This window comes from Bradyrhizobium sp. Mp19, from assembly GCF_029952935.1.
GTDB classification, from domain to species: Bacteria; Pseudomonadota; Alphaproteobacteria; order Rhizobiales; family Xanthobacteraceae; genus Bradyrhizobium; species Bradyrhizobium elkanii.
On the sequence record NZ_JASAUT010000004.1, the window covers coordinates 172,520 to 229,752 of the forward strand.

Consider the following 57,233-nt stretch of genomic DNA (forward strand, 5'->3'; position numbering starts at 1 on the left):
GTCACACTTGCCACAACTAAAGTGACGTTCGTGCCCAATCGGTCACAGCAGCCGCAGCGTGTACTCCAGGGTGTAAAGCGCGAGGCCGGCAAGCCCGCCGATCAGGGCGCCATTGAAGCGGATGTATTGCAGGTCCTTGCCGACATTGACCTCGATCAGGGAGATCAGCTGCTCCATGTCCCAGCTCTTCATCTGGTCGGCGATGAAGGTCGAGACGCCGCTCTTCTGCTCGGCGACGACGGTGCGCAGGATGGCCACCAGGCCCTGATTGATCTCGCCGCGCAGGTCGGCGTCGCCGTCAAGCGCGTCGCCGGCCTCGACCAGCATTCGCGCCAGCTGATGCTGCAGCACCTGCGACTCGCCCGAGGCGCTGCGTTCGATGAAGTCCTTGACGTTGGCCCAGATGGTGCGCCCGAGATTGGCCAGCTCCGGCCGCGCCATCAGATCGCGCTTGAGACCGTCGATGCGATCGGCGAATGCCTTGTCGCTGCCCAGCCGGTCGACAAAGGACAGCAGCATGCGGTCGAACTCGCCGCGGAACGGGTGCTGCGGGTCGTTGCGCACTTCCTCGAAGAATTTCGTGGCGGAAGCGATGATCCGATTCACCACGAACTTGTCGGCACGATAGAGCCTGAGCAGCGTCGGCATCTCGGCGCGGACCTTGTCGCGGATCACGGCCATCGTCTCCTGCTGCGTCAGCGTCTGGTGCAGCACGCGCAGGATGTCGTCGAGCAGGCCGCCATGCTTGCCCTCCTGCACGAAGCCGCGCAGCGCGCCGGCCGCAAGCGGCGCGAGGTCGATCGAGAGCACCTGCGTCGTGACGCGGCGGCTGATGAACTGCATCAGCCCCGAGCTCTCGGTCGCCGCAAACGCTTCGGGCAGCATCCGCAGCACGAAGCGGGCGAGATCCTCCGAACGTTTGCGGTCGCGCAGCCAGTCGGCGATGAACGAACCGAAATCGATCTCGCGCAGCTTGGCCTCGACCGGCCCGGATTCCAGGAAATTGTTCTCGATGAACTCGCCTAGCTTCTCGGCGATGCGCGCCTGATTGCTCTGGATGATCGCGGTGTGCGGGATCGGCAGCCCGAGCGGACGCTTGAACAAAGCGACGACGGCATACCAGTCGGCTAGCCCGCCGATGGTCGCGGCCTCGGCAAATGCCGCGATGAAGCCGAACACCGGATGCACCGGCAGCAGCGCTTTCGCTGCGATGAAGATGATGAAGGTTGCCGCCAGCACGCCGGTCGCCAGCCACTTGACGCGCCGCAGCTCGGCCGCGCGTTCGACGTCGACTGGCGTTGCGATGAGGGTGGCGGGAAGGGTCATGGGGTTTCGCAGGGGTGACGAACGAAGCATAGCATGGCCCCACCGCCGTCATTCCGGGGCGTGCGAAGCACGAACCCGGAATCTCGAGATTCCGGATCGCCGCTTCGCGTCGTCCGGAATGACGGTGGACACATGAGCTATGAAGGACACCGCCAAAAAAGAAGGCCCGCAAATGGCGGGCCTTCGAAAAGGGCAGTCGGTCAGTGCAAGCGCGATCAGGCGGTCTTGCCGTAGACCTTGGCGAAGTTGTCCTGCGCGGTCTTCGCACCATCGGTGACGAGCTTGCCGAGATACTCGGTAGTGGCCTTCGCCCGCGAGACGAACAGTTCGCCACGCGCACGGGCCAGCTCCGACTGGATCTGGGCGGCTTCGCTCAGCGACTTGGCGGACGCGAGCTTGTCGATGCCGGCGAAGAACGCCTCGGCGTCCTGGTAGATCGCCTGTTGGATGTTGCGGCTGATCTTGGCGGCTTCGGTCACCGAACCGGCAACAGCGGACTCGATCACGTTGGTCACCTTCTCCGAGCCGGCATAGGCATCGGCAGCGCGGGTCTTGGCGGCCTCGGCCTGCTTCTTCACGAACTCACGGGCAGCTTCCGGAACTTCCAGGTTCTGAAGCTTGGTGAACGCCTCGGTGACGGGCGCGAAGGCTTCCTTGACGCTGTTCAGCACGGAATTGGTTTCGGTGGTCATTGGGGTCTCTCCATCCTCAGGTTTGAGCTATGGGCTCACCCCGTCCGGTTTGGCCCGGGGCAACGGTGTTATGACACACCTCATGGTGCGTCGCAACATCTATGTTGCAGCGCGATATCACGAACCTGTGAAGAGCACGAAGATCCGGCAGATTGCCTAGAGAATCAGCAGGAACCGGTTCCTAATTACCACTGACCGCGTCAGAGACCCCGTAAGCCTCCATCTGTGCCCGGACCTGCGCCACGTTGTGCCCGAGCACGACGATGTCGTGGGTCTTGCCCTCGACGTCGCGGACATGGTCGCGCAGCAGGGCCTCAGCCTTGAAGCCTAGGCTCTCGAACAGCGCGATCGCCGCGCGCTGGTCGACGGTCATCTGCACCGAGAACTTCTCCAGCCCGGCACCGAGCGCGATGGCGAAGGTCTCCTGCGACAGCGCCCGGCCGACGCCCTGCCCGCGCACGTCGAGCGACACCACCATCCGGATCTCGCCGACATGCGGCGACCAGGAGTGCGGATCGCGCAGCAGGGTGCCGCAGCCGACCACCTTGCCGTCCTTGATCGCGAGCAGGCTCGTGATGTCGCCGCGCTCGATCTCGTTGATCCAGGCCGACAGCACCTTCGGCTGGCTGATATTGCGCGGCAGGAACAAGAGATCATGCGTCGGCAGCTTCTGCGCGAAGGCCAGCACCGCGGCCTCGTGGTCCCGAATCATCAGGCGAAACTCGATGTCGCCCGCTTCGGTCTTGACGCGGCGCGGATAGGAACGTTGTTCGGTCATGTCGATCTCTCTCAAGTCGACCCTTCTTAGGTCGATCTCTTACCCAGCCAGGAGTCCAGTTTCGGCCACAGCCGCTTGATTGCGTTGGCGCCGGCGACCAGCGAGACGTGACCGCCTTTCAGCATCACCTCCTCCTTGTCCTCGGAGCCGATCTTTGTGATCAGATGTTTTGCCGCATCATACGGCACGATGTGGTCGTGCTCGGCGACCGCGTGCAGGATCGGCACCTTGATGTCGGCAAGCTTCGCCTCGCGGCCGCCGACGGTCATGATGTCGTTGTAGAGCTTGTTGTCCCACATCAGGTCCTTGGTGATGGAGCGGAAATATTCGCCCGCGAGCGGCAGCGTGTCGGTCGCCCAGCGATCGAACATCCGGTACGACTTGACGAACTCGTCGTTCCAGATGTTGTCCCACAGCTGGATCTGGCCGACGACACGGGCGGCCGGCCGCAACATGTCGAACGATTGCAGGATCAGTTCGGGCGGCATGTTGCCGGTGCTGTCGATCAGCCGGTCGACGTCGAAATAGCGGCGGTCGGCGAAATTCGAGAACAGCTTCATCTCGCGGAAATCGATCGGCGTGGTGAAGCAGATCAGGTTCTTCATCGGCCCGTCGCTGAAGATCGAGCCGTAAAGCAGCGACAGCACGCCGCCGAAGCAATAGCCGATCACCGAGACGTCCTTTTCGCCGGAATCCTGCTGCACCCGGCGGACCGATTCCGGAATGAAGTCGAGGACGTAATCCTCCATGCGCAGCGATTTCTCCTCGGGCTTCGGCGCAGTCCAGTCCAGCATGTAGACGTCGAAGCCGCGCTTGAGCAGGAACTCGATGAAGCTCTGCCCCGGCACCAGGTCGAGGATGTAGCCGCGGTTGGTGGTCGCCATCACGATCAGCACGGGCACGCGATAGACTTCGTCGGCCAGCGGCCGGTAGTGATAGAGGTTCATGGTGCCGCGCGAATACAGCACGTCCTTCGGCGTCGAGCCGAGCGACGGGCCGGAGCTCGAGAAATACTCGACGCCCTTGATGCTGCGCTGGATCGCGCGCTGCACCTCGGACTGCACCCGCTCGGAGATCGAGGCGAAATCAAAGGGGGTGGGAGCATTCATTTGCTGCCTCCCTCCGCTGGCGGCTGCTTGGTGCGCGGTGGCCGAGGCGTTGCGCCGTGGCCGTCGTCCGGCGCCAGCGAATTGTGGTGCACCTGCTGCAGCAGCGTCTTGATCTCGTTGAGCTGGTTCTCCATCGATTGCAGGCGCTCGGCCATGCCGACGAGCTGGGCGCGGCTCGGCAGGTTCATCGCCAGCAGATATTTCTCCATCAGCTCGCCGAGCTGCTTCTGCGCGCCGGCCGCGACGCCGCCGGCCTGGTTCATCGCCTTGGAAAATTCCGGCGAGGTCATGAGCTGGTTGCCGAAGGAGTTGAACCCCTTCTCCATCTCGCCAATCATCGTCTGCCAGATCACGGCAGGGTCGTTGCCCTTGTCGGCCATGCGGCGCTCCTCCACACCAAATCCGAGCGCTTGCCGCGCTTCCATTTGTTTCTGCCATACGACACTGTTGCTGCTGATCGGTCAACAGCGCGGCGCGACCAGCGACGCCGAGGCTCTTCTGCGCTGCGTCAATCCGTGGCATAGAGGTTCCTGACCGCGACACCAGCAGGGGAAGCCCGTGACCACGCTCGCCCATCAGCCGCCGCAGATCATCCGCGCCAATGGCATCGACATCTGCTACGAGATTTTTGGCGATGCGAATGCCGAGCCGCTGCTCCTGATCATGGGCCTCGGCGCCCAGATGATCCATTGGGACGACGAGTTCTGCCGCCAGCTCGCCGCGCGCGGTTTTCGCGTCATCCGATTCGACAACCGGGATATCGGCAAATCCTCCCGCCTGAGCGGCGGCAAGCGGCTGACCGCGCTTGAACTGCTCAAGCTCCGCTTCCTGAAGATCCCGGTCGCAGCGCCCTACAAGCTGGCCGACATGGCCCGCGACACCATCGGGCTGATGGATGCGCTCGGCATCCGCACCGCGCATCTGGTCGGGGCCTCGATGGGCGGCATGATCGCGCAGGAGGTTGCCATCACCTTCCCCGAGCGCGTGCGCTCGCTGACCTCGATCATGTCGACCACGGGCAATCCAAAGATCCCGGGGCCGACCCGCGAGGCGACCGCGGTGCTGATGGCGCCGCCGCCGAAGAGCAAGGAAGAGTATTTCGTCCGCTTCGGGCAGACCTGGAAAGTCCTGCGCAACGGCTCGTTTCCCGAGGATGAGGCGCTCGATCCCGAACGCGCGCGGCGCACCTATGAGCGCGGCCTCAATCCGGAGGGCGTCGGCCGCCAGCTCCGCGCCATCCTCGCCTCCGGCAGCCGCAAGGAGCGCCTGCGCGGCGTCAAGGCGCCGACGCTGGTGATCCACGGCACCATCGATCCGCTGGTACATCCCGAAGGCGGCAAGGACACCGCGGTCTCGATCCCGGGCGCGAAGCTCGTGATGATCGAGGGCATGGGCCACGCCCTGCCGATTCCGATGTGGCCGCAGATCATCGACGCCATCGACAAGCACGCGCATGGCGCGGCGGCGAAGGCGGCGTGAGGCCGGAGCGTTTTCGAGCGAAGTGGATCCCGGTTCGCGTGAAGAAAACGCCCCAAAGCCAGAATCGAGAGCCCGTCCCGATTCAATCGGAACGAGGCTCTGGTATCTTCCGGTAACCATGTGAGCCAGGAGTGCGTTCTTCCGGCGCCTGCGCGGAGGCGGTAGACAGCGCGATGCATCGCGCGGGTCGCGCACCATCAGCCACCGGGAGTCACCAGATGAAGACCTTTCTCCGGCCACGGACAGCCGTCGCCGCTCTCCTCATCGCGCTGGCGTCTCCATCGGCAATGGCGGCCGCCGGCGAGGCGCAGCAGGAGGCCAACCGCAAGGCGGTGCTGGCGTTCTACGAGAAGGGGCTGAACCAGAAGGACGCCGACGCAGCGCTCGCCTATGTCGGCAACCGCTATGTGCAGCACAATCCCGGCGCGGCCGACGGCCCGGAAGGCTTCCGCAAGTTCATCGGCTTCCTGCGCGAGAAGTTTCCGAACTCGCACAGCGAGATCAAGCGCTCATTCGTCGACAGCGACTACGTGATCCTGCACGTCCACGCCGTGCGCGAGCCCGGCACCCGCGGCAACGCGATCATCGACATCTTCAAGCTCGAGGACGGCAAGATCGTCGAGCACTGGGACGTGGTGCAGCCCGTTCCGGAAAACCCGGCGAACAGCAACACGATGTTCTGAGACATCGCGATGGCTTGTGCTCGGCATCTGGCACGATCAGGCTGGCCGGCGCGCCGGGACGCCTGCTAGTCCTTGACCGCGATCCAGATCACGTGGCGGACACCGCGGCCCCGGCCGGTGGCGCGGACGGCAATTTCATTGACCGCGAACCCGGCCCGGGTCAGCGATTTCGGAAACTTGGCATTCGGACCGGACGACCAGACGGCGAGCACGCCGCCGCGCCGCAAAGCAGTATGTGCGATCCTGAGCCCGGAGACATCATACAGCGCGTCATTGGCCTTGCGGGTGAGACCTTCAGGCCCGTTATCGACGTCGAGCAGGATGGCATCGAAGCTGAGCGGTTGGCGTTCGATCACGCTTGCAACATCCTCCTCTCGGATGCTCACGCGCGGATCGTTCAGGCTGTCGCCGAAGATCTCCGCCATCGGGCCTCGCGCCCAGGCAACGACCGCCGGCACCAGTTCGGCCACCACGATTCTCGCCTCGGGCCCGAGCACGGCGAGTGCGGCCCGCAGCGTAAAGCCCATGCCGAGGCCGCCGATCAGAAAATGCGGCCGTGCGACCTTCTCGATCTTCTTCGCGGCAAGCGTCGCCAGCGCCTCTTCCGAGCCCGACAGGCGGCTGTTCATCAGCTCGTTGGTGCCGAGCATGATCGAGAATTCGCGGCCTCGCCGCATCAGACGCAATTCACCCTCGGTGCCGGGAACGCGCGTGGTATCGATCTTTTCCCATGGAATCATGCGGCGGTTTCTAGCATGGGCGTCAGGCCGGGCGAAGCTAGCGCCCAGAGAATGCGAAATAGTGACTCACGAATGGCACAACAAACTCCGTGTCGTCCCTGCCTAGTGCGCAATTGCGCACGGGAGCAGGGACCCATAACCACCGAAGGTGATTGTTGCGCGACACTGCGGCCACGGCTTGCTTCAACAACACAACCCTGTGGTTATGGGTCCCTGCTTTCGCAGGGACGACGATGGGGATGCATCACGGTCATCCTAGGCCGCAAGCCTACCCGCCTGCCCAGACGTCGAGCACGTAGCGGTTCCTGGTGCCCATTTCCTCGATCCAGCGCGCGGCGGCGTCAGTGTCGACACCGGTGCGCTCGCGATAGATCGACATCAAGGTCGCCTTGACGTCGGGCTCCATCCTGCCGCCGTCGCCGCAGACATAGACGATCGCGCCCTTCTGGATCAGCTCCCAGACCCGGTCCTTGTGCGCGGCGACGAGGTGCTGCACATAGGTCTTCGGGCCATCGGCACGTGAGAAGGCGGTGTGGAGTTCACTGACGCCGTCGGCTGCGAACGCCTTCAGCTCATCCGCATAGATGAAGTCCTGCTCGGGATGCCGGCAGCCGAAGAACAGCAGCGCCGGCCCCAGCGTCGCGCCCTGCGCCCTGCGCGCGGCGCGCTCCTGCAGGAAGCCGCGGAACGGTGCGAGCCCGGTGCCCGGCCCGATCATGATGATCGGCACGGCATTGTCATCGGGCAGGCGGAAGCCCGCCTTGGTCTCCTTGATGGTGGCGTGGACGGTGTCGCCGGCGCGGCGGCGCGCCAGATAGTTCGAGCAGACGCCCTTGTAGATGCCGAGCCCGGAACTTGCCGGCGCCTCCACCACGCCCACGGTGACGCTGCAGCGCTGCGCCTCGCCGGCCGGAGACGACGAGATCGAATAATAGCGCGGCGCCAGCAGCGACAGCATTTCGAGATAGAGGTGGAACGGCAGCTCGCAGGCCGGGTATTCCTCGAGCAAGTCGAACACCGATTTGCGCTTCGCCAGGACGTCGGTGCGATAGCGCGCGGCCGAGGCATCGTCGTCCCCGACATAGGCCATCAGCTTCGGCTTGGTTACCGGGCAGCGGGTGTGCTCGGCCATGATCTGGATCTGCTTGCGGGTCGCGATCTGCTGCAGCTCGACGAACTCGGTGAGCAGCCGCCCGACCGACACCGCGTTGCCGACCGGCAATTGCGCGCGGCGGCCTTCCGAGACCTGCAAACGGATCTGGTCGGCCGGCAGGAAGCCGAAGCGGCGCGCAACGGAATCGACCAATGTCGGGTCGTTGCGCGGCACCACGCTGAGATGATCGCCGACACGGTATTTCAGGTTGGCCGGCAGCTCGACCTCGATGTGCCGGGTCGAACGCTCCGACGGATTGGCGCCATCCTTGGTCTGCAGCTCGCTGTTGGCGAGCACCTTCATCGGCACCGCGCCGCCCTGCGTCACGATGGTGTTGACCGCGCCTTGCGCCACCGGCTCGATCGCGTAGAGCGGCTCGTCCTCGGCGGTGCGGGTGAAATTCCAGTCGATGCCGAATTCCTTGGTCGCGACCTTCGCCGCCTCCGGGAACCATTTCTGGAACTGGCCGTCGAGATCGCTGCGCGCATCGCCCTCGCCGCGCGGATAGACGGCGCGCGCGCCATGTTTGGTCAGCTGCTCGTCGATGAAGCGCGGCACCGACTGGTAGGTCGCCGCCCAATCGCTGTTGCCGCAACCGAACACCGCGTAGCGCACCTTGGCGAAGGCATCCTTCGGCAGGTCGCTCTCAAGCCATTTGACGAACTGCGTGGCGTTGTCGGGCGCCGCGCCATTATAGGAGGCGCAGATGATCAGCACGCCGCCCTCCTCCGGCAGCTTGCCGACATAATCGTCCAGCGGGCCCAACCGCGTCGCGAAGCCGTTGATCTCCGACAGATCCGCCATGCGGGTTGCCAGTTCCTCGGCGGAGCCAAGATTGGAGCCGTAGAGCACCAGCATCGGCGTGTTGTGGCCCGGGCGCGTGGCCGGCGCGCGCGGGGCCTTCGGCGCGGCTGCAACCGCGCCCGTGCCGCCGGCGAACGCGCCGCGGTCCTTGTCGTCGCGCGGTCGCACCTTGATCCTGAAGCCGTCGGGCTTGACGGTCAGCGTCTCCTTCAGATGCATCTGGTAGCGATGCACGTCGATCAGCTTGAAGCGTTGCAGGATCATCCCGATCGCCAGCGCCGCCTCGTGCATGGCAAAGCCGCGGCCGATGCAGGCGCGCTGGCCGTTGCCGAACGGCTTCCAGGCATTGATCGGGCGCTTGGCCTCCGCCTCGCGGCTGAAATTCTCGGGATCGAACACGTCGGGGTTCGGGCCCCAGACGCTGGGGTCGCGATGCAGCGCCATCACCAGGATTGTGATGAAGGTGTTCTTCTTCAGCTTGTACTTGCCGCCGATCATCTCGTCGTTGAGCGGCGCGATGCCGTAGGCCGGCGCCGGCGGCCACAGCCGCAGCGCCTCCTTCAGGCATTGGGTGATGTAGGTGAGCTGCGTCACCTGCTGATAGGTCGGCCGCGCGTTGACGTCGGGACCGAGGACGCGGTCGACCTCCTCATAGGCCTTCTTCAGCACCTCCGGGTGCTTCAGCAGCGCGTAGATCGTGCACGACAACAGGCCGCTGGTGGTCTCGTGGCCGGCGATCAGGAAGGTGTTGATCTGGTAGCGGATGTTGACGTCGTCGAGCTGCTCGCCGGTGGCGCGGTCGACGCCGGTCATCATCGCCGCCAGCATGTCCTTCTTGTCGTCGGTCGCGGCGGTGTTGCCGCGCCGCTCGGCGATGATCTCGTCGACCATCTTGTTCATGAAGGCGACGTCGTCGGCCAGCGTCTTGCGCCGCTTCTGCATCCACAGACCCTCGAGCGGCAGGCCGCGGGTCATCATGATGGTTTCGAGCGAGCGCACCAGCGATTCCACGAACGGGTGGTAGTCGCGGCGGTAGAACGAATTGAAGCGGTAGTCGAAGCCGCAGAGGCCAATGGTGTCGAGGGTGAGCGCCGTCATGTCGTGGACGACCTCGATCTCCTCGTCGGCGTTGAGGCGCTCCCATTTCTTGACCAGCTGCTCGGCGATGTCGACCATGCTCGGGTGGTACGACTGCATGGCGCGGTTGCCGAACGGCTGCATCAGGATGTTGTGCGCCTTGCTCCAGTTCGGCTCCTTGGTGTCGGCGGTGAACAGGCCGTCGCCGCCGACCGCGCGCACCCGGCGCAGCGAGCCGCGCACCGCCTTGTCGAAGCGCTTCTCGTCGGAGAGTTCGTCGACGAGATCGTGACCGGACACGATCACGAGCGGCGCGCCCATCATGTCGAGCCAGAAGATCGGTCCGAGCTCCTTGGAGAGCTTCACGAGATGCTGCACCGGCGCGGTCGAGTCCAGCGACAGCATGTTGCCGACCACCGGCTTCGTCGGCGGATGCGGAATCGGACTCAGTCTGTTGCCGGACGCCATGTTGAGATTGCCCCCTGTCACCTATTCGTCATTGCGAGGAGCGAAGCGACGAAGCAATCCATACATCCTCGTATGCGGACCGATGGATTGCTTCGCTTCGCTCGCAATGACGGCGTTGGTGTCCCGTCGTCACCCAAACCGCTTTCTGCGCCATTCGATCAGCTTCGCGCTGACTTCGTCAGGCTTTTCCTGCTGCGTCCAATGGCCGCTGTCCTTGACCAGGTACTTCTCGAGGTCCGGCACCAGCCGCTCCATGCCGTCGGCGGCCGAGGGCGGCAGCACCGCGTCGTTCTCGGCCATGATCATCAGCGACGGCACCCGGACGTGATGGTCCAGCCCGGCCGAGCGCTCCCAGTTGCGGGTGAAATTGCGATACCAGTTGATGCCGCCGGTGAAGCCGGTCTTGGTGAAAGTGTCGACGAACACCTTTTTCTCGTCCGCAGACAGGATCGGCGTGCGCGGATCGTGCTTGGCGTCGTAATTCGCGATCATCTGCGGAAACGCCAGATTGAGCCGCGCCGAGGCGCCGACGCCGGCGATCGGCTGTTCGGGCGGCGCATCCGCCGGACGCGGCACCGGCTTGCGCATGAAGGCGTCGAAGGTCTGCTCGACGCGGCTGCCGAAGATGCGGTCGGGCTCGCGCCCCGGATCCTGGAACTGGACGATGTACATGTGATCGCCGAAGCGCTGGCGGAACAGCGCGATCGGGTCCATCGGCGCACGGTCCCAATGCGGCGTGTTGACGCCGACGACGCCGGCGACCCGCGCAGGATGCCTGAGCGGCATCTGCCAGACGACAAAGCCGCCCCAGTCGTGACCGACAAAGATCGCCTTGTCGATCTTGAGATGGTCGAGCAGGCCGACGAGATCGCCGGTCAGGTGCTCCATGTCGTAGGCCTCGACCGGCTCCGGCCGGTCGGTCGCGCCATAGCCGCGCTGATCCGGCGCAATCACCCGGATGCCGGCCTCGCCCAGCGCCTTGATCTGGTGGCGCCAGGAGAACGCCAGTTCAGGCCAGCCGTGGCACAGCACAACCGGCGGCGTGTCGGTCTTGGGGCCTGCTTCATAAAACCCCATGCGGATGCCGTTCGTCTCGGCGAACTGCAGCGGTGGCATCTCAATCATCGGCAGGGATCCTTATTCGGCTGCGCCCTTGATGTCCGCAGGCGGGGGAGCGAACGCCGCCTCGAGTACATCGAACTCGAGCGGCAGCATGTCGCACATCACCTGCACGTGGGGAATGATGTTGGCGCCCACGATGAAGCCGAAATCGAGCTGATCGCGGTAGCTCTGCACGGTGATGTTGAGCGCCACGCCGTGGGTCGAGATCGAGACCGGGAAGATGTGCAGCAGCTCGGCACCCGCCGCATACAGCGTCTGCCGCGGCCCCGGCACGTTCGAGACCGTGATGTTGGTGGCCGGCGGCAGCACGTTGGAGAGGTCGGAGCGGCTGTAGAGCAGCGCCAGGATCTGCACCAGGATCGGCGCCCCCAGCAGCGAGATGTTGGTGACCTGCGGCACCAAGGCGCGCAGCGGATGCGACATCTCCTTGGACCTGGTCGACTGCGCGATGATGGTTTCCAGCCGCTTCCTGGGGTCCTCGATGTCGGTCGCGATCGAGCAGATCATGCCGAACACCTGATTGTTGGACTCGGCGTTGCCCTCCTCGCGCAGCGAGATCGGAACACCTGCCGTCAGCGACTTGTTCGGCAGCGCGCCCTGGCTGATCAGATAGCGCCGCACCACGCCGGAGGCGAGCGCCAGCACGACGTCGTTGAGCTTGCCGCCGGACGCCTTCGCCAGAGCCTTGGCCCGCGACAACGAGATCGAGGTGCCGGCAAAACTGCGTTCGGACGAGATCGCCTTGTTGAGGATGGTCGGCGGCGAGGACATCGCCTGCAGGCTCTCACGCGACCTCGGATCGGCGACCTTGGCGACGACGTCGGACAGGCTCTTCATGACCGTCGGCATGGAGCCGGCGAACTTCACCGCGCTCTCGATCTGGAACATGGCGTTGTCGAACAGGATCGAGCCGAGGTCGCTCTTGCCGGAACGCGGCAGCTCCAGGCTCTTCTGCGCGGCGGCGGCCGCCTCGAACGGTTGGGTCCAGAGCTGCTGATAGGCATCGATCAGATTGGCCGCGATGTCGCGCGGCTCCTGCGCGACTTTCTTCGCGCTCGGCGGCTCGATCTCGCGCGGCACCGGCGTCAGGTCGTAGATCATGCTGGTCAGCGCCGCGCCGGCGCCGCCGTCGATGCAGGCATGGTGCATCTTGGAATAGAGCCCGATCTCGTTGTCCTTCATGCCCTCGAAGACGTAGAACTCCCAGAGCGGGCGGGCGCGGTTCAACAGCTTGGCGTGCATCCAGCCGACGATACGCTCCAGCGTCGCGCGATCGTGCGGCGCCGGCAGGCTGGCGCGGAAGATGTGACGGTCGATGTCGAACTGATCGTCCTCGACCCAGGACGGATGGTCGATGTCGAGCGGCGCCTTCTGCAGCCGTGCCTTGAGGATCGGCGCGATGTGGAGCCGCGAGGCGATCATCGCCTTGAACTCCTCGAAGAAGTCGCCCTTGTAGCCGTCGGGCAGGCGGAAGATCGCCATGCTGCCGACATGCATCGGCATTTCCGGCGTTTCCAGATAGAGAAACGATGCGTCCAGCGAGGACAGCTTCTTGGCGTCGCTCATGATCTCCTCCCGAGAGCCTACTTACGCGGGCGCCTTGGGCGGCGCTTCTGGTCGTTTGGTCAGGATAGTGCCTGTTCTGCCGGCCCGTAGGCAATGGCAAAGGGGCCCGAGCGGTCAAAATGCCGGAATTCCCCTTCCGGCTGGGCCAGCCGGTCCGCAATCGCCCACAGCGCCGCGGGATTGACGCCGAGGCCGATATGGCTGGCGAAATGCACCTCGATATTCTCGGCGGTGGCCGACGGCCGCACGCGCGAGGTCCGCCAGTTCACGATGCCATCGGTGCGGGAATAGATCGAGGTTGTCGGCACCGGCATGTCGCCGGCGATCGCGGCGCGGATCTCAGGGATGTCACCCACAGCTTCGCCGGACAACAGCTCATAGAGCCGCGTCGCATTGGTGGCGCGGATGTCGTCGGCGAACGGGCTGCCCAGCGTGATGATGGAGCGCACCAGTTCCGGCATCTGCGACGCCAGGTCGCGCGCATAGACGCCGCCGAGGCTCCAGCCGATGATCGAGACCTTGCGCCCCGACGCCTCATGGACCCGCTTCAGCAGGTCGCGCAGCGCAGCCCGCCTGCTGGAAATCCCGCCGAAATTGCGGCCCATGTTCCAGGCATAGGCATCATAGCCGAGCTCCTTCAGATAGCGCCGCATCGGCGCCATCGAAAGGTCGCTGGCGAGGAAGCCCGGCAGCGCCAGCACCGGATGACCGTCGCCTCTCGGCGCCCGCATCAGCAAAGGCGACAGCAGCAGGCTCGAATTGAGCTCGAGCACGCCGCGCGCCTCCGCCAGCATCAGGAACAGGCTCGGCGGGCGCAACCGGCGTTCGGTCCCATCAACGCTCCTGTCCATGCCGGCCACTATTTCTTCTTGCTCGCGCCGCCGAAGCCGGCCATCGCCACGAACATGTCCTGGAAGCGCTCGGCGAGCTTGGGATCGAAGGTGAACCAGCTCTGCATCAGCGATTCCGGCGATATCTTCTCGATGTTCGACAGCATCTGCTGCTGCAGCTTGTCCATGACGGCGGTTTGCATCGGCGCCACATCCGGCAGGCCGAAGAACTGCCGCGCTTCGAGGGGCGTACAATCTATCTCGACGTTGACCTTCATATCCGCCTCCTCAAATGCGCCTTGGCCCGCCATAGTATCGCCGCGACGGGGCGAGTTGCGCAAGCGAGCCGTACCTGCCCCGGGGGGCAGTCGGCCTCAATCATCCGTTATGGTCAACCAAACCGTTTGGAGCCGTTGCTCCAAACTGGTTGGAGCGGCCGGCATAACGCGGCGCGCCCGAGATCTTTCCCGGGAGCGACAAGCGGCACTCCGAAAGTCGAATGTCACGCGTTCGCGCCTGCCGCCTGCTCTCCAATCGCTTCATTGCGCTGCACCCGCGCAAACCGGTTAACCCTTTGGCAAATCGCGCTTGCGCAGCCGGTAAACTCTGGCAACATGGATCGATAATACCAGCCGGACACAGCAGCCGGCGGACAAAGACGGGGACGCGGGATCACATGTCGGTACGTTGGAGTTTTGCGGCGGCTGCCGTCGCATTCGTCGCCTTTGCTTGGCCGGCATCGGCCCAGACGTTGAAGTATGCCAACCAGGGCGAGCTGAAGTCGCTGGATCCCTACACGCTGAAGGAAACCACGACGATCGCGCACCACGCCCACGTCTACGAAGGCCTCACCGCGCGCGACAAGGACCTCAAGATCATTCCGGCCCTGGCGGAAAGCTGGGAGACGCTGAGCCCGACCAAATGGCGCTTCCATCTGCGCAAGGGCGTGAAATTCCACAATGGCGATCCCTTCACCGCCGACGACGTGCTGTTCTCGGCCGAGCGCGTCCGCGCCAAGGGCTCCAACTTCCTCAGCAACGTCCCGGCCGACGCCAAGTTCAGCAAGGTCGACGACTACACCGTCGACGTGACACTGGACTCGCCCAATCCCATCCTGATCTCGCAGTGGGATAGCTGGTACATCATGGACAAGAAGTGGTGCGAGGAGAACAACTCGGTTGCACCGACGCCTGCCTCCGCAACCACGCCGAGCTACGCGGCGCTGCACGAGAACGGCACCGGTGCCTTCACGATCGAGAGCCACCAGCCCGGCGTGAAAACCGTGTTCAAGGCGTTTCCCGGCTATTGGCGCAAGCCCGAGCATAATCTCAAGGAGATCATCTTCACCCCGATCGGCTCCGACGCCACCCGCGTTGCCGCGCTGCTCTCGGGCGAAGTCGACGTGATCGAACCGGTTCCGCTCCAGGACATCCAGCGCGTCAATTCCAGCGGCGTCGCCACCGTCATGACCGCGCCGGAGATCCGTACCATCTTCATCGGCATGGATACGGCGCGCGACGAGCTGCTGTATTCCAACATCAAGGGCAAGAATCCGTTCAAGGACATCCGCGTCCGCGAAGCATTCTACAAGACCATCGACGTCGATCTGATCAAGACCCGCGTCATGCGCGGCATGTCGACCCCCTCGACGTTGATGATCGCCCCCGAGCTCTATCCGCTGTCGAAGGAATTCACCCGGCCAAAGCTCGATCCTGATGGTGCCAAGAAGCTGCTGGCCGACGCCGGCTATCCGAACGGCTTCGAAGTCACGATGGACTGCCCGAACGACCGCTACGTCAACGACGCCGCGATCTGCCAGGCGGTGGTCGGCATGCTGGCCCGCATCGGCGTCAAGGTGAACCTGCTGGCGCAGCCGAAGGCGCAGTATTTCGCCAAGGTGCTGAAGCCCGGCGGCTACCAGACCTCGTTCTTCATGCTGGGCTGGACGCCCGCGACGTCCGACTCGCACAACGTGCTGCACGACATCCTCGGCTGCCGCGACGATCCGAAGGATGCCACCCGCGGCGAGGCCAATCTCGGCGGCTATTGCAACAAGGAAGTCGACGCGCTCACCGACAAGGCCCTGATCGAGGGCGACACCGCCAAGCGCGACCAGCTGATCAAGCAAGCCTACGACATCGTCATCAAGGATTACGGCTACATTCCGCTGCATCAGCAACCGCTGGTGTGGGGCGTGTCGAAAAAGGTCAAATTGACCCAGCGCGCGGACAACCAGGTGCTGCTCTACTGGGCGACCAAACAGGGTGAATAGTGGCTTTGGCGAATTGGGTCCCGGAAGCGCAGGCTTCCGGGACCGCTCGTTTTCCGGCCGCGCAAAGCCGCGCGCCAAATGTCAAAAGCAGTGAAAGGTAGAGATGCTGGCTTTCACTCTTCGCCGCTTCCTGCAGGCGATCGGCGTGATGCTCGCCGTGGGCGTGATTGCGTTCGCGATGTTCCGCTTCGCCGGCGACCCGGTGAACCAGATCGTCTCGATCGACACCTCGGCGGCGCAGCGCGCTGAAATCCGGCACTCGCTCGGCCTTGACGATCCCGTGCTGGTGCAGTTCGGCCGCTACTTCATCAATGCGCTGCAGTTCAAGTTCGGCGTGTCCTACCAGTTCCGCCTGCCGGTCTCCTCGCTGCTGGCGGAGCGGCTGCCGGCGACGCTGGAACTGTCGATCTGCGCGACGCTGTTCGCGATGGTGGCCGGCATCCTGATGGGGGTCTATTCGGCGCTGCGCCGCGACACCGTGCTTGCCAAATTATTCCAGGCGGTATCGCTGATCGGCATTTCGCTGCCGACCTTCCTGATCGGCATCCTCCTGATCTATCTGTTCGCGGTGACCTTGGGCTGGCTGCCCTCCTTCGGCCGCGGCGAGGTGGTGAAGCTCGGCTGGTGGACCACCGGACTGCTGACCGTCTCGGGCCTCAAGGCGCTGATCATGCCGGCGATCACGCTGGGGCTGTTCCAGATGACCCTGATCATGCGGCTGGTGCGCGCCGAAATGCTGGAAGTGTTGCGGACCGACTATATCCGCTTCGCCCGCGCCCGCGGACTGACCACGCGCGCGATCCATTTCGGCCATGCGCTGAAGAACACCCTGGTTCCGGTCATCACGGTGGCCGGCCTGCAGTTTGGCTCGGTTATTGCTTTCTCGATCATCACCGAAACCGTGTTCCAATGGCCGGGCATGGGACTTCTGTTCGTGCAGGCCGTGCAAAATGTCGATATCCCGATCATGGCCGCATATCTGTTGATGGTCTCGCTGATCTTCGTCACCATCAATCTGGTGGTCGACATCCTCTACACCGTGGTCGATCCGCGCTTGCGGTCGACCGTCGGCCGCGCAGCGTGAGGGGCTGACCGATGTCCGATGCCGTCGTCCCCCATCGTTCCCAAGACCACCAGGCCGCTGCCGGCTGGTTCAGGCGCGCGCTCGACAGCGACATCTTCTATTCGTTCCGCCGCTCCAGGCTGACGATGGTCGCCGCCGTGATCACGCTGCTGTTCTTTCTGCTCGCGATCTTCGCATCATGGCTCGCGGTGCAGAACCCGTTCGACCCGGCACAGCTGCAGCTGATCAACTCGCGGATCGCGCCGCTGTGGACCGCCGACGGCCAAAGTCCGTTCCTGCTCGGCACCGACGAGCAGGGCCGCGACGTGCTCTCGGCGATCCTTTACGGCCTGCGCATCTCGCTTGCAGTCGGCCTGGCCGGCGTGGTCTTTGCCGGCGCGCTCGGCATCGCCCTCGGGCTGATCGCAGGCTATTTCGGCGGCGTGGTCGACACCGTGATCATGCGGATCGCCGACGTGCAGCTCACCTTCCCCGCGATCCTGATCGCACTGCTGGTCAACGGCGTCGCCAAGTCGCTGCTCGGCAACCGGCTCGACGAGATGAGCACGCTCGGCGTCCTCATCATCGCGATCGGCCTCAGTTTCTGGGTGCAATATGCCCGCACCGTGCGCGGTTCGGTGATGGTCGAGAAGAACAAGGATTATGTGGCCGCGGCGCAGCTGATCGGCCTGCCGGCGCCGAAGATCATGCTGCGGCACGTGCTGCCGAACACGATGGGCCCGATCCTCGTCATCGCCACCATCAACCTCGCGCTGGCGATCATCACCGAGGCGACGCTGTCGTTCCTTGGCGCCGGCATGCCCGACACCATGCCCTCGCTCGGCACCCTGATCCGGATCGGCAACAACTATCTGTTCGCCGGCGAATGGTGGATCGTCGCCTTCCCCGGCATTGCGCTGGCCGGCCTGATCCTCTCCATCAACCTGCTCGGCGACTGGCTGCGCGACGCACTCAATCCAAAGCTCCGATGACCAAGCCTGTTCTTTCCGTGCGCAATCTCGAGGTGGAATTCGTCACCCGCCGTGCGACCTTGCGCGCCATCAACGGCGTGTCGTTCGACATCGCCAAGGGCGAGGTGCTCGGCGTGGTCGGCGAGTCCGGCGCCGGCAAATCGGTCACGGGGCTAGCCGTGATCGGGCTGATCGATCCGCCCGGCCGCATTTCCGGCGGCGAGATCGAACTGTCGGGCACGCGGATCGACCATCTTCCGCCGGAGGAGATCCGCCGCATCAGGGGCAAGCGGATCGGCATGATCTTCCAGGATCCGCTGACCAGCCTCAATCCGCTCTACCGGATCGGCGACCAGATCATCGAGACCATTCGCACCCACAGCAATCTCAGCGAGAGCGCCGCGCGCAGGCGCGCCATCGATCTGTTGGCCGAGGTCGGCATTCCTGCGCCGGAAAAGCGCATCGACGGCTATCCGCACGAATTCTCCGGCGGCATGCGCCAGCGCGTCGTGATCGCGCTTGCGATCTGCGCCGAGCCCGAACTGATCATCGCCGACGAGCCGACCACCGCGCTCGACGTCTCCGTGCAGGCGCAGATCATTGCGCTGATCAAGCGGCTGGGCCGCGACCACGGCACCGCCGTGATGCTGGTGACCCACGACATGGGCGTGATCGCCGAGACCTGCGACCGCGTTGCGGTGATGTATTCCGGCCGCATCGCCGAGATCGGCCCGGTGCAGGAGGTGGTGCGCAACCCGCTGCATCCCTACGCCAGGGGCCTGATGGGCGCGATCCCGACCCTCGCAGGCGAGGACAAGCGCCTGGTGCAGATCCCCGGCTCGATGCCGCGGCTGTCGGCGATCCCGCCGGGCTGCCCGTTCAATCCGCGCTGCGCGTTTGCCTTCGATCGCTGCCACGTCGAACGCCCCGAGCCGATCCGGCAGGGCACGCAATCCGTCGCCTGCCATCTGTTCGAGCCGGCGAAGGAGACGGCGGCATGAGCGGGACATTGATCGAGGTCAGGAACCTACGTCGCGTCTTCGACGTCTCCAAGCCGTGGCTCAACCGCGTGATCGAGGGCGGCCATCTCGAATTCCTGAAAGCCGTCGACGGCGTCTCTTTCGACATCAGGCGCGGCGAGACCTTTGCGCTGGTCGGCGAATCCGGCTCCGGCAAGACCACCGTCGCGCGCATGGTGGTCGGCCTGCTGCCGCCGAGTTCGGGCGAGGTCGTCATCGACGGGGTCTCGATGACCGATCCGCGGCAGGCCCAGGCGCGCCGCCGCTTGCGCCGGCGCATCCAGATGGTTTTCCAGGATCCCTATGCGAGCCTCAATCCGCGCTACCGGGTCGCCGCCATCGTCGCCGAGCCGATCCGCGCCTTCGACCTGATCCAGGGCGAGCGCGACATCAAGGCCCGGGTCGGCGAATTGCTCTCGCTGGTCGGCCTGCACCCCGACGACGGCCAAAAATTCCCGCACGAATTTTCCGGCGGCCAGCGCCAGCGCATCGCGATCGCCCGCGCGCTGGCGTCGGAAGCCGAGTTCATCGTCTGCGACGAGCCGACCTCGGCGCTCGACGTTTCCGTGCAGGCGCAGATCCTCAATCTGATGCGCGACCTGCAGGACAAGTTCGGCCTCACCTATCTCTTCATCAGCCACAATCTCGCGGTGGTCCGCCACATGGCGAGCCGGATCGGCGTGATGTATCTCGGCCGCATCGTCGAGATCGCCGAGGGTCGGGAATTGTTCGAGAACCCGCGGATGCCCTACACGAAGATGCTGCTCGGCGCGGTTCCGGACCTTGCGATGTCCGGCCGCCAGCGCATCCCGGTGAAGGGCGAGATTCCGAATCCGATCGATCCGCCGCAGGGCTGCTCGTTCAACCCGCGCTGTCCCCTCGCCTTCGATCTCTGCCGCCAGAAGACGCCGGAACTGATCGACGGCGTCGCCTGCCATGCCGTCAACAGTCCCGCCGTCGTTCCGGCATGATCACGCGGATGGGAGCGGCCATGTCCACCAAGCGGTTGGCATACCAGCCGGCCTGTGATCAAGTGCGCCCGCCGAAGAGGCCCAACAACAAACCGACGAACGGTCAATCGCCATGAGCAACATCAACCCCGATCCGTTCACAACGCGGCCCGAGATCGAAGGCACCTTCGGCGTCGTCACCTCGACGCACTGGATCGCCACCGCGGTCGGCATGGCAACGCTGGAGAAAGGCGGCAACGCCTTTGACGCCGGAGTGGCCACCGCCTTCACGCTACAGGTGGTCGAGCCGCATCTGAACGGCCCCGGCGGCGACGTTCCGATCATCGTGCACGACGTCAAGCGCGGCAAGAGCGAGGTGATCTGCGGCCAGGGCCCGGCGCCGGCGAAGGCAACCATCGCGCATTATCGCAGCGAGGGGCTCGAGATGGTGCCCGGCACCGGCCTGCTTGCGGCCTGCGTGCCCGGCACATTCGAATCCTGGATGCTGCTGCTGCGCGACTACGGCACCATGAAGCTGCGCGACGTGCTGGAGCCCGCGATCGCCTACGCCCGCGACGGCTACCCGCTTGTCGAGCGTGCATCGGCCACCATCAAGACCGTCGAGCAACTGTTCCGGAAATACTGGACCACATCGGCCGACGTCTATCTGCCCAACGGCGAGGTGCCGAAGCCCGGCACCATCTTCACCAACAAGAAGCTCGCGGAAACTTACACACGCATCCTCGATGAGGCGGAGAGCGCCGGCCACGACCGCGTGGCGCAGATCGAGCGCGCGCGGCAGGCCTGGTCGAAGGGCTTCGTCGCCGAGGCGATCGACAAGTTCTGCCGCACCCAGGAGGTGATGGACGTCTCCGGCTCGCCGCATCGCGGCGTGTTGTCGGCCGACGACATGGCGCGCTGGCAGCCAACCATCGAGGCGCCGCTCACCTACGATTACGGCCGCTACACCGTGCAGAAGGCCGGAGTCTGGAGCCAGGGTCCGGTGATGCTGCAGCAGCTCGCGCTGCTGAAAGGTTTCGAGCTCGACGGGCTCGATCCCGCAGGTCCCGACTTCATCCATCTGCAGATCGAAGCCGCCAAGCTCGCCTATGCCGATCGCGAGACGTTCTACGGCGACCCGAAGTTCACCGAGATCCCGATCGAGACGCTGCTGTCCGATGCTTATAACAACGAACGGCGCAAGCTGATCTCAAAAGACAAGGCTTCGCTCGACTTCCGCCCCGGCTCGGTCGAAGGCTTCGGCGGCGTCGTGGAGTTGCGACACGCCGAAGGGCATCGCGAAGCGGTCGGCGCCATGGGCGCGGGCGAGCCGACCGTTGGCCGGTTCGGCGAGGTGCGTGGCGACACCGTGCATTTCGACATCATCGACAAGGCCGGCAACATGATCTCGGCGACGCCGTCCGGCGGCTGGCTGCAGTCCTCGCCGGTGATTCCCGAGATCGGCTTCTGCCTCGGCAGCCGCGCCCAGATGTTCTGGCTCGAGGAGAACCACCCTGCCTCGCTCGCGCCGGGCAAGCGGCCGCGCACCACGCTCTCGCCGACCATGGCGCTGCGCGACGGCGAGCCGTATCTCTCCTGGGGCTCGCCGGGCGGCGATCAGCAGGATCAGTGGATCACGCAGTTCTTCCTGCGCCATGTCCACGCCAGGCTCAATCTCCAGGAGGCAATCGACGCGCCGGCCTGGCACTCCGAACATTTCCCGATCTCGTTCTGGCCGCGCACCTCGCGGCCCGGCGTGCTGGTGCTGGAAAACCGCGTGCCGAAATCGACCATCGACGAATTGAAACGCCGCGGCCATGTGGTTGAGATCGGTCCCGATTGGTCGGAAGGCCGCCTCACCGCGGCCTCGAAGGTCGGTGCCCGCCGCCGCGCCGCCGCCAATCCGCGCGGCATGCAGGGTTACGCCGCAGGCCGCTAAGCACGAAGGTTTGAGATGACCTGGTCGATCATCGCCCGCGACAGCGCCACCGGCCAGCTCGGCATCGCCGTCGCGACCCGGTTCTTCGCGGTCGGCGCGCTGGTGCCGCACATCGCACCCGGGATCGGCGCGGTGGCGACGCAGGCGCTGGTCAATCCCTATTACGGCATCGACGGCCTCGCGCTGTTACGCAGCGGCGACAGCCCGCATGAGGTGATCGCGGCGCTGATTGCGCCCGACAGCGGCCGCGAGAGCCGGCAGGTCCATGTCATGGACGCCAGGGGCCGCATCGCGGCGCATTCCGGCAAGGACTGCATCGACTGGTTCGGCCATATCGCCGGCGACGGGTTCTCGATCACCGGCAACATGCTGGCCGGACCCGCGGTGCTCGACGAGACCGCGCGCGTTTATGCCGAGAACGAGAAGCTGCCGTTCGCGGAGCGGCTGATCAAGGCGATGTTCGCCGGCGAAGCGGCCGGCGGCGACAAGCGCGGCAAGCAATCGGCGGCGCTTCTGATCCACGGCGCGGAGGAATGGCCGGCGCTCGACCTGCGCGTCGACGACCACGCCGATCCCCTGCGCGAGCTTGAGCGGCTGGAAGCCGTCAGCCGCGAGCACTGGGTGCCGTTCCGGAGCTTCATGCCGACCCGCGGCAACCCGGCCGGAACCAGCGATCGCGCCACAATCGACGCCGGCATCGCCACGGCAACCACGAGCCGCGAATGACGGCAGGCCCGCTGATCGAGATCGAAGGCCTGCGCGTCACCTTCCAGGGCGATGACGGCCGCAAGACGCATGCCGTCGACAGCGTCGATCTTTCCGTCGCCAAGGGCGCGACGCTCGGCCTCGTCGGCGAGTCCGGCTGCGGCAAGAGCGTGACCTCGCTCGCGATCATGGGGCTGTTGCCGAAGCAATCCGCCGCGGTCTCCGGCGCGATCCGCTTCGACGGCTTCGACCTGCTCGACGTGCCTGATACGACGCTGCGCGACCTGCGCGGCAATCGCCTTGCGATGATCTTCCAGGAGCCGATGACCTCGCTCAACCCGAGCTTCACCATCGGCGACCAGATCACCGAGACCATCTTGCGCCACCGCGGCGGCTCCCGGCGCGCGGCGCGCGAACGCACCATCGAGCTGCTGCGCCGCGTCCACATCCCCTCGCCCGAGAAACGCATCGACGAGTTTCCGCACAAGCTGTCCGGCGGCATGCGCCAGCGCGTGATGATCGCAATGGCGTTGGCCTGCGATCCGCAGCTTCTGATCGCCGACGAGCCGACCACCGCGCTCGACGTCACCTTGCAGGCGCAGATTCTCGATCTGATGCGGGAGCTGAAGGCCGCGAGCGGCGCCGCGATCATCCTGATCACCCACGATCTGGGCGTCGTCGCCGAAGTCTGCGACGAGGTCGCGGTGATGTATGCCGGCGAAATCGTCGAGCGCGCGCCGGTCGACGAGCTGTTTACCAATCCGCAGCATCCCTACACGGTCGGCCTGCTCGGCTCGATCCCGCGGCTCGACCGCCGCACCAGCCATCTCGCCACCATCGAGGGCATGGTGCCGAATATGGCGAACCCGCCCGCCGGCTGCCGCTTCGCCGCGCGCTGTCCGTTCGTGGAACTTGCCTGCACCCAAGCGCCGCCGCCGCTCGCGATGCTGAGCCCAACCCACGCCTCGCGCTGCATCCGCGCGCCGCTGGAGCGGCTGGTGTCATGACCGCGCTGCTCGAGGTCGAAGGGCTGGTGAAGCATTTCGTCGCCGAACGCTCGCTGTTCGGCAGGCCGACCGCCCATGTGAAGGCGGTCGACGGCGTCAGCTTCACGGTCGAGGCCGGCAAGACGCTGGCGCTGGTCGGCGAATCCGGCTGCGGCAAATCCACCGTCAGCCGGCTGGTGCTGCGGCTGATCGAGCCGGATGCCGGACGGATCCGCTTCGAGGGCCGCGACCTCGGCACGCTCAATGCCGCGCAGCTGCGCGCATTCCGCCGCGACGCGCAGCTGATCTTCCAGGACCCCTACGCCTCGCTCAACCCGCGCATGACGGTGAGCCAGATCCTGACCGAGCCGCTGGCGCTGCATAATCTCGTCCCGGCCGCGGACCGCCGCGCGCGGGTCGAGGAGCTGTTGCGCCTGGTCGGACTCGAGCCGCGCTTTGCGCGGCGCTATCCGCACGAATTCTCCGGCGGCCAGCGCCAGCGCATCGCGATTGCCCGCGCGCTTGCGGTCGAGCCGAAGCTGATCATCTGCGACGAGCCGGTGTCGGCGCTCGACGTCTCGATCCGATCCCAGATCCTGAATTTGCTGCGCGACCTGCAGGATCGCCTGAAGCTTGCCTACATCTTCGTCTCGCACGATCTCGCCGTGGTGAAGCACATCGCCGATCGCGTCGCGGTGATGAATCTCGGCACCATCGTCGAGACCGCCGATGCCCAATCGCTGTTCGCCGCGCCGCGCCATCCCTATAGCCGCGCGCTGTTGTCGGCGATCCCGGTGCCGAAGCCGCGCGCCAGGCGCAGCCGCATCGTGCTGGAGGGCGAGCTGCCGAGCGCGCTCAATCCGCCCTCCGGCTGCCGCTTCCATACCCGCTGTCCCTATGCGATCGCGCGCTGCCGCAGCGAAGTGCCGCAGTTGCGCGAAGATGGCACCGGATATGCAACGGCCTGTCACCGGACGCGCGAGCTGCCCGGCGCGGAGGCGATCGTGCCTTCCGATGGCGGGTTCTCGCCGACACTGGAAAAGCTGGTGGCGGCGTTCAATGCGGCGGAAGCCTCGGGGCGGCCCGGGGTTATTTCACAGGGAACAAAGGCGTAGGGAATAAGGGGGTTGGCGATGAGATTTTGGCGCTTGGCGGTCCTGATGGCGGCCCTCGTGACCTGGTGCGGAACGAGCGCGCATGCCGAGACGACACTTCGCATCGGGCTCGCCGAGGACCCCGACATCCTCGATCCTTCAATCGGACGCACCTATGTCGGCCGCATCGTCTTTTCAGCCTTCTGCGACAAGCTGTTCGACATTGACGAGAAGCTGAACATCGTTCCGCAGCTCGCGCTGTCCTACGAGAACTCGGCCGACGGCAAGGAGATGACGATCAAGCTCCGGCCGGGCGTCAAGTTCCACGACGGTGAGCCGTTCGACGCCGAAGCCGCCAAATTCTCGCTGGAGCGCCATCTGACGCTGCCGACCTCGTTTCGCAAACCGGAATTGGCTGCGCTCGACCACGTCGACGTCGTTGATCCCCTGACCATCAAGCTGGTGCTCAAGACGCCCTACTCGCCCCTGATCGCCCAGTTGACCGACCGCGCCGGCATGATGGTTTCGCCGAAGGCGGTGAAGGAAGCGGGCGACAAATTCGGGCTGCATCCAGTCTGCGCCGGACCCTACAAGTTCGTCGAACGCGTGCAGCAGGACCGCATGGTGTTCGAGAAATTCGGGGATTACTGGAACAAGGATAACGTCTTCATCGATCGCATCGTGTTCCTTCCTATCGTCGATGCCACGGTGCGGCTCGCCAATCTGAAATCCGGTGGGCTCGATCTGATCGAGCGGGTGCTCGCCACCGATATCAAGGACGTCCGAGCCGACAAGCGGCTCGTGCTGTCGACCGCACCTGAACTCGGCTATCTCGGCCTCACCATCAACGTCGGCAACGACAAAAGCAAGGGGCCGCTCAGCCAGTCGGAAAAGGTGCGCCAGGCGCTCGATCTGTCGATTGACCGCGAGGCGCTCAACCAGGTCGTCTTCAACGGCGAGTTCACGCCGGGCAATCAGTGGGTCAGCCCGACGCATCCTTACTATCAGAAGGCGTTCCCGGTTCGGGGACGCGACATTGCCAAGGCCAAGGCGCTGCTGAAGGAGGCCGGTGTCACGCTGCCGGTCGCCATCGACTACATGGTCCCCAAAGGCGCCGAGAACGAAGCCGTGGCCCAGGTCGTGCAGTCGATGGCGGCCGAAGCAGGCTTTGACATCAAGATCCGCGTGGTCGAATTTGCGACGACTTTCAAGCAGGCCCAGGCCGGCGAATTTCAGGTGTTTCAGATCAACTGGAGCGGCCGGATCGATCCTGACGGCAATTCCTATGTCTTCCTGCACACCAAGGCGCCGCAGAACGACGGCGGCTATTCCAACGCGGAAGCCGACAAGCTGATGGAAGATGCGCGGCTGATCAACGATCCCGCCCAGCGCAAGGCGATCTACGAGAAGATGACCAGGATCGTGCTCAAAGTCGGAGGCCAAGCGGTCTTAGGAAGACAAATATGTCTGGCAACTCCTTGGCTCACATAGTCGGAGGCCAAGCGGTCTTAGGAAGACAAATATGTCTGGCAACTCCTTGGCTCACAGAACGACATGGCTACGATCCGACTTGACAATGCTGAACTTCCTCGCCAAGCGGCTGGTTCAGCTGGTCCCGACGCTGTTCTTCGTCTCGCTCCTGATCTTCTCGCTGCAACATTTGCTGCCCGGCGATCCGGCACTCGTCATGGCCGGCGAGGAGCGCGACCCGGCCGTCATCGAACAGATCCGCCAGCAATACCATCTGGATCAACCGATCCCGGTGCAATATGCCTATTGGGTCAAGGGCGTGCTCACGGGCGACCTCGGCGAGTCCCTGCGCAACAAGATGCCGGTGTCGAGCCTGATCGCGCAGAAGCTGCCGGTTACGATGCAAATCGCCGGCATGGCGATCGTGGTCGCCTTCCTGATCGGCATTCCCGCCGGCATCATCTCGGCGGTGAAGATCGGCACGGCGTGGGACTATGGCGCCAATTTATTCGCGCTGTGGGGTATTTCGACGCCAAATTTCTGGCTCGGCATCATGCTGATCTTCCTGTTCTCCGTCGAACTTGGCTGGCTGCCGGCCTCCGGCTACGTGCCGCTCGGCGAAAACTGGCGCGCGAGCCTCGCCGCATCCGTCATGCCCGCCTTCGTGCTCGGCAATGCGATCGCGGCGATCCTGATGCGGCATACGCGAAGCGCGATGCTGCAGGTGCTGGAGAGCGACTATGTCCGCACCGCGCGGGCAAAGGGCCTGTCCGAGCGCACGGTGATCCTCAAGCATGCGATGCGCAACGCGCTGACGCCGATCATCACGCTCGGCGCGCTCGAGCTCGGCACGCTGCTGTCGGGTGCGGTGCTCACCGAGCAGATCTTCTCGATCCCGGGCTTCGGCAAGCTGATCGTCGATGCCGTGTTCAACCGCGACTATGCCGTCGTGCAGGGCGTGGTGCTGACAACGGCGACGATCTACATCACGCTCAATCTGATCGCCGACATCGCCTACATCCTCGTCAACCCGCGGCTGAGGGGCTGATCGGATGACCGACGCTGCACTCAGGCCCCTCGCTCCGCTTGCCGCCGCCGAAACGCTCGAGAGCCCGGCACGGCGCGCCTGGCGGCGGCTGATCCGGCGCAAGGGTGCCGTGCTCGGGCTCACCGTGATCGCGCTCTTCATCCTGCTCGCCGTGTTCGCGCCGCTGATCGTGCCCTATGATCCGGTCGCGACGAGCTGGTCGCTGGTGCGCAAGGCGCCGTCGGCGCAGCACTGGTTCGGCACCGACGAACTCGGCCGCGACGTGTTCGCCCGCGTCGTGTTCGGCGCCCGCGCCTCGCTGCTTGCCGGCGTCATCTCGGTCGGCATCGCGCTTGCGATCGGCGTGCCGCTCGGCCTCCTCGCCGGCTATCGCGGCGGCTTCATCGACGCGCTGATCAGCCGCATCACCGATGCCATGCTGGCCTGCCCGTTCCTGATCCTGGCGATCGCGCTCGCCGCGTTCCTCGGCCCTAGTCTTAGCAATGCCATGATCGCGATCGGCGTCTCGGCGACCCCGATCTTCATCCGCCTGACCCGCGGCCAGGTGATGAGCGTCAAGGTCGAGGATTATGTCGAGGCGGCGCGCGCCATGGGCAATCCGCGCTGGCGCATCGCGCTGGTCCACATCCTGCCCAACATCCTGCCGGCGCTGCTGGTGCAGGCGACGCTGTCGATCGCGGCCGCGATCATCGCCGAGGCCGCGCTGTCATTCCTCGGCCTCGGCCAGCAGCCGCCGGCGCCGTCCTGGGGCAGCATGCTCAACGCCGCGCAACGCTTCCTGACCAGCGCGCCCTGGATGGCGGTCTGGCCGGGGCTTGCGATCTTCCTGGTCGTGCTGTCGTTCAATTTGGTCGGCGACGGCCTGCGCGACGCGCTCGATCCGAAGGCGCGGTGACCGGTCGGCCGTATCGAGCGCGCGCCATTCTTCCCCGTCACCCTGAGGAGCGCGGAACGCGCGTCTCGAAGGGTCGACGGCCCGGCTGGTGGCCGTGCATCCTTCGAGGCTCGCTTCGCTCGCACCTCAGGATGACGGGGAGAGTTGCGTGACACCAAGTTCTCGTCATTGCGAGCGAAGCGAAGCAATCCATCATCACCGAGCATGCGGAGCTATGGATTGCTTCGTCGCTTCGCTCCTCGCAATGACGACGGAAGCTAAATCACGACCTCGCGCAACACCCTCCTGCAATCCATCTCGTATTCGAGATCGACCACCGGCGGGCGGCAGAAGTGCCAGGTCAGGCCGGAGCGCGTGGCGCCGCGGCGGACCAGCTCGTCGACGAGCACCGGATGGATGTCGTGCACGGTGTAGGCCTGCACCGCCGTGGTCTCCTGCCAGCCGAAGCTGAACTCCGCCAGACGCCGCTCCATCTCGCCGGCGGTGAAGCGGACCTTCTCGCGCCACGCGCCGGGACTGAGATCGCGATAGCAGACGATGCGGTCCGGATAGCTGGCGGTGCCGCCGCGTGCCTCGGCGCCGCCGGCGATCACGAAGGACGGCGACGCGCTCGTGCTCGGCCGCGTAAAGGAGAACGCATGGAACGACGGCTCGGCCGGCGGATCGATCTCGGGACAGACGTTGCTGCGCGCGACCGGATTGATGGTGCCGTCGAACAGGCCCCATTCGGCGAGCGTCTTGACGTAGTGCTGGTTGAAGGCCCGGAAGCCGTCCTCGGTAAAGGCGGCCGGCGAACGCAATTCGCAGGCGCAGAACGCGGTCAGCGGCCGGCCGGCGTCGCGGATGTAGGCCGCGATCCGCGCAAAACCTTCCGCGAGCGGCAGCAGGCGATCGAAGCGCACCCGCTCGATCTCATAGCCCGCGTTCGCCTGCGCGCCGCTTGAATATTGGAACACGGCCGGAATGAACCGGTAGTTGCCCGCCGCAAACTCGCTCGCCATGCCTGTTTCCTCCGGATTTCCTGAGGCGAGTATTTTCTGCCCGCCGTCGGCAAACCCTATCACGAGACAAAGAAAAGGCGGCAGTGGCTTTCGCCAGTGCCGCCTTCTCTGCGAGCATGGGCTTGGAGGGCTCAGGTCGGTTTCAGCGCGCCGCCACGCTGGTCGAGCTCGTAGTCGGCGATCTGCTTGGCGCGATCGGAATGGGCCGCGGCCTGGTGATCGGTCGCGATCACCGTGTAGACCATCGGCAGCACGAACAGCGTGAACAGCGTGCCGATCGTCATGCCGGCCACGACCACAAGCCCGATCGAGAAGCGGCTGGCAGCGCCCGCGCCCGAGGCCGTGAGCAGCGGCAGCAGGCCGGTGACCATGGCCGCCGTCGTCATCAGGATCGGACGCAGGCGGATCCGGGCGGCCATCTCGATCGCCGCGCGGCGGTCCAGTCCCTCGTTGAGCTGCAACTCGTTGGCGAACTCCACCATCAGGATACCGTGCTTGGTGATCAGTCCGACCAGCGTCAGCAGGCCCACCTGGGTGTAGATGTTCATGGTGGCGACGCCGAAGAACAGCGGGATCAAGGCGCCGACGATCGCCATCGGCACCGAGATCATGATCACGAACGGATCGCGCAGGCTCTCGAACTGCGCCGCCAGCACCAGGAAGATGATGATGATGGCGAACGCGAAGGTGACCAGCAGCTGATTGCCTTCGTGGACGTATTGCCGGGAGTCGGCCAGGAAGTCGTAGGTGAAGCCGGACGGCAGCTTCTTGGCTTCACCCTGCAGGAACTCCACCGCCTGGCCCATCGAGACGCCCGGCATCGGCACGGCCTGGAAGGTCGACGAGTTGAGCTGGTTGTAGTGGGTCAGCGCATTGGGATCGACGCCGGTCTCGACCGAAACCACGGTCGACAGCCGCACCAGCTGCCCGGTCGCGGTGGGAACGTAGTAATCGTTGAATGCCTCGGGCGCGAGCCGGCTGGCGCGCGGCACCTGCGGGATCACCTGGTAGGAGCGCCCTTCCAGATTGAAGCGGTTGACATAGTTGCCGCCGAGCAGCGTCGCCAGGGCGCCGCCGATCGACTGCATGGTGATGCCGAGGTCGCTCGCCTTGGAGCGATCGACCTTCACCCGGACCACCGGCTGGTTGAAGTCGAGATCGCTGTCGGTGACGATGAACAGGCCGCTCTTGCGCGCCGCATCCTTCAGCTTGCTCATCTGGTCGAACACCTGCTGGAATCCAGCCGTCGAAGAGATCACCATCTGCACCGGCAGACCGCCGGGGCCGCCGGGCAGCGGCGGCAGGCTGAACGCGAACGCGCTGATGCCCTCGATCTTGGACAGCTCGGCCTGAACCAGCGGCTGCAGCGCCTGCGCGCTGCGCTTGCGCTCATCCCACGGCTTGAGCAGCATGCCGGCGAAGCCGCCCTGCGGACCGGTGATGCCGTTCAGGATGAACCGCAGGTCGGTCTCGGGAAACTTCTGGAACTCCTTGTCCATCTTGTCGCCGTAGAAATCGATGTAGTCGATGTTGGCGTATTTCGGCGCCTTGGTCACCGCGAACACGATGCCCTGATCCTCCTGCGGCGCCAGCTCCTTCTGGATGTGCATGTAGAGGAAGCCGACCAGACCGAGGATGGTCACGGCGAACAGCGCCGTGATCGGGCGGTAGTCGAGCGAACGGTCGAGCTGACGGCCATAGGCCCGCGTCAACGCGCCGAACACGCGATTGACCAGCCTGGCGAAACGCCCCTCCTCCGCGCTCTTGAGGAACACCGAGCACATCATCGGCGACAGCGTCAGCGCGATCACGCCCGACACGATCACCGAGCCGGCCAGCGTGAAGGCGAATTCGCGGAACAGCGTGCCGGTCACGCCGCCGAGGAAGCCGATCGGCGCGTACACCGCCGCCAGCGTAATCGTCATGGAGACGACGGGACCGACGATCTCGCGGGCACCCTTTAGCGAAGCCTGCACCGGTGGCAGGCCCTCCTCGAGATGCCGATGGATGTTCTCCACCACCACGATCGCGTCGTCGACCACGAGACCGATCGCCAGCACCATCGCCAGCAGCGTCAGCAGGTTGAAGCTGAAGCCGGCGGCCAGCATCAGGATGCAGACGCCGATCAGCGACAGCGGGATGGTGACGACGGGAATGATCACCGACCGCAGCGAGGCCAGGAACAGGAAGATGACGACGACGACGATCAGCACCGCTTCGGTGAGCGTCTTCTCGACCTCATCGATCGACGATTGAATGAACTTGGTGGAATCGTAGGCCACCTTCATCTTCATCGACGGCGGCAGGTTGCGCTCGAGGTCGGGGAACAGCGCGCGCACGCCCTTCACCAGGGTCAGCGGGTTGCCCTGCGGCGTCGCCTTGATGCCGATGAAGATCGCATGCTCGCCGTTGAAGGCGACGCTGGCGTCCGTGCTTTGCGCCGCGAGCTCCACCGTCGCGATGTCCTCGATGCGCACGAAGCCGCCGTCCTTCGCCTTCACGATCATCCGCTTGAACTGATCGATGTTCTGAAGGTCGGTATTGGCCGAGACGTTGGAGACGATGAAGAAGCCCTTGGTCTGGCCGGCGGCCGCCTGGAAGTTGTTGGCGGCGATCGCGGCGGCGACGTCGTTGGGCGACACGCCGCGGCCGGCCATGCGGGTCGGATCGAGCCAGACGCGCATCGCAAAGGTCTGGCCGCCGAGGATGTCGGCCGACGCGACGCCATCGACCGTCGAGAGCACCGGCTGCACGACGCGGGTCAGGTAGTCGGAGATCGACGATCCGGTCAGCTCTTCGCTGGAGAAGCCGAGATACATCACGGCGATGGTGTCACCGGTCGCCTTGGTCACGACGGGATCGAAGGCTTCCTTCGGGATCAGGTATTTGACCGAATTGACCTTGGCGAGCACCTCGGTCAGCGCCTGGTTCGGATCGTGATTGAGCTTGACGTAAACCTGAATCGTCGAGGTGCCGAGCACCGAGTTCGACGTCATGTAGTCGACGCCTTCGGCCGACGCGACGGCCTGCTCGATCGGCGTGGTGATGAAGCCGTTGATCAGCTCGGGCGACGCACCGGGGTATGACGTGGTGATCGTCACGACGGTGTTCGAAAGATTCGGATATTGCCGGATTGGCAAAACCATCGCCGCGCGCAGGCCGATCAGCAGGATCAGCAGGCTGACGACGACCGACAGCACCGGGCGCTTGATGAAAATATCAGTGAAGGCCATCGCCAACTCGATTCGTGTTCTGCCGGCTTGCGGCAAGATGTGGCGGAGGGCCAATGGCCCTCCGAGTTCGATGAATGAAGATCAGTAGCGCGGCGGTTCGGCCGGAACCGGCGGCGGCGGATCGGTCGAGATCGCAACCGCCATGCCCGACTGCAGCTTGATCTGGCCGACGGCGACGACCTTGTCCCCCGCCTTCAGACCCTTGAGGATCTCGACACGGCCCTCGACGCGGTTGCCCGTCTTCACGAAGGTGCGGTCCGCGGTCAGGGCGGTCTTGCCGTCGTCGCCCTTCTTCTCGGTGATCAGGAACACCGAGTCGCCGTACAGCGTGTAGTCGACCGCGGTTTCGGGAATCGTCACGACCGGCGGCTTCCCGGGCAGCACGATCGTGGTGGTCGCGAACATGCCCGGCTTGAGGATGCTGTCCGGATTCTGGATCGTGGCCTGAACCCGGATGTTGCGGGTGTCGGTCGCGATCTGCGGCTCGATGGTCGTGATCTTGCCCTCGAAGGTGCGGCCCGGATAGGCGTCGACCGAGACGCGCACGGCCTGGCCGACCTTGATCTGCGAGCTCTGCTTTTCGGTAACGGTCAGGTTGGCGTACAGCACCGACAGATCGGTCAGCGACACGATCTGGGTGCCGGCCGTCAGGTACTGGCCGACTTCGACCTGGCGCACGCCGAGATCGCCTTCGAACGGTGCGCGCACCAGCTTCTGCGAGATCAGCGCTTCGGTCTTGGCAATGCCCGCCTTGGCCTGGTCGTAAGCGGCCTGCGCGGTGTCGACGGTCGATTGCGGACCGAACTGGCGCGACGCGAGCTGCTTGGCGCGGTCGAGCTGCAGCTCGCCGACGGTCGCCTGCGCCTTGTAGTTGGCGAGGTCGCCCTGCTCCGGTGCGTCGAACAACTGCACCAGCGGCGTGCCGGCCTTTACGTGGCTGCCGGCGGTGAACAGGATCTCGGTGATACGGCCCGGCACGTCGGTCGTGACGTTGACCTGGTGCACGGCGACGAGATCGCCGACGGCGGTCAGCAGGTTCGGAATCACCTCCGTCTTCGCCTCGACGGCCGACACGTTCGCCGGCGGCGGCTTATTGTTGGCAAAGAACTGCGCGATCATGTGGCTGCGGAAGGCATTGAAGCCGACCAGCGCGCCGACGAGCAGGGCCAGCAACAGGCCTACGATGATGAACCAGCGCACCATGCGGACGGGACGCTTGGCTTGCTTCTCCTTGATCGGTTGCCCCGAGATGTGGCTTTCGGTCTGAATATTCATGTCATGCACTTTCTGCAGTTACCGACGGTCCTGCGATCGGCGACGGCTGGCGGCCCAAATGAGTTGAAATTGCGGCTTCGGTAAGTCCGATGCCGCGAAGGATGAATTGGCAAAGCTGCCGCTCGGCCGCGGCGGCATCGCCGTAGGGGAGGCATGGTGTCGCAGGCAGCTGCGTCAGCGCACCCATCAGCACGGTATGGTGCGCAAACCAGAACAGGTTGAGCGGCTCGTCGCCGATCTTCGTGGCCTCGTCGGCGGCAATCGCCCGCTCGAGCGAGGCGGCGAAGGTCGGACCGATCAGCTTGCCGACCTTGTCGTAGAGCAGGCGCGCAAACTCGCCGTCGTCGAGATGGCTCGTCACCATCAGCCGCATCCGCTGCGCCTCTTCCTGGTCCGGCGCATCACGCAGCTGCATGAAGTGACCGACCATGCCTTGCACCAGCTCGACCAGCGTCGCGGTCGAGGGCTCCTGCCCGAGCAGATGCGCGAGATCGGGATCCGCCTCGCACTCTTCGGCAAGGATCTCGGCATAGAGCGCCGCCTTGGACGGGAAATGCTTGAAAAGCAGCCCTTCCGAAATGGCAGCCGCGGCCGCCACGCTCTTTGTCGTGGTGCCGGCAAAGCCGTTGCGGGCGAAACACCGCTTTGCGGCGCTCAGGATCAACTGACGCCGCAAGTCACTCGTCATGCGTAAGGTAGACATTTGGGTCGTGAGTAATCACTCACTTTACCAAAAGTCAAGGTTCTATTGCACCGCGAAAGCCACTTTAAATAGGAGTGTGGCCGATCGACCCTCTGATGCGGTTCACGAGGTAGGTGCCGTCGCGGCTGGACAGCACGCGCTCCAGATTGGCCCCGTCGATCTTGGCGCTGGCGAACCGCGGCCCCGCCGTAACGTCTTGCAAAGACGAGGCAAAAGCCTCGACCTCAGCCATTGTGCTGATCGCCCGGCTATCCCCGATTCCGCAGGCTTTGGCAACACCCACGAGGTCGGCGGTTCCGCCGGTGTGGCTGGCCTGGCCGCCGGTCTCGCCATAGGCCTCGTTGTCCAGCACGATGATCGACAGATTTTTGGGCTGCTGCAGGCCGACGGTGGCGAGGCTTCCCATCCCCATCAGCATCTCGCCGTCGCCGGTGATCACGACGACCGGCAGCGTCGGCTGGGCCAGCGCGAGGCCGAGCCCGATCATCACGGCGCCGCCCATGCCGCCCCAGAGATAGAAGTTGCGGTCGTGGTCGCCGGCGGCGGCGATGTCATAGGTCGAGGCGCCGAGGCCGCCGACGGCGAAGGCGCCCTTGCGATCCTTCAGAAGTTCGGAAACGACGGCACGGCGGTCGAGGAGATTGGCTTTGCTCATTTGGTGAAGACCTTTGCCCCGATCAGGCGCTGCGACAGCAGGACGGCGGTTGGCGTGCAGGCGTTATAGGCCTGCGCTGCGCCGGCCTCGACGACTTCGCGGACCTCTTCAGGGTGCGAGGCGCGCAGCACCTTGATCCCGGACAGTTCGAGGATCCCTTGCGTGTTCGAGCCCATCGGCACCTGCCAGGGATTGAACTCGCCCCATTCGCCGCGCATCGTCACCAGCGTGAGGAACGGCAGGCGGAAGATCTGCACCAGCGACAGCATGTTGATGCAATTGCCGACCCCGCTCGACTGCATCAGCAGCACGCCGCGCTGGCCGCCGGCCCAGGCGCCCGCGAGCAGCGCCACGCCCTCCTCCTCGGTGGTCAGCGCGATGCCGCGCATCGAGGACGACCCCAGCACCCGCTCGATCAGCTCTGAATGCCCGGCGTCCGGCACGTAGGGCACCTGACGCACCTCGAAGCGCTGCAATATCGAGAAGATCTCCTCGGGCCAGGAGGCCGCAGTGTCGGCACGGGCATGCATTGGCGTTTCCGGTCTTGTTGTTTGGTCGCGACTGTAGAGGGGCGCGCGCGCTTCATCAAAGCGCAAAACCGCATATGGCTCTGCGATTTACTCGCACCACGCAACGTCCACCGCGCTGTTCCCGGCGCCTGGCAAATTGTGTTGCGCGGCAGCGGCCCGCGGCTTACGATAGTTGCAAATGAAACTAATTGGGTTGGATGCGCCATGAACGGACACGCGCGCGAGCTGGCTGACGGCTTCGACCTCGAGAAGCTGACACCGGAGTTCTACGCCGACCCCTACCCGACCTATCGCGCGTTGCGCGAGAACGCGCCGGTCAAGCGGCTGCCGAACGGCTGCTATTTTCTCACCCGCTACGACGACCTCATCGCCGCCTACAAGAACACCAAGGTATTCTCCTCCGACAAGAAGAAGGAGTTCTTGCCGAAATACGGCAACTCGCTGCTCTACGAGCATCACACGACCAGCCTCGTCTTCAACGATCCGCCGGCGCATACGCGCGTGCGGCGGCTGATCATGGGCGCATTGTCGCCGCGGGCGATCGCCGGCATAGAGCCTGACCTGATCGCGCTGGTCGACAGCCTGCTCGACCGGATCGAGACCCGCGACCGCTTCGAGCTGATCGGCGACTTCGCCTCGGCAATTCCGGTCGAGGTGATCGGCAATCTGCTCGACGTGCCGCACGACGAACGCGAGCCGCTGCGCGACTGGTCGCTGGCGATCCTGGGCGCGCTGGAGCCGGTGATCGGCAAGGACGCGTTCGACCGCGGCAACAATGCGGTGAAGGATTTTCTCGCCTATCTCGAAACGCTGGTTGAACGCCGCCGCAAGAAGCCTGGCAATCCCGAACGCGACGTGCTGACAAGGCTGATCCAGGGTGAGGATAATGGCGAGCGGCTGACCGCGAAGGAATTGCTGCACAATTGCATCTTCCTGCTCAACGCCGGCCATGAGACCACGACCAACCTGATCGGCAATGGGTTGGTGACGCTCAGCCAAAATCCGGATCAGAAGCAACGGCTGATCGCGCAACCCGAGCTGATCAAGACCGCGGTCGAGGAGATGCTGCGCTACGAAAGCTCGAACCAGCTCGGCAACCGCATGGTCGTGGAAGAAACCGAGCTCGGCGGCATCACGATGCCGGCCGGCACGCTGGTCACGCTGTGCATCGGCGCCGCCAACCGCGACCCCGCGCAATTCCCCAATCCCGAAGGCTTCGACGTCGCGCGCACGCCGAACCGCCACCTCGCCTTCGGCACCGGTGCGCATCAATGCGCCGGCATGGCACTGGCGCGGCTCGAAGGCGCCATCGCGATCTCGCGGTTCCTTGAACGCTTCCCGAACTACGCGCTCGACGGCGAGCCGGTGCGCGGCGGGCGGGTGCGATTCCGCGGCTTCCTCAGCGTGCCCTGCAGCATCAGCGCATAAGCTGTCCCCTGCGAATTTGGCCGGCGACACACTTCCCTGTGGAGGAACTGATGCCCAAATCAACTGCAGGCACGATTTGATGTAATCTCTCGTGCGCTGCAGCGGGAGTGACGCATGATGAATGCATCGGTCACTGATTTCCTCGCAACCGAAGCGCAGTTCGGCACCTACAATTATGAGCCGATCGGGGTCGTGCTGTCCCGCGGCGAAGGCGTCTGGGTCTGGGATACCGATGGCAACCGCTATCTCGACTGTCTCTCCGCCTATTCGGCGGTGAGCCAGGGCCACTGCCATCCGAAGATCCTCGCAGCAATGATCGAGCAGGCGCATCGGCTGACGCTGACCTCGCGTGCCTTCCACAACGACCAGCTCGCTCCCTTCTACCGCGAGCTCGCGGAACTGACCGGCTCGCACAAGGTGTTGCCGATGAACAGCGGCGCCGAGGCGGTGGAGAGCGCGATCAAGTCGGTGCGCAAATGGGCCTATGAGGTCAAGGGCGTGCCGGACGGGCAGGCCGAGATCATCGTCTGCGCCAATAATTTCCACGGACGCACGCTCGGCATCGTCGGCTTCTCGACCGACCCCGGTTCGCGCGACCATTTCGGCCCGTTTGCGCCGGGCTTCAAGATCATCCCGTTCGGCGATGCCGCCGCGCTCGAGCAGGCGATCACGCCGAACACCGCGGCCTTCCTGGTCGAGCCGATCCAGGGCGAAGCCGGCGTCGTGATTCCTCCGCCAGGCTATTTCGTCCGCGTGCGCGAGCTGTGCACCGCGCACAATGTAATGCTTGTGCTCGACGAGATTCAGACTGGGCTCGGCCGCACCGGCAAGCTGCTCGCCGAGCAGCACGAAGGGATCGAAGCCGACGTGACGCTGCTCGGCAAGGCGCTGTCGGGCGGCTTCTATCCGGTGTCGGCGGTGCTTTCCAACAACGCCGTGCTCGGCACGTTGCGGCCGGGCCAGCACGGCTCGACCTTCGGCGGCAACCCGCTGGCCTGCGCGGTGGCGCGGGCGGCGCTACGCGTGCTGATCGACGAGGGAATGATCGAGAACGCGTCGCAACAGGGCGCGCGCTTCCTCGCCGGATTGCAGGACATCCGCGCCAACGTCATCCGCGAGGTGCGCGGGCGCGGGCTGATGCTGGCGATCGAGCTGCATCCGGAAGCCGGCGGTGCCCGCCGCTACTGTCTGGCGCTGCAGGCGCGCGGCATCCTCGCCAAGGACACCCACGAGCACACCATCCGGATCGCTCCGCCGTTGGTAATCACGGGCGATCAGGTCGACTGGGCGACGGAGCGGATCGCGGCGGCCCTCACGCAGGATATCTCCTGACGGTTCCCTGGTCGGAAGACGGTAACGCCGGCCGTAACCACAACGAACGAATCCGACGTCAGTGCGTTAAAGCACTGCGGGCGACTGTTGAAACGAGAGCTACGCTCATGCTTTCCCGTCGCGCTTTGTTTGTTGTCTTTTCGATTGGCAGCTCGATGCTCGTGGCGAACGGCGGCGCGTCCGCCCAGCCACACGGAAAGGGTCCACCGGCGGCAAGGCCGGCTGCACCGGCCGCAATGGCGCGTCCCGCCCCGATGGTACACGCCGCCCCTCCCGCGATGGCCAGGCCGCCCGCAATGGCGAGACCGCCTGCAATGGCGCGGCCACCCGCGATGGCACGACCGGCGGCACCCGCGTTCCACGCCCCGCAGCGACCGGCGATGGCGCCGCGCCCGGCACCGCATTTCGCCGCCCCGTCGGTACGCCAGGCCCCCCATATCGCCGCGCCGCGTGTCGCAACGCCACGCCCCGAATTCCGTCGAGGAGCGCCGCAGCGTCAGGCTCCGCATATCGCGGCGCCATCACGCCCGAGCCCACCGTCGCGCTTGAGCGAGCGGCCGTCGCCGACGGAGCGCGTTCAACAGCGCGCGCAACAGCATCAGCAGATGATCCAGCAACGCCAGCAGACGGCGCAGCAGCGGCAGCGTGACGCGCTCTCGCGCCAGACCACCGAGCGGCAGACCCGGATCGATCGCCTGCAGCAACGCGTGCAGCAATTGCAGTCGCAAAGGGTCCAAGGCGCACGCGCGCAACGCGTCCATGACCGTACCCTGCAGGCGCAGAACCGCCTGTTGCAGCGCGAGCAGCGTGCGCAGCAGGCCGACGTTGCCCGCCAGCAGCGATTGGCGCCGGCAGCGGCAGCGACGGTTGGAGCCGCGGTCGCGACCACGGCCGCGACGCAGGCGGCTCAGCGCGAGCGATTTGCCGCGCACTTCCGCGAGCAGGCAGGTGCGCAAGGCCAGGCCGCGCTTGCCGCGCGCGAGAGCGGCTGGGCGCCCCGGCATGCCTGGCGACGCGGCCATCGCGCGGCGTTCGTGGCGTGGCTTGGCCCGGTGTTCTGGCCCTACGCCTATTCGGATATTTTTGACTACACGTTCTGGTCCTATGCCTACGAGCCCGGTTATTGGGCCTATGCCTATGACGACTTCGTCGACACCGTATTCTGGGACACCAACAGTCCCTATTCCGCCTACGCCAGCATCAACCCGGATGACTATCGGGGCGCCGCAGGCCGTAATCGGTCTCGTCCGCGCACCGACATGAGTCCGCAGGCGATCCAGCAGCTGTGCGGAGAACCGGACAAGGGCGTCACGGCCTGGCCGCTTGCCGACATCACGCGCGCGGTACGGCCCAGCGCCGAGCAGCGCACGCTGCTCGACGAGCTGAGGACGGCGGCGACCAGGGCTGCCAATGTCTTCAAGGACTCCTGCACGGACAGCTATGCCATGACGCCGGCCGGCCGCCTGCGGTCGATGCTGAACCGCATCGGCGCGACACTCGAGGCGATCAGGATCGTGCGGCCTGTGCTGGAGAATTTCTACAACTCGCTCAGCGACGAGCAACAGGCTCGTTTCAATTCACTCGGTCCGCATGTTGGCGAGCGCACGCCGCGGCAGCAGGAAGCGGCCGCGCAATCCGGCAATTGCGGCGATTCGAAATCCGACCTGGCCCAACTGCCGATCAACCGGATCGAGGCCTCGGTCCAGCCAGCGGGTAGGCAGAAGGAGGCGCTCGGCCGCCTCAGCGATGCGACCGCAAAGGCCATTGCTGACCTGCAGGCTGCCTGCCCGAACGAGGTGCCGCTGACGCCGGTCGGCCGGCTGGAAGCGATGCAGCACCGGCTCGAGGCTATGCAGAATGCCGCCAGACTGATCGAGCCTGCGCTGGACAAGTTCTACGCCACGCTGAGCAGCGAGCAGAAAGCACGATTCAACTCGCTGCAGCGGGTCGCGAGCCCCTGAGGCAGCTGGCCTGCGACCACCCGGCGCGCCCGCGCGATGTCAGTCCCCGTCTTGCCTTTGCGGCCGCCGCACAGCAATGTTCGGCACCGGCATCCTGATGCGATGCCGAATGGCGGGGCAGGAATGAAGCAGGGTTGGGCGAGCATCGGCGAGCTGCGCGAGCGCTGGGGCGACTCTATATTGACAGTGCTTACTATCCTGCTCCTGATCATGATATTCGGGGTGGCGCCGTTGCAGGCGTTGGGCCTGTTCGAATTCCAGATTTTTGAACTCCTGCTCGCGCTGGTCCTGGTCGGCGGCGTCTTCCTGATGTCAGGCAGCGCAGTGGCGGTCGTCACGATGCTGGTCGCGCTCGTCATGATCGTCACGGGCGGAATCCTGAGGTTGCGCTCACCTTCGATTGTCGATCTCAACCTGTTTGCCGGGTCCTGGCTGCTCGTCGGCCTCACCATGGCCGTGACGGTGGCGCGCGCGACGTTTGCGCCCGGCCGCGTCACCTATCACCGTGTGATCGGCGCGGTTCTGCTCTATCTCACGGTCGCCGTGATCTTCGCAGCGCTCTTCACCTTCGTCGGCACGCTGAGGCCCGACGCATTTCCCGGCATGAAGGTGGAAGACAGCCCGACGCTGGCGAGCCGCGTCCTCTATTTCAGCTTCGCCACGCTCACGACGACAGGTTATGGCGACGTCGCTCCGCTGCATCCGATCGCGCGGAGCCTGTGCAATCTCGAGGCGATCTTCGGCCAGCTCTATCCGGCAACGCTGCTGGCGCGGCTCGTCACGCTGGAGATCGAGCACCGCAACGAGGAGTCCTGATGAGGCGCGAAGCGGGGATGCGGCTGCTTGGCGCGGTCTTGGTTCACCTCTCCCCATTGGGGAGAGGTCGGATTGCGCTTGGCGATGCGAAGCATCGTCCAGTGCAATCCGGGTGAGGGCTCTTGCTCTCTCAATAGACCGCAACCCCTCACCCGATTTGCTGCGCAAATCGACCTCTCCCAAGGGAGAGGTGAACTCTCGACGCCGTTCCAGCTCAACCTAATCTCATCAGGTCCTAGACCACCGTCCGGTGCCGCTCGATGCAGGTTCGCAGCACCTCGTCCAGCGGACGGCCCCACCAGTCATTCGAGAAGATCTCGATCTCCGAATAGCCGTCAAAGCCCTGCGCCTCGACGGCGGCGCGCAGCGATCTGATGTCGATGACGCCATCGCCCATCATGCCGCGGTCGTTGAGGATGTCCCTGGTCGGCACCAGCCAGTCGCAGACGTGGAACGCGAGCAGGCGATCCCGGCCGGCGCGCGCGATCTGGCTCATCAGCTCCGGATCCCACCAGATGTGATAGACGTCGAGTGCGACGCCGATTGCGCCGGTTCTGTCGGGATCGAGTGCGTCGCAGATATCGAGCGCATGCTTTGTAGTGTTCACGCAGGCGCGGTCGGCGGCATAGGCCGGATGCAGCGGCTCGATCGCGAGCGGCAGCTTGGCTTGCTTCGCGTAATCCAGCATCTCGGCGATGCCGTCGTGCACCTGATGGCGCGCGGCCGCGATGTCCTTCGAAGCCGCGCTGCCCGGCCGGGAATATTGCGGCAGGCCGCCGACCACCAGCACGATGCAGGAGGCGCCGAGTGCCGCCGCCTCGTCGACCGCGCGGCGGTTATCGTCGCGCGCCTCGCTGCGATGCGCGCCATCTGCCGTGAACATGCCGCCGCGGCAATAGCCCGACAGATCGAGCCCGGCATCCTTGACCGCACGGACGGCGCGATCGAGGCCGACGGCTGCAACCTGGTCGCGCCAGGGATCGATGGCGCGGATGCCATGGCGCGCGCAGGCCTCGACGATGGCGAGGAGATCGCCCTGCTTGCGAACGGTCGCCGTGTTCAGCGACAGGCAGCGGTGATCGTTGGAAAAGTCGCGCATCAGGCTTCAATGCCGCGCGTGGCCAGGATCGTCGCCATCCGGCGCGTCGCGAGCTCCGGATTGGCGAGCAGACCGGCCTTGTCGGCGAGCCGGAACAATTCGGCAAGATGCAAGGTCGAGCGCGCGCTCTCCTGCCCGCCAACCATGGTGAAATGGTCCTGATGCCCGTTCAGATAGGCCATGAACACGATGCCGGTCTTGTAGAAGCGCGTCGGCGCCTTGAAGATGTGGCGCGACAGCGGCACCGTCGGTCCAAGCACATCGTGGAAGCCGGTCTCATCGCCCGCGGCCAGCCGCGACAGCGCATAGGACGCCGCCGGCGCGATGGCATCGAAGATGCCGAGCAGCGCGTGGGAAAACCCCTTGTCGTCGCCGGCGATCAGCTCGGCATAGTTGAAGTCGTCGCCGGTATACATTTTGACCCGCGGATCGAGCCGGCGCCGCATGTCGATCTCACGCTGCTTGTCGAGCAGCGAGACCTTGACGCCATCGACCTTGGCCGCATTGGCGTTGATGATCGCAACCGCCGTATCCATCGCCCTTTCGAGATCGGCCGTACCCCAGTAGCCTGATAGCGCCGGATCGAACATGTCGCCGAGCCAATGGATGATCACGGGCTCACGGACCTGCGACAGCACACGGTCGTAGACCCTGGCGTAATTCTCCGCGCTCTTGCCGAGCTTTGCCAAAGCGCGCGAGGCCATCAGGATGATGCGCCCCCCTGCCTTCTCCACTGCCGCGATCTGCTCCTCATAGGCACGGATCACATCGTCGATCGACCTGGCGTCCTCGACCGCGAGATGGTCGGTGCCGGCGCCGGAGAATACCAGCGCGTTGCCCTTGGCCTTTGCCGCCTTCACCGAGCGCTGGATCAGTTCGAGCGAGGTCGCCCAGTCCAGCCCCATGCCGCGCTGCGCGGTGTCCATGGCTTCGGCGACGCCGAGGCCGAGGTCCCAGACGTGCTCACGGAACGCGATCGTCTTGTCCCAGTCGATCGCGGCCGTCAGCCAGGGATCGACGTCGGCGCGCGGATCGGCCACCACATGCGCGGCCGAGAATGCCACGCGGTTCAGCGTGCCCTCGAGCTTCGCCGGAAAGGTCCGCGACGCCGCCAGGCGATAGGTCTCGAGGCCGCCGCCTGTGGTCGGCAGCTTCAGCGACAGCGATGATTTTGTCATGGCAGGCTTGGGCAGGACTGGCTTGTTCATGGCAAGGTCCTTTCTCAGACTGATATCGGGGCGACGTCGATCCAGCGCCGCTCCTTCCAGCTCTTCAGCGCGCATTCGGCGAGCTGCACACCCTTGGCCCCTTCCAGCAGGGTGTATTTGTAGGGCGCATCCTCGCAGACATGGCGGATGAACATCTCCCACTGCTCCTTGAAGCCGTTGTCGTAAACGACGTTCTCCGGCAGCTTCTGCCAGTCGGCATAGAAATCGTGCATCCGCTTCTCGTCCGGATTCCACACCGGCCGCGGTGTCGCCTGACGCGCCTGGATCACGCAGTCGGTGAGCCCCGCGACCGCCGAGCCGTGGGTGCCGTCGACCTGGAAGGTGACGAGGTCGTCGCGGTAGACGCGCGTCACCCAGCTCATGTTGATGTGTGCAATGACGCCACCCTTCAGGCGGAAGGTGGCGTAGGCGGAATCATCGGCGGTCGCCTGGTATTTCTTGCCCTTCTCGTCATAGCGCTCGGGGATATCAGTCGTGCCGAGGCAGGTCACGCTCTCGACGTCGCCGAACAGATTGTCGAGCACGTAGCGCCAGTGGCAGACCATGTCGAGGATGATGCCGCCGCCATCCTCGGCGCGGTAATTCCACGACGGCCGCTGCGCCTCCTGCCAGCCGCCTTCGAACACCCAATAGCCGAACTCGCCGCGCACCGAGAGCATGCGGCCGAAGAAACCGGAGTCGCGCAGGAAAGCGAGCTTCTTCAGGCCCGGCAGGAACAGCTTGTCTTGCACGGTGCCGTGCTTGAGGTCCTTGGCATTGGCGAGCTTCACGACCGCAACGGCCTCCTCGAGATTTGTCGCGATCGGCTTCTCGCAATAGACATGCTTGCCGGCATTGATCGCCTTGGTCAGCAGTGAGGGCCGCGCCTGCGTGGTCGCGGCGTCGAAGAACACGGTGTCGCCCTTGTCGGCGAGCGCACGATCGAGATCGGTGGTGTGGCGTTCGATGTTGTAGCGTTTTGCCAGTGCGCCGACCTTCTCGGCGTCGCGGCCGACCAGGATCGGATCGGGCATGACGCGGTCACCGTTCGCAAGCTGCACGCCGCCCTGCTCGCGGATCGCGACGATCGAGCGGATCAGATGCTGGTTGAGCCCCATCCGGCCGGTGACGCCGTTCATGATCAGGCCGAGGCGTTTGGTCGTCATACTGTCTGCTCCTGCGAAACGCGTGATGTTGGCCGCTTGAGCGGCTGCATGGTGGACCAGTCCGGATGGATCGAACTGGCAAAGCCCGGCGCGGCGGCGATCGATCCGGTCAGCAGATCGCCGTCATGGATCGCGAGGCGGACCTTGCCGCCCTCGCGCGTGTAGAGATCGGGATGCGCGGTGAGGAAGGCGTCGGCCTCGTCAGCCGGGGTGTCGGCAAAGCCATCGACATAATGATGCCCGTTGCGCTCGGCATGGGCGACGCCGATCAGCGCGCCGAGCGCGAGGTCCTGCTGCACGCCGAGCCCGGCCTGGCACGTCAGGTCCTCGCCGCTGACGAAATACTGTCCGCCACCTGCGCTCCACGCCGCCGCGCGGGTGGCGTTGATGATCGACTTGTAGATGCCCTTGCACGATTTCGAGGAGATGCCGCGGTAGCCGAGCACGCGCGCCTGCGGGAATGCATCATAGCAATCGTCGGCCTCGTCGATGATGAAGCCGTGCGCCGCCAGCTTCCCGAGCGGCGAGGCTCTTGTGATATCGCGCGGCATCGGCTGCTCGATATAGAGCAGGTTTGCCCTGATCGGCTGCAGCGTGGCGTCATGGTCGAGCCGGTCGACCAGCGCGCTCAGCGCGGCAAGGTCGGCATATTGCTCGTTGGCGTCGAGCGTGATCCTGGTTGCGTAAGGCAACTTTGCAAGCTCGCTGCCGATCCGCGCCAGCCGCGCCGCGTCATGTGCGGGATCGCCGTTCAGCTTGAGCTTGAAATAGCGCGCACCGGCGTTCTCGTTGCGGTCGGCAACGCCGCCCTCGCCTTCAACCTTGTCGCCCATCCCGACCGTGTGCCTGACGGCGACACGCTCGAGCCGTTGGCGCGTGGACAGAAACCGGGCGATCGCGGCGTCGTCGAGATCCGGCGTCAGCCGCGCATCGATGCCGGCGATATTGCCGGCCATGCCGTTGAAGAAATTCGCGCCGGCGGCGCGCAGCAGCGCATCCAGGATCGCCTTGTCGATCTCGGCCGGGCCGAAGCCGGCGGCAAGCGGCGGAATGTCTTCCGCGGCGCAGGCCGCGACCTGCGGACCGATACACGCGGCGTGCAAGCCGAACGCGGTGTCAAAGCCCCTGTTCGTCAGATAGAGCTCGCGCGCAACCGCAAGCGAGCGGCGAAGTCCGTCGAGCGACTGTGCTTCCGTCAGATGCGGCCGCTTGTCGAACCATTTCGGCGCCAGCATCTCGGCGCTGGCGCCGGTGGCGCGGCCCTTGCCCTCCACCTCGATCTCGACCCGCACGAACATCTGCGTCGACGCGGTGATTGTCACCGCGCCGAAGCGGAACGGCCGGGCGAATACCAGCGGCCGTTCGAAGAACGCGATATCGTTGACTTTGAGGCGAAGCGGCATTGAAGGCTCGGGTGTTAGTCCAGCGACCCCTGGGTGAAGAAATGCTTCCGGATCCGCTGCACCAGTTCGTTGAAGACAGGATCGGACATCGTCTCGAGCGAGCGCGGCCGCGGCATCGGCACGTCGTAGATCGCGGCGATCGCGCCGGGCCGCTCGGTCATCACGAGCACGCGGTCGGCGAGGAACACGGCCTCGGGAATCGAGTGCGTGATCAGCAGCACCGTCTTGCCGGTCTCGCGCTGGATCCGCATCAATTCGACATTCATCCGCTCGCGCGTCATGGCGTCGAGCGCGCCGAACGGCTCGTCCATCAGCATGATCTTGGGGTCGTGCACCAGCGCGCGGCAGATCGAGGCGCGCTGCTGCATGCCGCCGGACAGCTGCCAGGGCAGCTTCTTCTCAAAACCTTCGAGGCCGACCAGCTTCAGCAGGTCCCTGGCGCGGGCCAGATATTTGTCCCGCGGCAGCTGCTTCATGTCGATCGGCAGCATCACGTTGGAGAGGATGTTGCGCCACGGCAGCAGCAGCGCGTTCTGGAACACGATGCCGACATTGCCGTGCGGCCTGGTCACCGGCTCGCCGTCGACCAGCACTTCGCCCGTCGTCGGCGGCAGGAGGCCCGAGATCATCTTGAGCAGCGTGGACTTGCCGCAGCCGGAGGGCCCGACCACGACAAAGAACTCGCCATCATTGATGGTGAAGTCGAGCGGCCGCAGCGACGGCACATCGCCGTCGCGCGAGCGGTAGGTCTTCGATACGCCGGAGAGCTTGATACCCGGCGTGGCGCCCGCCGCGCGGTCCGACACCAGGCGCAGATGCGCGGCAGGCTGGACATCGGCTGATTTGGTTGCAGGATTCATTCTGCCGAATCCACTGGGATGTAGAATGCTGTCATTCCGGGATGGTCCGAAGGACCAGACCCGGAATCTCGAGATTCCGGGTTCGATGCTTTGCATCGCCCCGGAATGACGGTGTTTGTTGCGCTCACGAATCACCCTTCGGCAAATAGTCGTTGGTGTAGAACGCCTTCGGATTGGCCTTGGCCTTGGCGTCGAGGCCGCCATACTCGACCATCAAGTTGACCGACTCGGTCATGTTCTGGTCGGTCACCTGGAACGGCCGCTTGGTCCTGGTCTCCGCCGTGCGATAGAGCGGGATCGTCAGCTCGAAGCCTTGCGTCAACGTGTCGATCTTGCCGCCCTTCGGGTTGGCGTCGAGGATCGACTGCGCGGCGGCCTTCGGCTCCTTCTCCGCGGCTTCCACGGCCTTGGTGGTCGCCGACATGAAGCGGCGGACCAGGTCGGCATTGGCCTTCACATAGTCGGAGTTCGCGATGATGCCCGACGACACCATGTTGATGCCGTAGTCGGCGAACTTGATCGGATAGACGTCCTTGCCGGTGGCGTCCTTGATCTTCATCGACTGGTCCATGACATAGCCGAGCAGCAGGTCGGCCTGGCCGTTGATCACGGCGTTGAGCTTGGTCTGGCCGTCGCCGGCGACGGTGTTGAAATCGCTTTCCTTCAGACCGGTCTTCTTCAGGAACAGCGGCCAGATCTGTGTCATCGAATCCGCCGGCGTGATCGCGACCGTCTTGCCTTTGATGTCCTCCGGCTTCCTGATGTTCTTGTCGGCAAGGCTCATCGCCGACATCGGGCTGGTCTGCAGCAGCACGCCGGTGGCGATCACGGGCGCGCCCTTCACCGCCGCGCGCATCATCGTGGGCACGTCGACATAGCCGAAATCGGCGGTCTTGGCGGCCACCGCCTGCGTGGTCGCGGCCGAGCCACGGCCTTCCTGGATCTCGAGGTCGATGCCCTCAGTGGCATAGATGCCCTTGGCCTTGCCATAATAGAACGGCGCGTGCTCACCATAGACGTACCAGTTCAGCATCAGCACGACCTTGTCGGCCGCGGACACTGGTGCCACCGCAAGCGCAGTCCAGGCCAGCGCGGCGCCTGCGACCGCAATCAAACGCTTCATGGTTGTTCTCCCTTTATTGTCCGCGGTCCTTGTCTGGACCGCTTGTCCGGTTGCTGCGCTAGGAAGCGAAGATGATGTCGTCGCGCTGGCTGACGTGCCAGGGGATCACCAGCCGCTCGATGCGGTCGACAATCCAGAACAGGATGACGCCGAGCAGCGCGAGGATCACCAGCGCGGCGAACATCGTCGGCAGGTCGAAGGTGCCGATCGAGCGCTGCATCACATAGCCGATGCCGGAATTGGAGCCGACGAACTCGCCGACGACGGCGCCGACCACGGCGAGCGTCACCGAGACTTTCAGGCCCGAAAAGATCGCGGGCATCGCGTGCGGCAGGTTGACCGCGCGGAACACCTGGAAGCGGCTGCCCTGCATCGCGCGCGCCAGATCGACCATATCAGGGTCGACCGACTTGAAGCCCTGCACCGCCGAGACCACCACGGGGAAGAAGCCGAGCAGGAACGCGGAGATCACCTTGGGGATGATGCCGAAGCCGAACCACACCACGAACAGCGGCGCGATCGCGATCTTCGGTACGGACTGGGAGAACACCAAGAGCGGATAGACGTAGCTCTCGACCGTCTTCGAACCCGCGATCAGCATCGCGACGGGAATGCCGAACAGCGCCGAGAGCAGGAATCCGCAAATCGTTGCATAGGTTGTCGGCCAGGACTGCCGCAACAGCTCCGGCCAGTCGCTCCAGAGCACCGCCACGACGTCGCCGGGCGAGGGAATTTGGTAGGCCGGAATATGGAACAGGCGGATCGCGAGGTCCCAGGCCGCCACGATGACGACCAGGAACAGGAACGGACGTACCCACGCCGCATTCAGCACCTTCGACAGGCCCGAAGGGCTCTTTGCCTCCACCACGTCACGCTCCCCTTGCAGTCTCTCTGTTCGTTCAGAAATTAACCCGTTGGATAAATACTGTCCAGCCCCAAGCGCGCGGCAAAATCGCACCGAAATACGCTACTTTCGTCAGGCGAAAATTTTTGTCGGGTGAAACTTCGTAGCCCGGATGAAGCGCAGCGAAATCCGGGAACGGCGATCCGCGGATAGAGTTACCCGGATTGCGCTTCGCTCCATCCGGGCTACACGCCAGAATGATGGGCAATGAGCGCGGACAAGCCGCGCCGCCTCACACCAAGCGGTGTTCCATCGACTTCAGCGCCGGCATCGCTCCGCCGAACGCCGCCGTGGATTTGCCGGTCAGCGCCGCCAGCACCAGCGCGGTCATGTGCTCGAGGCGCTCGTCGCGGGCGTCCTTCTTCAAGAGGTCGCGGCCGAAGATCACGCTCAGCGTGGCGCTGTTGGAGAGATAGAAGAACGCGAGCCCGGCGATCGAGATGTAGAGCTGCACCGGATCGACGGCGACGCGGAAATCGCCGCTCTCGACCCCGCGCGTCACCACGGTGCGGATCATCTCGACAAAGGGCGAGTGCATCGACTTGACCTTGGTCGAACGCTTCAGGTGTTTTGCCTTGGCGAGGTTTTCGGTGTTCAGCAGCGCCAGGAACTCGGGATTACGCAGAAAATAGTTCCACGTGAAATCGATCAGGCGCCCGATCGCCTCGGGCGGATCGAGATGCTCGAGATCGAGGGTGCGCTCCTCGGCGCGGATCTTCTCATAGGCGCCTTCCAGCACCTCGAGATAAAGATCCTCCTTGTTGCCGACGTGATAGTACAGCATGCGCTTGTTGGCGTCGGCGTTGGCCGCGATGCGGTCGACCCGCGCGCCGGCGAGGCCATGGGCGGCGAATTCCTGCTTGGCGGCCTCGAGAATACGCAACCGCATCCCCTGGGGGTCGCGCTGCCATCTCTGTATTCGCTTTGCCTTGGCCAAATCGATCGCCCGGTGATGCTGGGTTCGTGAATGTAGCATGACGCGCGACGTTTGAGAACGAATGTTGTCGTGATGCTCGTGCGGGAATATTTCTCGTAGATGCCCTCTTCGTCACTCCCCGGCGCGCAATTGCTCACCTGAGGGCGCGCCACCGGATCGCGCGACGCACACTGCCGGGACGCCGCGCGGACAAAACGCGGCCTAGCCCGGCTTTCCTTGTGACGGCTGCACCAGAAGCGTCGGCACACCGCATGTACCGTTGCGCGCCGTCATCACGCGCGTGCCGGGCTTGCGGCCGGTGCGGACTTCGGAGACGTCGACGCCAGCGGCAATCAGCCGCGCACGTGTGGCGTCGATATCGGCGACGCGCCAGCAGATGCCGCGCAGCCGGTCCGGCGCGTCCGTCTCCGATTTGCCCGGCCGGTGCGTGACCTCGACCACGAGGTCGCCGCAGCGGAAGAACATCAGCCGGCCCCACTCCGGATGCGACCGGTCGAGCGCCATGTCGAGCCCGAGCCGAGCACCATAGAGCGCGGCGGCGCGTTCCGGATCGGCGGTCGAAACCACCACGTGATCCATCGCGGTAATCGATGCGGTCGTGGTGCGGACCGACAGCGGCCGCTCCTGCTCGCGCTCCAGGAAGAACATGCGCACGCCGCGCGTCGCGTCGGTCGCGGCCCGCGTACGCTTCCACGACAGCGTGGCTCCACTGCTGTCGTCGCGGCTCTCGACCTCCGCGACGGGTTCGGGCTTCAGCGTCAAGCGGTCGAGCCTGCGGTGTGTCTTCGCGATATCGCTGGTGCGGAAGCAGAGACTCGCAAGCCCCTCGCCCTGGGTGGCAAGCGCGCTGCGGATGCGCTGGGCTGCATCGCCGTCGCCGTGCGGCGCCACCAATTCCAGCGTGGTGTTATCGAGCGTGAACAGCGTGCGGTCCGCGCCGCCGCCGCTGTAGCGCCAGGAAGGCGTCCGCGCGAACAGCGTCTCGTAGGCCGCGCTGGCAGCAGCGATGTCGCTGGTCAGGACGACGACGTGATCGAGACCGGTAATCATGGCCGCAACCTCCCCGAATCTGCCGTCATTGTGTTTCTCCCTTAACCCAACCCGGAACCACGGACTGCCGCCGGCCGTTATGCCGCATGCCAGAACGACCCGGCGCAGTCGTCATCTCTACCTGTAAACCAGGCAGGGTTGCGAATATTTTCAGCGATATCGGCCGATCAGCAATGCTAGTCTGGAACCGCCGGCCGGGACCACACCAGCCACGACGGAAAGCGAATGCAGGCTCTCTTCATCGGACAGACCTATATCGACGTCACCTTCATCACGGATCACATGCCCGTTGGCGACGAAAAGCACGTCGCCGACGCCTATGCGGTGTCGTTCGGCGGCAACGCCGTGACCGCGGCATTCTGCTGCGCCAAGCTCGGCGTCCCGCCGGACCTGATCGCCACCATGGCCAATGACTGGCTGGGACGGATGTTCTGGGACATGGCCGACAGGTACGGCATCTCGTTCCACCCTCGCAAGGTCAAATCCTCCTCGCTGTCCTTCATCATGCCGAACGACGGCAAGCGCGCCATCGTCCGCTGCCGCGACGACCAGCACATCCACCCCTTTCCGCTGCTGAACATCAAGGGCTGTCGCGCACTGCACATCGACGGCCACCAGCCGGACGCCGCGATCCATTATGCAAAGCTGTGCCGCGAGGACGGCATCCTGACCTCGCTCGACGGCGGCGGCCTGCGCACCAACACCCACGAGCTGCTCGCATTCATCGACATTGCGATCGTCGCCGAACGGCTGTGCGAGCAGATGGACAAGACGCCGGAGCAGATGCTCGACTATCTCAAGGGCCGCGGCTGCAAGGTCGGCGGCGTCACCATGGGCGAGCGCGGCCTGCTCTGGTATGACGAGGCCGGCACGGTGCGCACGCTGCCGGCCTTCCCGATCCCGCGCGCGCGCGTGATCGATACCAACGGCGCCGGGGACGTCTTCCACGGCGCCTACATCTACTCCTACCTTTCGAACCCGAGCAAAGGCTGGCATGAGCACTTCAAGTTCGCACGTGCAGCCTCGACCTTCAAGATCCAGAAGCTCGGCAACGAGGCTGGCCTGCCGACGCTAGCGGATATCGCGGCGGTCAAGCAGGAGTTTCGCGCCGAGGCTTAATATCGGTGAACGGGGCTAGTCATGAGACACGTCTTCGTTGCCGGCAGCATCAATATGGACGTGGTGGCGACCGCCGAGCGCCATCCGAAGGTAGGCGAGACCGTGGCCGGCGAGGCCGTGCTCTATTTTCCCGGCGGCAAGGGCGCCAACCAGGCGGTGGCATCGGCCAAGCTCGGCATACCGACCACGCTGATCGGCCGGCTCGGCATGGATGCGTTCGGCAAGGAGCTGAGAGCGTTCCTTGCCGCGCAAGGCGTCGATCTCACCTCGGTCAAGACCACGAATGGCACGCATTCCGGCACGGCGATCATCACGATCGCCAATGCAGACAACACGATCGTCGTCGTGCCGGGCGCCAACGGGCTCGTTGACGCTCGTGATGTCAAGGCTCCCTCACTTATGAAGGGTGACGTCGCGGTCAGCCAGTTCGAGATTCCGCTGCCGGCGATCACTGCCTTCTTCCGGCGCGCCCGCGCCGTCGGCGCCACCACGATCCTCAATCCGGCACCGGCAAAACAGGCCGACAAGGCTCTGCTCGAGCTCGTCGACATTCTCGTTCTGAACGAGACCGAACTCGGCTATCTGACCGGCACGGAGCTGCGCGACAGCGACGACCCGTCCCGCTTCGCACAGGCGGCCCGGACCTTGGGGCAAGGCAAGATCGTCTGCGTCACGCTCGGCAAGCGCGGCGTGCTGGCGCTGGTCGAGAACCAGCCGCTGCTCGTGCCGGGACGCGAGGTCAAGGCCATCGACACCACAGGCGCTGGCGATTGCTTCGTCGGCGCCCTCGCCTCACAGCTCGCCATCGGCAAGCCGCTCGGCGACGCCCTGGCCTACGCCAACGCCGCCGCCTCGATTTGCGTGCAACGGATGGGGGCCGCGCCGTCGATGCCGACGGCGTATGAGGTGGAGGACGCTCTCTCCCCAAGTCGTCCCGGCGAAGGCCGGGACCCATAACCACGACTGTCAAATGTTTGCGGCGCTGGAATGACGAGTCCCGTTCACTAGACCCGCTGCAGAGTATGGGTCCCGGCCTTCGCCGGGACGACGCTTGCTTACATTTGCGTCAGCGCACTCTTCAAATCAAAGCTCGCATCTCCCGCCTGCTCCGGCGTGATCGAGCCGCCGGCACCGAGCAGCCGGCGGCCGAACATGTGATCGCCGGCGCGGTTGACCGACTCGATGCCGAGCAGTTTGTCGCCGCGATAGCAGAACGCCGAGAACGCGCCCTGCGCGCGGTCGCCGCGCACCACGACACGGTCGTAGCCGGTGGTGAGACCCGCCATCTGCAGCTTGTCGGGGCCCTGGTCGCTCCAGAACCACGGCAGGCCGTCATAGACCTCGGTCTTGCCGGTCAGCCGCGACGCCACGCAGCGCGCATGGTCGGTCGCGTTCTGCACCGACTCGAGCCGCAGCGATCCGCCGAAGCGTTTGCTGGTGTAGAGCGCGCAGTCGCCGATCGCGGAGACATTCGGATCGGCGGTCAACAGATGCTCGTCGACGATGATGCCGGATGCGACCGGCAGGCCGGCCTCCGCGGCAAGCTCGACATTCGGCAGCACGCCGACGCCGACCACGACGAGATCGGCCGGGATATGCGTGCCGTTGCTCAGGCTGACGCCGGTAACCTTGCCGCCATCGGCCTCGATCGCCGTGACCTGCACCCCCAGGCGAATCCGGATGCCGGCCGCGCTGTGGCGGGATTGCGAGAACTCGGAAATCTCCGCGGTCACCGCCCGCGCCATCACGCGGGAGGCGAGTTCGACCACGTCGACCTCGAGGCCCTTGGCCCGGGCGGTGGCGGCGAATTCGAGCCCGATGAAGCCGGCACCGATCACGACGACGCGCATGCCGGGCGCGATCAAATCGCGCAGCGCCTGGCTCTCGTCCAGGATGCGCAGGTAGCGGACAGCATCGAGCCTGGCGTTGGGGATATCCAGCAGCCGGTTCCGCGCGCCGGTGGCGAACACCAGGTGACCGTAGTCGAGCGACGCGCCGGAGGCGAGCGCCACCTTCCGCGCATTGCGATCGATCGCATGGGCGCGATCGGTGATCAGCTCGATCTTGTTGTCCTGGTAGAACTTGTCGGGCCGGAACATCAGGGTCTCGGGCCCGCCGGTCCCTTTCAGATAGGCCTTCGACAGCGGCGGCCGCTGATACGGCAAATGGCCTTCATCATTGATCAGGGCGATGCGTTCGGCGAAGCCGGCCTGGCGCAGCGACGCCGCGAGCTGGAAGCCGGCGTGTCCGGCGCCGACGATGATGACCGAGCCCGTCATCGGAACAACCCAAATACGCGCGAGCAGGAGTGACCCATGCCGTTTCCTCTTGTCGATGTTAGCTTGCTTGCCCCGTCCCCACAGCGCTCGTGTCTGCGTACCGAAGGCGCGTGCTATTTGGCCTCATGGCTCGCACCGATGCAAGGGGGTCTCAGGCGATTCTGGGCGCACCCGCGGTCCCCGGCCGCCGGACCGGATTGCCACGGCTCCCGCCAAGGCCTTAAATGTCCGGAACCAACAAGCCCAAGGTCTTCAATATGCCAGCACCCGCCCCCTCCGCCAACGACCCCGCTTTGCTCCGCATCGACGGCGCCATCGCGACCATCACGCTGAACCGGCCGGCCGCGTTCAACGCGATCGACATGACGATCGCCAAGAAGCTCGAGCAGCTCAGCGCCGAGGTTGAAGCCAACAAGGACGTTCGCGTGCTGGTCATCGAGGGCGAAGGCCGCGCCTTCTGCGCCGGCGGCGATCTGCAGACCATCGGCGCCGCGACCGAGGCCAACAATGTCGCCCCCGTGGTCGGCGAGATGCTTCACCACTACCATGCCTTCATCGAGACGGTCCGGCGGATGCCGAAGATCGTGCTATCCAGCGTGCATGGTTCGGCGGCCGGAGCCGGCATGGGCCTCGCGTTCGTGACCGACCTGTGTATCGCCGCAGAGGATGCCCGCTTCACGCCCGCCTATGCCAAGATCGGCGTGTCGCCGGATGGCGGCAGCACGGTCGGCATCGTCGGCACGGTCGGGACCCGCCGCGCGCTGCAGATTTTCCTCGCCGAGGATGGTTTCACCGCGCAGCAGGCCTATGAATGGGGTCTCGTCGTCAAGACCGTCCCCGCGGCCGAGCTGAAGGCGGCGACGCGGCAGCTCGCCGAGCGCCTGGCGCAAAATCCGCCCGCCGCGATCGCGGGGACCAAATCACTGGTCTATCAGGCCGCCACCACGCCGACCAAGCAGCAGCTCGACGCCGAGGAACACAAGATCATCACGGCGATGCATACCGACGATTTCCGCGTCGCTGTGAAGAAGTTCACCAGCAAGTCGAAGTAGGAACAATAATTACGACAGCGTTACAATGGTCTCTCCCCTCATCCTGAGGAGCGCGGATCGCGCGCGTCTCGAAGGACGAGGCCACAGACGGGCCTCATGGTTCGAGACGCGCGTTCCGCGCTCCTCACCATGAGGGGTTCTGTGCCGGTAAGATTAGTTAGGGCAGATGTACCCCGTGCCGCCGGGCGCCTTGAAACAGCCGACCGATTCCGGGATCACCTGCTTGGGCAGCCACAGCACGACCTTCGGAAAATAGATCGTGAAGCAGATCGTGACCAGGAACACGACATAGATCGGTAGCGCCGCCCGCAACGCTTTTGCAAAGCTGATGCCGACGAATTTCGAGGCCATCAGCAGCACGAGCCCGTAGGGCGGCGTGATCAGGCCGAACGCCAGCGTTGCGATCAGCACCACGCCCATGTGCACGCCGTTGATGTCGCCGGCCTGGGTCAGCGCGTTGACCAGCGGCATGAAGATGATGATGGTCGGCACCGGCTCGATGAAGTCGCCGACCACGGTGAACAGCAGCACCATCAAGAGCATGATGAGGTGGGGATCGTTGCCGGCGATCGAGGTGATCCAGTCGGCGATGTAGATCGCGCCGCGCAGATAGGCCAGCATCCAGCCGAACGCGTTCGCCGCGCCGATCGTGATCAGCGGCAGCGAGAAGATCAGGCCGGCCAGGCAGAAGTCGTACGGGATCTTCTTCAGGTGCCCGCGGTTCAGCGCCGGGATCACCACGATAATGATGTAGGCGACCGCGACGACGCCGGCCTCGGTCGGCGTGAACCAGCCGGTCAGGATGCCGCCGAGCAGGATCACCGGGATCATCATCGGCAGCGCCGCGTCACCGGCGGCGAACGCGACCTGGCGCAGCGGCGCGCGCGGCTTGCGCAGTCCCGAGGGCCCGAAGAAGTAGCAGTAGATCATCAGCCCGAAGCCGATCATCAGCCCGGGGACCACGCCGGCCATGAACAACCCGGCGATCGAGACGTTGCCGACCGCGCCATAGACCACCGCCGTGATGCTCGGCGGCACCAGCGCCGCGATCGTCGACGCCGAGGCGATGATCGCGGCGATGAAGGCCGGCTCATACCCTTCCCGCCGCATCGGGCCGCCCAGCGCCCGGCTCATGACCGCGACGTCGGCGGTGGTCGAGCCCGACATCTCCGAGAAGAACATGCTGAAGACGACGACGACCTGCGACAGCCCGCCCCTGATATGACCGACCAGCGAGACCGACAGATTGGCGATGCGGACCACGACATTTGCCGAGCTCATGAGCTCGCCGACCAGCAGGAAGAACGGGATCGCAAGCAGCGCCTCGGAATCGACGCCGTCGAAGATCTTCTGGATGATCGCCGCCAGCGAGACGTCTGACAGCAGCGCGCCGACGAACACGCCGGCCATCAGCGAGAACGGCACGGGCACGCCGAGATAGCCGAAGAACAGGAAGCAGAACGACATCAACGCAAGCACGACCGGTGCGCTCACGGCTGCACTCCCGTCGTCGCGCGGGTGTCGATCGCAGGAATCGGAAGGTCGTCATCCGTCGGCTCCGGATGGTCGAAGCCGTTGCGGATGCCGTTGACGAGCTGCTCGATCGTGAACAGGCCGATCAGGATTCCGGACAGCGGGATCACCGCATAGAGAGAGGCGATCGGCGTACCCGACGGCAGGCGGAAGCTGCCGAAGCCGCGCAAGTAATTTTGATAGCCGTACCAGACCAGGCAGAAGGCGACGCCCAGCACCACCAGACGGATGACGATCTCGACGAACAGCCGCGACCTGCCATGCAGCGCTTCGGAGATCGCGGTGAGATAGAGATGGTCGTTGCGCCGTGTCGCGACCGCGGCCCCG

Annotated in this window: 50 protein-coding genes (1 of these 50 cut by a window edge); 21 read left to right on the forward strand and 29 right to left on the reverse strand. The window is 65.1% G+C overall.

The annotated features are described in order from the left end of the window. Positions 1-42: 42 nt before the first annotated feature. The 5 genes from QJT82_RS07360 to QJT82_RS07380 form a co-directional block, all read right to left on the reverse strand. Entirely contained in the window at positions 43-1,326 is a 1,284-nt protein-coding gene (locus tag QJT82_RS07360; RefSeq protein ID WP_028338791.1) for a DUF445 domain-containing protein, read from the reverse strand. 215 nt (positions 1,327-1,541) lie between these two features. After that, on the reverse strand, positions 1,542-2,018 hold the full coding sequence (locus QJT82_RS07365; RefSeq protein WP_028331816.1) for a phasin: 477 nt from the start codon (positions 2,016-2,018) through the stop codon (positions 1,542-1,544). 181 nt (positions 2,019-2,199) lie between these two features. Then, entirely contained in the window at positions 2,200-2,796 is a 597-nt protein-coding gene (locus QJT82_RS07370; RefSeq protein WP_028338792.1) for a GNAT family N-acetyltransferase, read from the reverse strand. Positions 2,797-2,822: 26 nt separating this feature from the next. Then, positions 2,823-3,905, reverse strand: a complete 1,083-nt coding sequence (locus QJT82_RS07375; RefSeq protein ID WP_028338793.1) for an alpha/beta fold hydrolase — start codon at positions 3,903-3,905, stop codon at positions 2,823-2,825. After that, complete coding sequence (locus tag QJT82_RS07380; protein WP_028338794.1) at positions 3,902-4,285, reverse strand: hypothetical protein; 384 nt, start codon at positions 4,283-4,285, stop codon at positions 3,902-3,904. Before QJT82_RS07380 ends, QJT82_RS07375 begins: the two co-directional genes overlap by 4 nt. Positions 4,286-4,463: 178 nt before the next feature. Between QJT82_RS07380 and QJT82_RS07385 the strand changes: the two genes are divergently transcribed. Then, on the forward strand, positions 4,464-5,384 hold the full coding sequence (locus QJT82_RS07385; protein WP_028331820.1) for an alpha/beta hydrolase: 921 nt from the start codon (positions 4,464-4,466) through the stop codon (positions 5,382-5,384). A 218-nt stretch (positions 5,385-5,602) separates the two neighbouring features. Then, complete coding sequence (locus tag QJT82_RS07390; protein WP_028338795.1) at positions 5,603-6,067, forward strand: nuclear transport factor 2 family protein; 465 nt, start codon at positions 5,603-5,605, stop codon at positions 6,065-6,067. A gap of 65 nt (positions 6,068-6,132) precedes the next feature. Here QJT82_RS07390 and QJT82_RS07395 read toward each other — a convergent pair whose 3' ends face one another. The 6 genes from QJT82_RS07395 to QJT82_RS07420 all read right to left on the reverse strand — a co-directional run bounded on the left by QJT82_RS07395 (position 6,133) and on the right by QJT82_RS07420 (position 14,105). After that, positions 6,133-6,807, reverse strand: coding sequence for a spermidine synthase (locus QJT82_RS07395; RefSeq protein WP_028338796.1), 675 nt, complete (start codon positions 6,805-6,807; stop codon positions 6,133-6,135). Between the two features lie 268 nt (positions 6,808-7,075). After that, positions 7,076-10,309, reverse strand: coding sequence for a cytochrome P450 (locus QJT82_RS07400; RefSeq protein ID WP_028338797.1), 3,234 nt, complete (start codon positions 10,307-10,309; stop codon positions 7,076-7,078). Positions 10,310-10,438: 129 nt separating this feature from the next. Next, positions 10,439-11,434, reverse strand: a complete 996-nt coding sequence (locus QJT82_RS07405) for an alpha/beta hydrolase (protein WP_028338798.1) — start codon at positions 11,432-11,434, stop codon at positions 10,439-10,441. 12 nt (positions 11,435-11,446) lie between these two features. Next, positions 11,447-12,997: a wax ester/triacylglycerol synthase family O-acyltransferase gene (locus QJT82_RS07410; protein WP_028338799.1), complete on the reverse strand. Its 1,551-nt coding sequence runs from the start codon at positions 12,995-12,997 to the stop codon at positions 11,447-11,449. Positions 12,998-13,056: 59 nt separating this feature from the next. Then, on the reverse strand, positions 13,057-13,848 hold the full coding sequence (locus tag QJT82_RS07415; protein WP_028338800.1) for an alpha/beta hydrolase: 792 nt from the start codon (positions 13,846-13,848) through the stop codon (positions 13,057-13,059). A gap of 8 nt (positions 13,849-13,856) precedes the next feature. Then, entirely contained in the window at positions 13,857-14,105 is a 249-nt protein-coding gene (locus QJT82_RS07420) for a DUF6489 family protein (protein ID WP_018270495.1), read from the reverse strand. Between the two features lie 398 nt (positions 14,106-14,503). Here QJT82_RS07420 and QJT82_RS07425 point away from each other — a divergent pair, with 398 nt between their 5' ends. From QJT82_RS07425 to QJT82_RS07480, 12 genes are all read left to right on the forward strand, one after another. Beyond that, complete coding sequence (locus tag QJT82_RS07425; RefSeq protein ID WP_028338801.1) at positions 14,504-16,099, forward strand: ABC transporter substrate-binding protein; 1,596 nt, start codon at positions 14,504-14,506, stop codon at positions 16,097-16,099. Between the two features lie 103 nt (positions 16,100-16,202). Continuing rightward, the gene (locus tag QJT82_RS07430; protein WP_028331828.1) at positions 16,203-17,183 is read left to right on the forward strand and encodes an ABC transporter permease; all 981 of its coding nucleotides are present in this window, start codon (positions 16,203-16,205) and stop codon (positions 17,181-17,183) included. Between the two features lie 11 nt (positions 17,184-17,194). After that, positions 17,195-18,154, forward strand: coding sequence for an ABC transporter permease (locus tag QJT82_RS07435; protein ID WP_028338802.1), 960 nt, complete (start codon positions 17,195-17,197; stop codon positions 18,152-18,154). Next, positions 18,151-19,134, forward strand: a complete 984-nt coding sequence (locus QJT82_RS07440; RefSeq protein WP_028338803.1) for an ABC transporter ATP-binding protein — start codon at positions 18,151-18,153, stop codon at positions 19,132-19,134. Before QJT82_RS07435 ends, QJT82_RS07440 begins: the two co-directional genes overlap by 4 nt. Beyond that, positions 19,131-20,123, forward strand: coding sequence for an ABC transporter ATP-binding protein (locus QJT82_RS07445; protein ID WP_028338804.1), 993 nt, complete (start codon positions 19,131-19,133; stop codon positions 20,121-20,123). Before QJT82_RS07440 ends, QJT82_RS07445 begins: the two co-directional genes overlap by 4 nt. A 112-nt stretch (positions 20,124-20,235) precedes the next feature. Next, complete coding sequence (locus tag QJT82_RS07450; RefSeq protein ID WP_028338805.1) at positions 20,236-22,041, forward strand: gamma-glutamyltransferase family protein; 1,806 nt, start codon at positions 20,236-20,238, stop codon at positions 22,039-22,041. 15 nt (positions 22,042-22,056) lie between these two features. Beyond that, complete coding sequence (locus QJT82_RS07455; RefSeq protein WP_028338806.1) at positions 22,057-22,767, forward strand: DUF1028 domain-containing protein; 711 nt, start codon at positions 22,057-22,059, stop codon at positions 22,765-22,767. Continuing rightward, complete coding sequence (locus tag QJT82_RS07460; protein WP_028338807.1) at positions 22,764-23,753, forward strand: ABC transporter ATP-binding protein; 990 nt, start codon at positions 22,764-22,766, stop codon at positions 23,751-23,753. The genes QJT82_RS07455 and QJT82_RS07460 overlap by 4 nt, the downstream gene beginning before the upstream one ends. Further along, positions 23,750-24,847 (forward strand): dipeptide ABC transporter ATP-binding protein, encoded by a 1,098-nt coding sequence (locus tag QJT82_RS07465; RefSeq protein ID WP_028338808.1) that lies wholly within the window; start codon positions 23,750-23,752, stop codon positions 24,845-24,847. The genes QJT82_RS07460 and QJT82_RS07465 overlap by 4 nt, the downstream gene beginning before the upstream one ends. An 18-nt stretch (positions 24,848-24,865) precedes the next feature. Beyond that, positions 24,866-26,317 (forward strand): ABC transporter substrate-binding protein, encoded by a 1,452-nt coding sequence (locus QJT82_RS07470; protein WP_281446627.1) that lies wholly within the window; start codon positions 24,866-24,868, stop codon positions 26,315-26,317. Positions 26,318-26,402: 85 nt separating this feature from the next. Next, a complete protein-coding gene (locus tag QJT82_RS07475; protein ID WP_028338810.1) occupies positions 26,403-27,344 on the forward strand; it encodes an ABC transporter permease in 942 nt (313 codons plus the stop codon). A gap of 4 nt (positions 27,345-27,348) precedes the next feature. Continuing rightward, positions 27,349-28,239 (forward strand): ABC transporter permease, encoded by an 891-nt coding sequence (locus tag QJT82_RS07480; protein ID WP_028338811.1) that lies wholly within the window; start codon positions 27,349-27,351, stop codon positions 28,237-28,239. A gap of 257 nt (positions 28,240-28,496) precedes the next feature. On the opposite strand, the gene QJT82_RS07485 is transcribed toward QJT82_RS07480, so the two are convergent. From QJT82_RS07485 to QJT82_RS07510, 6 genes are all read right to left on the reverse strand, one after another. Continuing rightward, the gene (locus QJT82_RS07485; protein ID WP_028338812.1) at positions 28,497-29,240 is read right to left on the reverse strand and encodes a hypothetical protein; all 744 of its coding nucleotides are present in this window, start codon (positions 29,238-29,240) and stop codon (positions 28,497-28,499) included. A gap of 131 nt (positions 29,241-29,371) precedes the next feature. Continuing rightward, positions 29,372-32,473, reverse strand: a complete 3,102-nt coding sequence (locus tag QJT82_RS07490) for a multidrug efflux RND transporter permease subunit (RefSeq protein WP_028338813.1) — start codon at positions 32,471-32,473, stop codon at positions 29,372-29,374. 81 nt (positions 32,474-32,554) lie between these two features. Next, positions 32,555-33,748, reverse strand: coding sequence for an efflux RND transporter periplasmic adaptor subunit (locus QJT82_RS07495; protein WP_028338814.1), 1,194 nt, complete (start codon positions 33,746-33,748; stop codon positions 32,555-32,557). A gap of 1 nt (position 33,749) precedes the next feature. Beyond that, positions 33,750-34,451 (reverse strand): TetR/AcrR family transcriptional regulator, encoded by a 702-nt coding sequence (locus QJT82_RS07500; protein ID WP_028338815.1) that lies wholly within the window; start codon positions 34,449-34,451, stop codon positions 33,750-33,752. 64 nt (positions 34,452-34,515) lie between these two features. Beyond that, the gene (locus QJT82_RS07505) at positions 34,516-35,106 is read right to left on the reverse strand and encodes a thiamine pyrophosphate-dependent enzyme (protein ID WP_028338816.1); all 591 of its coding nucleotides are present in this window, start codon (positions 35,104-35,106) and stop codon (positions 34,516-34,518) included. Further along, the gene (locus QJT82_RS07510; RefSeq protein ID WP_018270486.1) at positions 35,103-35,636 is read right to left on the reverse strand and encodes a thiamine pyrophosphate-binding protein; all 534 of its coding nucleotides are present in this window, start codon (positions 35,634-35,636) and stop codon (positions 35,103-35,105) included. Before QJT82_RS07510 ends, QJT82_RS07505 begins: the two co-directional genes overlap by 4 nt. Before the next feature lie 204 nt (positions 35,637-35,840). Here QJT82_RS07510 and QJT82_RS07515 point away from each other — a divergent pair, with 204 nt between their 5' ends. The 4 genes from QJT82_RS07515 to QJT82_RS07530 all read left to right on the forward strand — a co-directional run bounded on the left by QJT82_RS07515 (position 35,841) and on the right by QJT82_RS07530 (position 41,173). Beyond that, positions 35,841-37,064, forward strand: a complete 1,224-nt coding sequence (locus tag QJT82_RS07515) for a cytochrome P450 (RefSeq protein WP_028338817.1) — start codon at positions 35,841-35,843, stop codon at positions 37,062-37,064. Positions 37,065-37,181: 117 nt separating this feature from the next. Next, positions 37,182-38,396 (forward strand): ornithine--oxo-acid transaminase, encoded by a 1,215-nt coding sequence (gene rocD / locus QJT82_RS07520; RefSeq protein ID WP_028338818.1) that lies wholly within the window; start codon positions 37,182-37,184, stop codon positions 38,394-38,396. Between the two features lie 605 nt (positions 38,397-39,001). Further along, positions 39,002-40,357, forward strand: a complete 1,356-nt coding sequence (locus tag QJT82_RS07525) for a Spy/CpxP family protein refolding chaperone (protein WP_245288627.1) — start codon at positions 39,002-39,004, stop codon at positions 40,355-40,357. A 123-nt stretch (positions 40,358-40,480) separates the two neighbouring features. Beyond that, the gene (locus tag QJT82_RS07530; RefSeq protein ID WP_028338820.1) at positions 40,481-41,173 is read left to right on the forward strand and encodes a potassium channel family protein; all 693 of its coding nucleotides are present in this window, start codon (positions 40,481-40,483) and stop codon (positions 41,171-41,173) included. 235 nt (positions 41,174-41,408) lie between these two features. Here QJT82_RS07530 and QJT82_RS07535 read toward each other — a convergent pair whose 3' ends face one another. The 9 genes from QJT82_RS07535 to QJT82_RS07575 all read right to left on the reverse strand — a co-directional run bounded on the left by QJT82_RS07535 (position 41,409) and on the right by QJT82_RS07575 (position 50,923). After that, positions 41,409-42,272: a sugar phosphate isomerase/epimerase family protein gene (locus tag QJT82_RS07535; protein ID WP_028338821.1), complete on the reverse strand. Its 864-nt coding sequence runs from the start codon at positions 42,270-42,272 to the stop codon at positions 41,409-41,411. After that, positions 42,272-43,480 carry a dihydrodipicolinate synthase family protein gene (locus tag QJT82_RS07540; RefSeq protein ID WP_028338822.1) on the reverse strand — a complete coding sequence of 403 codons (1,209 nt, stop codon included), beginning with the start codon at positions 43,478-43,480 and terminating at the stop codon, positions 42,272-42,274. Before QJT82_RS07540 ends, QJT82_RS07535 begins: the two co-directional genes overlap by 1 nt. A 14-nt stretch (positions 43,481-43,494) precedes the next feature. Beyond that, entirely contained in the window at positions 43,495-44,646 is a 1,152-nt protein-coding gene (locus QJT82_RS07545; protein WP_028338823.1) for a Gfo/Idh/MocA family oxidoreductase, read from the reverse strand. Further along, the gene (locus QJT82_RS07550; protein ID WP_028338824.1) at positions 44,643-46,049 is read right to left on the reverse strand and encodes a hypothetical protein; all 1,407 of its coding nucleotides are present in this window, start codon (positions 46,047-46,049) and stop codon (positions 44,643-44,645) included. The genes QJT82_RS07545 and QJT82_RS07550 overlap by 4 nt, the downstream gene beginning before the upstream one ends. 14 nt (positions 46,050-46,063) lie before the next feature. Next, positions 46,064-46,909: an ABC transporter ATP-binding protein gene (locus QJT82_RS07555; protein WP_028338825.1), complete on the reverse strand. Its 846-nt coding sequence runs from the start codon at positions 46,907-46,909 to the stop codon at positions 46,064-46,066. Between the two features lie 124 nt (positions 46,910-47,033). Beyond that, positions 47,034-47,942: an ABC transporter substrate-binding protein gene (locus tag QJT82_RS07560; protein ID WP_245288636.1), complete on the reverse strand. Its 909-nt coding sequence runs from the start codon at positions 47,940-47,942 to the stop codon at positions 47,034-47,036. A gap of 148 nt (positions 47,943-48,090) precedes the next feature. Further along, positions 48,091-48,900 (reverse strand): ABC transporter permease, encoded by an 810-nt coding sequence (locus tag QJT82_RS07565; RefSeq protein WP_028338827.1) that lies wholly within the window; start codon positions 48,898-48,900, stop codon positions 48,091-48,093. Positions 48,901-49,168: 268 nt separating this feature from the next. Further along, entirely contained in the window at positions 49,169-49,825 is a 657-nt protein-coding gene (locus QJT82_RS07570) for a TetR/AcrR family transcriptional regulator (protein WP_035630951.1), read from the reverse strand. A gap of 249 nt (positions 49,826-50,074) precedes the next feature. Beyond that, positions 50,075-50,923, reverse strand: a complete 849-nt coding sequence (locus tag QJT82_RS07575) for a VOC family protein (RefSeq protein ID WP_028338829.1) — start codon at positions 50,921-50,923, stop codon at positions 50,075-50,077. Between the two features lie 225 nt (positions 50,924-51,148). Between QJT82_RS07575 and QJT82_RS07580 the strand changes: the two genes are divergently transcribed. Then, complete coding sequence (locus QJT82_RS07580; RefSeq protein WP_028338830.1) at positions 51,149-52,042, forward strand: sugar kinase; 894 nt, start codon at positions 51,149-51,151, stop codon at positions 52,040-52,042. 21 nt (positions 52,043-52,063) lie between these two features. Then, positions 52,064-52,999, forward strand: a complete 936-nt coding sequence (gene rbsK / locus QJT82_RS07585; protein WP_028338831.1) for a ribokinase — start codon at positions 52,064-52,066, stop codon at positions 52,997-52,999. A gap of 98 nt (positions 53,000-53,097) precedes the next feature. Here rbsK and QJT82_RS07590 read toward each other — a convergent pair whose 3' ends face one another. Continuing rightward, positions 53,098-54,321, reverse strand: a complete 1,224-nt coding sequence (locus QJT82_RS07590) for an FAD-dependent oxidoreductase (protein ID WP_028338832.1) — start codon at positions 54,319-54,321, stop codon at positions 53,098-53,100. Positions 54,322-54,578: 257 nt separating this feature from the next. On the opposite strand from QJT82_RS07590, the gene QJT82_RS07595 reads away from it, so the two are divergent. Beyond that, positions 54,579-55,373 carry an enoyl-CoA hydratase-related protein gene (locus QJT82_RS07595; protein WP_028338833.1) on the forward strand — a complete coding sequence of 265 codons (795 nt, stop codon included), beginning with the start codon at positions 54,579-54,581 and terminating at the stop codon, positions 55,371-55,373. Positions 55,374-55,526: 153 nt separating this feature from the next. On the opposite strand, the gene QJT82_RS07600 is transcribed toward QJT82_RS07595, so the two are convergent. Together QJT82_RS07600 and QJT82_RS07605 are read right to left on the reverse strand one after the other, a co-directional pair. Beyond that, positions 55,527-56,867 (reverse strand): TRAP transporter large permease, encoded by a 1,341-nt coding sequence (locus QJT82_RS07600; protein WP_028338834.1) that lies wholly within the window; start codon positions 56,865-56,867, stop codon positions 55,527-55,529. Further along, positions 56,864-57,233, reverse strand: partial view of a TRAP transporter small permease gene (locus tag QJT82_RS07605; RefSeq protein WP_028338835.1) — the 3' portion only. The gene runs 215 nt beyond the window's last position; 370 of the gene's 585 nt are visible here — the last part of the coding sequence; its start codon lies beyond the right edge, outside the window; the stop codon is at positions 56,864-56,866. The genes QJT82_RS07600 and QJT82_RS07605 overlap by 4 nt, the downstream gene beginning before the upstream one ends.

Excerpts from the sequence above, each read along its gene's own strand:
- rbsK (WP_028338831.1), top strand. The coding sequence starts at position 52,064 with ATGAGACACGTCTTCGTTGCCGGCAGCATCAATATGGACGTGGTGGCG.
- QJT82_RS07435 (WP_028338802.1), top strand. The coding sequence starts at position 17,195 with ATGTCCGATGCCGTCGTCCCCCATCGTTCCCAAGACCACCAGGCCGCT.
- QJT82_RS07375 (WP_028338793.1), bottom strand. The coding sequence starts at position 3,905 with ATGAATGCTCCCACCCCCTTTGATTTCGCCTCGATCTCCGAGCGGGTG.
- QJT82_RS07415 (WP_028338800.1), bottom strand. The coding sequence starts at position 13,848 with ATGGACAGGAGCGTTGATGGGACCGAACGCCGGTTGCGCCCGCCGAGC.
- QJT82_RS07555 (WP_028338825.1), bottom strand. The coding sequence starts at position 46,909 with ATGAATCCTGCAACCAAATCAGCCGATGTCCAGCCTGCCGCGCATCTG.
- QJT82_RS07480 (WP_028338811.1), top strand. The coding sequence starts at position 27,349 with ATGACCGACGCTGCACTCAGGCCCCTCGCTCCGCTTGCCGCCGCCGAA.
- QJT82_RS07430 (WP_028331828.1), top strand. The coding sequence starts at position 16,203 with ATGCTGGCTTTCACTCTTCGCCGCTTCCTGCAGGCGATCGGCGTGATG.
- QJT82_RS07440 (WP_028338803.1), top strand. The coding sequence starts at position 18,151 with ATGACCAAGCCTGTTCTTTCCGTGCGCAATCTCGAGGTGGAATTCGTC.
- QJT82_RS07540 (WP_028338822.1), bottom strand. The coding sequence starts at position 43,480 with ATGAACAAGCCAGTCCTGCCCAAGCCTGCCATGACAAAATCATCGCTG.
- QJT82_RS07465 (WP_028338808.1), top strand. The coding sequence starts at position 23,750 with ATGACCGCGCTGCTCGAGGTCGAAGGGCTGGTGAAGCATTTCGTCGCC.
- QJT82_RS07530 (WP_028338820.1), top strand. The coding sequence starts at position 40,481 with ATGAAGCAGGGTTGGGCGAGCATCGGCGAGCTGCGCGAGCGCTGGGGC.
- QJT82_RS07535 (WP_028338821.1), bottom strand. The coding sequence starts at position 42,272 with ATGCGCGACTTTTCCAACGATCACCGCTGCCTGTCGCTGAACACGGCG.
- QJT82_RS07510 (WP_018270486.1), bottom strand. The coding sequence starts at position 35,636 with ATGCATGCCCGTGCCGACACTGCGGCCTCCTGGCCCGAGGAGATCTTC.
- QJT82_RS07360 (WP_028338791.1), bottom strand. The coding sequence starts at position 1,326 with ATGACCCTTCCCGCCACCCTCATCGCAACGCCAGTCGACGTCGAACGC.
- QJT82_RS07550 (WP_028338824.1), bottom strand. The coding sequence starts at position 46,049 with ATGCCGCTTCGCCTCAAAGTCAACGATATCGCGTTCTTCGAACGGCCG.
- QJT82_RS07485 (WP_028338812.1), bottom strand. The coding sequence starts at position 29,240 with ATGGCGAGCGAGTTTGCGGCGGGCAACTACCGGTTCATTCCGGCCGTG.
- QJT82_RS07470 (WP_281446627.1), top strand. The coding sequence starts at position 24,866 with ATGAGATTTTGGCGCTTGGCGGTCCTGATGGCGGCCCTCGTGACCTGG.
- QJT82_RS07580 (WP_028338830.1), top strand. The coding sequence starts at position 51,149 with ATGCAGGCTCTCTTCATCGGACAGACCTATATCGACGTCACCTTCATC.
- QJT82_RS07450 (WP_028338805.1), top strand. The coding sequence starts at position 20,236 with ATGAGCAACATCAACCCCGATCCGTTCACAACGCGGCCCGAGATCGAA.
- QJT82_RS07405 (WP_028338798.1), bottom strand. The coding sequence starts at position 11,434 with ATGATTGAGATGCCACCGCTGCAGTTCGCCGAGACGAACGGCATCCGC.
- QJT82_RS07425 (WP_028338801.1), top strand. The coding sequence starts at position 14,504 with ATGTCGGTACGTTGGAGTTTTGCGGCGGCTGCCGTCGCATTCGTCGCC.
- QJT82_RS07475 (WP_028338810.1), top strand. The coding sequence starts at position 26,403 with ATGCTGAACTTCCTCGCCAAGCGGCTGGTTCAGCTGGTCCCGACGCTG.
- QJT82_RS07455 (WP_028338806.1), top strand. The coding sequence starts at position 22,057 with ATGACCTGGTCGATCATCGCCCGCGACAGCGCCACCGGCCAGCTCGGC.
- QJT82_RS07365 (WP_028331816.1), bottom strand. The coding sequence starts at position 2,018 with ATGACCACCGAAACCAATTCCGTGCTGAACAGCGTCAAGGAAGCCTTC.
- QJT82_RS07400 (WP_028338797.1), bottom strand. The coding sequence starts at position 10,309 with ATGGCGTCCGGCAACAGACTGAGTCCGATTCCGCATCCGCCGACGAAG.
- QJT82_RS07370 (WP_028338792.1), bottom strand. The coding sequence starts at position 2,796 with ATGACCGAACAACGTTCCTATCCGCGCCGCGTCAAGACCGAAGCGGGC.
- QJT82_RS07390 (WP_028338795.1), top strand. The coding sequence starts at position 5,603 with ATGAAGACCTTTCTCCGGCCACGGACAGCCGTCGCCGCTCTCCTCATC.
- QJT82_RS07500 (WP_028338815.1), bottom strand. The coding sequence starts at position 34,451 with ATGTCTACCTTACGCATGACGAGTGACTTGCGGCGTCAGTTGATCCTG.
- QJT82_RS07560 (WP_245288636.1), bottom strand. The coding sequence starts at position 47,942 with ATGCTGAACTGGTACGTCTATGGTGAGCACGCGCCGTTCTATTATGGC.
- rocD (WP_028338818.1), top strand. The coding sequence starts at position 37,182 with ATGAATGCATCGGTCACTGATTTCCTCGCAACCGAAGCGCAGTTCGGC.
- QJT82_RS07410 (WP_028338799.1), bottom strand. The coding sequence starts at position 12,997 with ATGAGCGACGCCAAGAAGCTGTCCTCGCTGGACGCATCGTTTCTCTAT.
- QJT82_RS07595 (WP_028338833.1), top strand. The coding sequence starts at position 54,579 with ATGCCAGCACCCGCCCCCTCCGCCAACGACCCCGCTTTGCTCCGCATC.
- QJT82_RS07525 (WP_245288627.1), top strand. The coding sequence starts at position 39,002 with ATGATCCAGCAACGCCAGCAGACGGCGCAGCAGCGGCAGCGTGACGCG.
- QJT82_RS07575 (WP_028338829.1), bottom strand. The coding sequence starts at position 50,923 with ATGATTACCGGTCTCGATCACGTCGTCGTCCTGACCAGCGACATCGCT.
- QJT82_RS07460 (WP_028338807.1), top strand. The coding sequence starts at position 22,764 with ATGACGGCAGGCCCGCTGATCGAGATCGAAGGCCTGCGCGTCACCTTC.
- QJT82_RS07420 (WP_018270495.1), bottom strand. The coding sequence starts at position 14,105 with ATGAAGGTCAACGTCGAGATAGATTGTACGCCCCTCGAAGCGCGGCAG.
- QJT82_RS07515 (WP_028338817.1), top strand. The coding sequence starts at position 35,841 with ATGAACGGACACGCGCGCGAGCTGGCTGACGGCTTCGACCTCGAGAAG.
- QJT82_RS07395 (WP_028338796.1), bottom strand. The coding sequence starts at position 6,807 with ATGATTCCATGGGAAAAGATCGATACCACGCGCGTTCCCGGCACCGAG.
- QJT82_RS07495 (WP_028338814.1), bottom strand. The coding sequence starts at position 33,748 with ATGAATATTCAGACCGAAAGCCACATCTCGGGGCAACCGATCAAGGAG.
- QJT82_RS07570 (WP_035630951.1), bottom strand. The coding sequence starts at position 49,825 with ATGCGGTTGCGTATTCTCGAGGCCGCCAAGCAGGAATTCGCCGCCCAT.
- QJT82_RS07490 (WP_028338813.1), bottom strand. The coding sequence starts at position 32,473 with ATGGCCTTCACTGATATTTTCATCAAGCGCCCGGTGCTGTCGGTCGTC.
- QJT82_RS07590 (WP_028338832.1), bottom strand. The coding sequence starts at position 54,321 with ATGACGGGCTCGGTCATCATCGTCGGCGCCGGACACGCCGGCTTCCAG.
- QJT82_RS07445 (WP_028338804.1), top strand. The coding sequence starts at position 19,131 with ATGAGCGGGACATTGATCGAGGTCAGGAACCTACGTCGCGTCTTCGAC.
- QJT82_RS07545 (WP_028338823.1), bottom strand. The coding sequence starts at position 44,646 with ATGACGACCAAACGCCTCGGCCTGATCATGAACGGCGTCACCGGCCGG.
- QJT82_RS07505 (WP_028338816.1), bottom strand. The coding sequence starts at position 35,106 with ATGAGCAAAGCCAATCTCCTCGACCGCCGTGCCGTCGTTTCCGAACTT.
- QJT82_RS07380 (WP_028338794.1), bottom strand. The coding sequence starts at position 4,285 with ATGGCCGACAAGGGCAACGACCCTGCCGTGATCTGGCAGACGATGATT.